37 protein-coding genes and 1 pseudogene are annotated in these 45,735 nt (G+C 64.6%); 15 read left to right on the top strand and 23 right to left on the bottom strand.

The window, feature by feature from the left end; all coding sequences use genetic code 11:
* Nucleotides 1-140: 140 nt before the first annotated feature.
* A complete protein-coding gene (locus AC0L2J_RS29925; RefSeq protein WP_063994525.1) occupies nt 141-1,934 on the top strand; it encodes a potassium/proton antiporter in 1,794 nt (597 codons plus the stop codon).
* Nucleotides 1,935-2,182: 248 nt separating this feature from the next.
* Here the strand turns inward: AC0L2J_RS29925 and modC are convergent, their stop codons facing one another.
* The 4 genes from modC to mepA all read right to left on the bottom strand — a co-directional run bounded on the left by modC (nt 2,183) and on the right by mepA (nt 5,511).
* Nucleotides 2,183-2,845 carry a molybdenum ABC transporter ATP-binding protein gene (gene modC, locus AC0L2J_RS29920; RefSeq protein ID WP_007604960.1) on the bottom strand — a complete coding sequence of 221 codons (663 nt, stop codon included), beginning with the start codon at nt 2,843-2,845 and terminating at the stop codon, nt 2,183-2,185.
* 2 nt (nt 2,846-2,847) lie between these two features.
* The gene (modB, locus tag AC0L2J_RS29915; RefSeq protein WP_007604962.1) at nt 2,848-3,543 is read right to left on the bottom strand and encodes a molybdate ABC transporter permease subunit; all 696 of its coding nucleotides are present in this window, start codon (nt 3,541-3,543) and stop codon (nt 2,848-2,850) included.
* Nucleotides 3,544-3,554: 11 nt separating this feature from the next.
* Nucleotides 3,555-4,337 carry a molybdate ABC transporter substrate-binding protein gene (gene modA, locus AC0L2J_RS29910; protein WP_473395395.1) on the bottom strand — a complete coding sequence of 261 codons (783 nt, stop codon included), beginning with the start codon at nt 4,335-4,337 and terminating at the stop codon, nt 3,555-3,557.
* Between the two features lie 229 nt (nt 4,338-4,566).
* Nucleotides 4,567-5,511: a penicillin-insensitive murein endopeptidase gene (gene mepA / locus AC0L2J_RS29905; RefSeq protein WP_473395394.1), complete on the bottom strand. Its 945-nt coding sequence runs from the start codon at nt 5,509-5,511 to the stop codon at nt 4,567-4,569.
* A 466-nt stretch (nt 5,512-5,977) separates the two neighbouring features.
* Here mepA and AC0L2J_RS29900 point away from each other — a divergent pair, with 466 nt between their 5' ends.
* On the top strand, nt 5,978-8,146 hold the full coding sequence (locus AC0L2J_RS29900) for a putative bifunctional diguanylate cyclase/phosphodiesterase (protein WP_473395393.1): 2,169 nt from the start codon (nt 5,978-5,980) through the stop codon (nt 8,144-8,146).
* 40 nt (nt 8,147-8,186) lie between these two features.
* On the opposite strand, the gene AC0L2J_RS29895 is transcribed toward AC0L2J_RS29900, so the two are convergent.
* From AC0L2J_RS29895 to AC0L2J_RS29875, 5 genes and pseudogenes are all read right to left on the bottom strand, one after another.
* Complete coding sequence (locus AC0L2J_RS29895; protein WP_007604970.1) at nt 8,187-10,151, bottom strand: methyl-accepting chemotaxis protein; 1,965 nt, start codon at nt 10,149-10,151, stop codon at nt 8,187-8,189.
* Between the two features lie 202 nt (nt 10,152-10,353).
* A pseudogene (locus AC0L2J_RS29890) lies at nt 10,354-10,582 on the bottom strand (acyl-CoA dehydrogenase family protein); the annotation flags it as partial.
* A 48-nt stretch (nt 10,583-10,630) separates the two neighbouring features.
* Nucleotides 10,631-11,383 (bottom strand): hypothetical protein, encoded by a 753-nt coding sequence (locus AC0L2J_RS29885; protein ID WP_007604971.1) that lies wholly within the window; start codon nt 11,381-11,383, stop codon nt 10,631-10,633.
* A 206-nt stretch (nt 11,384-11,589) separates the two neighbouring features.
* Nucleotides 11,590-12,744, bottom strand: a complete 1,155-nt coding sequence (locus AC0L2J_RS29880; protein ID WP_007604972.1) for an acyl-CoA dehydrogenase family protein — start codon at nt 12,742-12,744, stop codon at nt 11,590-11,592.
* A gap of 162 nt (nt 12,745-12,906) precedes the next feature.
* The gene (locus AC0L2J_RS29875) at nt 12,907-14,532 is read right to left on the bottom strand and encodes an amidase family protein (protein ID WP_473395392.1); all 1,626 of its coding nucleotides are present in this window, start codon (nt 14,530-14,532) and stop codon (nt 12,907-12,909) included.
* 258 nt (nt 14,533-14,790) lie between these two features.
* On the opposite strand from AC0L2J_RS29875, the gene AC0L2J_RS29870 reads away from it, so the two are divergent.
* From AC0L2J_RS29870 to AC0L2J_RS29860, 3 genes are all read left to right on the top strand, one after another.
* Nucleotides 14,791-16,191, top strand: coding sequence for a TAXI family TRAP transporter solute-binding subunit (locus AC0L2J_RS29870; protein ID WP_473395396.1), 1,401 nt, complete (start codon nt 14,791-14,793; stop codon nt 16,189-16,191).
* A gap of 72 nt (nt 16,192-16,263) precedes the next feature.
* Nucleotides 16,264-16,437 (top strand): hypothetical protein, encoded by a 174-nt coding sequence (locus tag AC0L2J_RS29865; protein ID WP_007604975.1) that lies wholly within the window; start codon nt 16,264-16,266, stop codon nt 16,435-16,437.
* A 15-nt stretch (nt 16,438-16,452) separates the two neighbouring features.
* On the top strand, nt 16,453-16,662 hold the full coding sequence (locus AC0L2J_RS29860) for a hypothetical protein (RefSeq protein WP_007604976.1): 210 nt from the start codon (nt 16,453-16,455) through the stop codon (nt 16,660-16,662).
* 20 nt (nt 16,663-16,682) lie between these two features.
* On the opposite strand, the gene AC0L2J_RS29855 is transcribed toward AC0L2J_RS29860, so the two are convergent.
* Nucleotides 16,683-17,021 (bottom strand): response regulator, encoded by a 339-nt coding sequence (locus AC0L2J_RS29855; RefSeq protein WP_007604977.1) that lies wholly within the window; start codon nt 17,019-17,021, stop codon nt 16,683-16,685.
* Nucleotides 17,022-17,188: 167 nt separating this feature from the next.
* Between AC0L2J_RS29855 and AC0L2J_RS29850 the strand changes: the two genes are divergently transcribed.
* The gene (locus AC0L2J_RS29850; RefSeq protein WP_473395391.1) at nt 17,189-17,962 is read left to right on the top strand and encodes an SDR family NAD(P)-dependent oxidoreductase; all 774 of its coding nucleotides are present in this window, start codon (nt 17,189-17,191) and stop codon (nt 17,960-17,962) included.
* A 268-nt stretch (nt 17,963-18,230) separates the two neighbouring features.
* Here AC0L2J_RS29850 and lepA read toward each other — a convergent pair whose 3' ends face one another.
* A complete protein-coding gene (gene lepA / locus AC0L2J_RS29845) occupies nt 18,231-20,042 on the bottom strand; it encodes a translation elongation factor 4 (protein WP_473395390.1) in 1,812 nt (603 codons plus the stop codon).
* Nucleotides 20,043-20,283: 241 nt separating this feature from the next.
* On the opposite strand from lepA, the gene AC0L2J_RS29840 reads away from it, so the two are divergent.
* The 3 genes from AC0L2J_RS29840 to AC0L2J_RS29830 all read left to right on the top strand — a co-directional run bounded on the left by AC0L2J_RS29840 (nt 20,284) and on the right by AC0L2J_RS29830 (nt 24,121).
* Nucleotides 20,284-21,642 carry a caspase family protein gene (locus AC0L2J_RS29840; RefSeq protein ID WP_473395389.1) on the top strand — a complete coding sequence of 453 codons (1,359 nt, stop codon included), beginning with the start codon at nt 20,284-20,286 and terminating at the stop codon, nt 21,640-21,642.
* Nucleotides 21,639-22,409, top strand: coding sequence for a M15 family metallopeptidase (locus tag AC0L2J_RS29835; RefSeq protein ID WP_473248113.1), 771 nt, complete (start codon nt 21,639-21,641; stop codon nt 22,407-22,409). Before AC0L2J_RS29840 ends, AC0L2J_RS29835 begins: the two co-directional genes overlap by 4 nt.
* 86 nt (nt 22,410-22,495) lie before the next feature.
* Nucleotides 22,496-24,121: a glycosyltransferase family 39 protein gene (locus AC0L2J_RS29830; RefSeq protein WP_473395388.1), complete on the top strand. Its 1,626-nt coding sequence runs from the start codon at nt 22,496-22,498 to the stop codon at nt 24,119-24,121.
* A 15-nt stretch (nt 24,122-24,136) separates the two neighbouring features.
* Here AC0L2J_RS29830 and AC0L2J_RS29825 read toward each other — a convergent pair whose 3' ends face one another.
* From AC0L2J_RS29825 to AC0L2J_RS29805, 5 genes are all read right to left on the bottom strand, one after another.
* Nucleotides 24,137-24,454, bottom strand: coding sequence for an HPr family phosphocarrier protein (locus AC0L2J_RS29825; protein ID WP_007604995.1), 318 nt, complete (start codon nt 24,452-24,454; stop codon nt 24,137-24,139).
* Nucleotides 24,451-24,852, bottom strand: a complete 402-nt coding sequence (locus AC0L2J_RS29820; RefSeq protein ID WP_007597752.1) for a PTS sugar transporter subunit IIA — start codon at nt 24,850-24,852, stop codon at nt 24,451-24,453. The genes AC0L2J_RS29825 and AC0L2J_RS29820 overlap by 4 nt, the downstream gene beginning before the upstream one ends.
* Nucleotides 24,853-24,985: 133 nt before the next feature.
* The gene (locus AC0L2J_RS29815) at nt 24,986-25,510 is read right to left on the bottom strand and encodes an HPr kinase/phosphorylase (RefSeq protein WP_473395387.1); all 525 of its coding nucleotides are present in this window, start codon (nt 25,508-25,510) and stop codon (nt 24,986-24,988) included.
* On the bottom strand, nt 25,507-27,312 hold the full coding sequence (locus tag AC0L2J_RS29810; protein WP_473395386.1) for a stimulus-sensing domain-containing protein: 1,806 nt from the start codon (nt 27,310-27,312) through the stop codon (nt 25,507-25,509). The genes AC0L2J_RS29815 and AC0L2J_RS29810 overlap by 4 nt, the downstream gene beginning before the upstream one ends.
* A gap of 116 nt (nt 27,313-27,428) precedes the next feature.
* Complete coding sequence (locus AC0L2J_RS29805) at nt 27,429-28,130, bottom strand: response regulator transcription factor (RefSeq protein ID WP_007597749.1); 702 nt, start codon at nt 28,128-28,130, stop codon at nt 27,429-27,431.
* A 241-nt stretch (nt 28,131-28,371) separates the two neighbouring features.
* Here AC0L2J_RS29805 and AC0L2J_RS29800 point away from each other — a divergent pair, with 241 nt between their 5' ends.
* From AC0L2J_RS29800 to AC0L2J_RS29790, 3 genes are all read left to right on the top strand, one after another.
* Nucleotides 28,372-29,121 (top strand): HugZ family pyridoxamine 5'-phosphate oxidase, encoded by a 750-nt coding sequence (locus AC0L2J_RS29800; protein ID WP_473395385.1) that lies wholly within the window; start codon nt 28,372-28,374, stop codon nt 29,119-29,121.
* A 64-nt stretch (nt 29,122-29,185) separates the two neighbouring features.
* Entirely contained in the window at nt 29,186-31,780 is a 2,595-nt protein-coding gene (locus AC0L2J_RS29795; protein WP_473395383.1) for a CHAT domain-containing protein, read from the top strand.
* 300 nt (nt 31,781-32,080) lie between these two features.
* Nucleotides 32,081-33,697, top strand: a complete 1,617-nt coding sequence (locus tag AC0L2J_RS29790) for a phosphoenolpyruvate carboxykinase (RefSeq protein ID WP_007605007.1) — start codon at nt 32,081-32,083, stop codon at nt 33,695-33,697.
* 214 nt (nt 33,698-33,911) lie between these two features.
* Here AC0L2J_RS29790 and AC0L2J_RS29785 read toward each other — a convergent pair whose 3' ends face one another.
* Both AC0L2J_RS29785 and AC0L2J_RS29780 read right to left on the bottom strand, forming a co-directional pair.
* Entirely contained in the window at nt 33,912-34,727 is an 816-nt protein-coding gene (locus AC0L2J_RS29785; RefSeq protein WP_473248120.1) for an acyl-CoA thioesterase, read from the bottom strand.
* A gap of 94 nt (nt 34,728-34,821) precedes the next feature.
* Nucleotides 34,822-37,338, bottom strand: a complete 2,517-nt coding sequence (locus AC0L2J_RS29780; RefSeq protein WP_063996776.1) for a glycogen/starch/alpha-glucan phosphorylase — start codon at nt 37,336-37,338, stop codon at nt 34,822-34,824.
* A 229-nt stretch (nt 37,339-37,567) separates the two neighbouring features.
* Here AC0L2J_RS29780 and AC0L2J_RS29775 point away from each other — a divergent pair, with 229 nt between their 5' ends.
* A complete protein-coding gene (locus AC0L2J_RS29775; RefSeq protein ID WP_156526946.1) occupies nt 37,568-37,798 on the top strand; it encodes a hypothetical protein in 231 nt (76 codons plus the stop codon).
* A 93-nt stretch (nt 37,799-37,891) separates the two neighbouring features.
* Here AC0L2J_RS29775 and AC0L2J_RS29770 read toward each other — a convergent pair whose 3' ends face one another.
* Nucleotides 37,892-38,176 (bottom strand): GIY-YIG nuclease family protein, encoded by a 285-nt coding sequence (locus AC0L2J_RS29770; protein ID WP_473248121.1) that lies wholly within the window; start codon nt 38,174-38,176, stop codon nt 37,892-37,894.
* Between the two features lie 188 nt (nt 38,177-38,364).
* Between AC0L2J_RS29770 and AC0L2J_RS29765 the strand changes: the two genes are divergently transcribed.
* Nucleotides 38,365-38,796: a hypothetical protein gene (locus AC0L2J_RS29765; protein WP_007605013.1), complete on the top strand. Its 432-nt coding sequence runs from the start codon at nt 38,365-38,367 to the stop codon at nt 38,794-38,796.
* Between the two features lie 122 nt (nt 38,797-38,918).
* Here the strand turns inward: AC0L2J_RS29765 and AC0L2J_RS29760 are convergent, their stop codons facing one another.
* Complete coding sequence (locus AC0L2J_RS29760; RefSeq protein ID WP_473395382.1) at nt 38,919-39,692, bottom strand: DUF2865 domain-containing protein; 774 nt, start codon at nt 39,690-39,692, stop codon at nt 38,919-38,921.
* Between the two features lie 297 nt (nt 39,693-39,989).
* Entirely contained in the window at nt 39,990-40,553 is a 564-nt protein-coding gene (pyrE, locus tag AC0L2J_RS29755) for an orotate phosphoribosyltransferase (RefSeq protein WP_007597730.1), read from the bottom strand.
* 187 nt (nt 40,554-40,740) lie between these two features.
* Between pyrE and AC0L2J_RS29750 the strand changes: the two genes are divergently transcribed.
* Nucleotides 40,741-41,367 (top strand): glutathione S-transferase family protein, encoded by a 627-nt coding sequence (locus tag AC0L2J_RS29750; protein ID WP_473395381.1) that lies wholly within the window; start codon nt 40,741-40,743, stop codon nt 41,365-41,367.
* Between the two features lie 163 nt (nt 41,368-41,530).
* Here AC0L2J_RS29750 and AC0L2J_RS29745 read toward each other — a convergent pair whose 3' ends face one another.
* On the bottom strand, nt 41,531-42,166 hold the full coding sequence (locus AC0L2J_RS29745) for a LysE family translocator (RefSeq protein WP_007605017.1): 636 nt from the start codon (nt 42,164-42,166) through the stop codon (nt 41,531-41,533).
* A 251-nt stretch (nt 42,167-42,417) separates the two neighbouring features.
* Complete coding sequence (gene polA, locus AC0L2J_RS29740; protein ID WP_473395380.1) at nt 42,418-45,480, bottom strand: DNA polymerase I; 3,063 nt, start codon at nt 45,478-45,480, stop codon at nt 42,418-42,420.
* Nucleotides 45,481-45,735: the final 255 nt, after the last annotated feature.

The raw sequence follows: 45,735 nt of genomic DNA, 5'->3' as shown, positions 1-45,735 counted from the left end.
GGACTCGCGGAGAGTCCCCCTCACCCGAAATTCAAGCTGCGCTCGAATTTCGACCTCTCCCCGCAAGCGGGGCGAGGGAGTGCCCGGCCGGTGGCCGCCTGACTGAAATCGTCGATCTCCCGGAGTAACCGCAGCACCGCATGGCTTCCCTCGACACTGTCAGCCTCGCCATATTGCTCGGCGCCGTCCTGGTGTTGGCCGGGATCCTGTCAAGCCTGCTTGCGCTGCGCTTCGGCGCGCCTCTTCTGCTCGTCTTCCTCGCGATCGGCATGCTCGCGGGCGATTCCGGTCCCGGACAGCTGCAGTTTGACGACGTCCGAACCACCTATCTGGTCGGCTCGGTCGCGCTCGCACTGATCCTGTTCGACGGCGGCCTGCGGACCCGCTTTGCCAGCATCCGCACCGTGCTGGCGCCGTCCATGGTGCTCGCGACCGTCGGCGTGCTGCTGACCGCCCTGATCACGGCGCCGTTCGCGAAATATGCGCTCGACCTCAACTGGACGGAGTCGCTGCTGGTCGGCGCCGTGGTGGCCTCGACTGACGCGGCCGCAGTGTTCCTGCTCGTGCATACCCAAGGCCTGCGCCTGCGCCCGCGCGTCGGCGCGACGCTGGAGGTGGAATCCGGCACCAACGATCCCTTCGCGATCTTCCTGACCCTGATGCTGGTCGAATACATCTCGCTGGGAACGGGCACGGCCGCGCATGTACTGATGGAGTTTGCGCAGGAGGCCGTGCTGGGCGCCGTCGTCGGGGTGATCGGCGGGCGTCTGGTCGTCATCGCGCTCAACAAGGTCGCGCTGCCGCAGGGCCTCCATGCGCCGTTCGTCACCACCGCCGCGCTCGTCATCTTCGGCGGCTCGCAGATCATGCACGCCTCAGGCTTCCTCGCGGTCTATCTCGCGGGTATCATCATCGGCAACCGCCCGACGCGCGCGCATAATTCGGTGGTGGCCTTCCTGGACGCCGCGACCTGGCTGGCGCAGATCGTGATGTTCGTGCTGCTGGGCCTGCTGGTCTCGCCGAGCCGGCTCGGCGGCAGCGTGCTGCCGGCGGTCGGGATCGCATTCGTCCTGATGCTGCTGGCGCGCCCGATCGCCGTGTTCGTGTGCCTGGCGCCGTTCCGCTTCAATTGGCGTGAAAAGATCTTCATCGCCTGGACCGGCCTGCGCGGCGCGGTCGCGATCTTCCTGGCCTCGATCCCGATGCTGGTCGGGCTGTCGAAGGCCTATCTCTATTTCGACGTCGCCTTCGTCGTCGTCATCATCTCGCTCCTGCTGCAAGGCTGGACCCTGGCGCCGGCCGCGCGCAAGCTGCACGTGGCGCTGCCGCGCGCCGAGCGCGGCCCGCGCCGTGTCGAACTGGATCTGCCCGGGCAGCTCGAGCAGCAGCTCGTCGGCTATCCGGTGCGGCCGAAGAGCCTGTATTTTCGCCGCGGCCTGATCCCGTCCTGGTCGAAGCCCACGCTGGTGATACGCAACGAGAGCATTTTGACGCCGATTGAAGCCGAGCCCATCGCGCCTGGCGACTACATCTATCTGCTGGCGCCGCCGGAAAAGGCCGAATCGCTCGACCGCTTCTTCGTCGACATGCAGCCGAGCTCGGCGCCGGACCCGCATCTGCTGGGCGATTTCATGGTCTCCGGCGAGCACACGCTCGCCGAGCTCGCGGAGATCTACGGCGTGAAGGTGAGCGAGGACGAGAGCGGGCACACGCTCGCTGATTATTTCGACGTGCATCTCGACCGCGCGCCGAAAGAGGGGGCGGAGCTCGTGCTGGATCCGATCGTGCTTGTGGCGCGCTCGATCTCCGGTGGCCGCGTCAACGTCGTCGGCCTGCGCCTGCCGGAAGACGAGGAAACGCCCCCGCCGCTGACGCGCAGGCAGGCGCTGCGGCGCAAGCTGGCGGATTTGTGGAGCTCGGTGGCGGGAGTTTAGCGGCGTTTCGCGCGTCGTGGCCGTGAGAATCGTTGAAGCGACATGCCTCCCCAACGTCGTCCTGGCGAAAGCCAGGACCCATTACCCCGGGGAGTAGTTTTGCGAACACCGGCAGTCACGTTTTCTTCGCTGGTACGCACACCACCGGCCGCTGATAGATCACGCGGTATGGGTCCTGGCTTTCGCCAGGACGACGGCGGAGGGTGGGCCGGCGGCTTGCCTCAACCGTTGCCTGCTCAACGCCCCCCTCACGTCAACACCTTAACCCCGCCGAACGACGTCACGCGGCCCTGCTTCAGCATCACGATCTGCGTCGCGAGCTGGCGCAGCTCGGCGACGTCGTGGCTGACATAGACCATGGGGACGTTGGCCTCGTCGCGCAGCCGCACCAGATAGGGCAGGATCTCCAGCTTGCGACCCTCGTCGAGCGCGCCGAGCGGCTCGTCGAGCAGCAGCAGGCGCGGCCTCGACAGCAGCGCGCGACCGAGCGCGACGCGCTGGCGTTCGCCGCCGGAGAGCTTTCCGGGGCGGCGACCCTGCAGCGCGCCGATGTCGAGCAGCTCGATGACGCGCTTGTGCTGCGCCGGATCGGGCGCGAGGCCGTTCATCCGCCTGCCATAGTCGAGATTTTGCGCGACGTTGAGATGCGGAAACAGCCGCGCATCCTGGAACACATAGCCGATGCGGCGGCGCCAGGTCGGGACATGAATGCCGGCCGCGCTGTCGTCGACGGTCTCGCCGTCGATCACGATAGTGCCGCGGTCGGGCCGCAGCAGTCCCGCGATCATGTTGACCAGCGAGGTCTTGCCGGCGCCCGACGCTCCGAACAGGCCGATGACGCGGCCCTCGCTCGCGAAAGCGGCGGACAGCGAGAACTCGCCGAGCTGCTTTTCGATGTCGACACGCAGCATGGTCAATTCCCGTGCAGGCGCGCGGTGGCGCGGCGGGCGAACCATTCGGCGGCAATCAGCGCACCGAGCGCCAGCACGATCGAGACGATCACGAGCCGTCCCGCGGCGGCGTCGCCGTCCGGGGTCTGGATCAGCGAATAGATCGCGGACGAAATCGTCTGAGTCTCGCCGGGAATGTTGGACACGAAGGTGATGGTGGCGCCGAACTCGCCGATCGCTTTCGCAAAGCCGAGCACCATGCCGGCGAGCACGCCGGGCAGCGCCAAGGGCAGCGTCACCGTGAAAAACACTTTGAAAGGAGTAGCGCCGAGCGTCTCGGCGGCCTGCTCGAGCCGGCGGTCGATCGCCTCGATCGACAACCGCATCGGACGCACCAGCAGCGGAAACGCCATCAAGCCGCAGGCAAGCGCAGCACCGGTCCAGCGGAAGGCGAAGACGATGCCAAGATGGTCCGCCAGGAAACCGCCGACGAGCCCGCGCCGGCCGAAAGTGAGCAGCAGCAGATAGCCGGTGACGACAGGCGGCAGCACCAGCGGCAGATGCACCAGCGCATCGAGCACCGACTTGCCCCAGAAATCACGCCGCGCGAGCAGCCATGCCAGCGCAATGCCGAACGGCGTTGCCACCAGCGTCGCGATCACGGCAACCCTGAGCGAGAGCAGGATCGCCGTCCATTCGGCGGGAGAGATGTCGAGCATCAAATCGCAAATCAAGTCGAGGGGCTGATCAGGAACTTGAAACCGAATTTTTCAAGAATGGTCTTGGCGGCGGTCGAGCGCAGGAAGGCGAGGTAGTCGCTGGTCTCGCCCTTTGCAGTCGTGGTCGCAGCGACGGGATAGATGATCGCGGGATGCGAATCCGCCGGGAAGGTGCCGACGATCTTCACGCCGGGCTCGACCTTGGCATCGGTGGAATAGACGATGCCGAGGTTGGCCTCGCCGCGCGCGACCAGCGTCAGCGCGGCACGCACGCTCTCGGCCATGGCGAATTTCGGCTCGGCCGCCTGCCAGGCCCCCAGGCTCGTAAGCGCCGCCTTGGCATATTTCCCAACCGGCACGGATTTGACGTCGCCGGTCGCGATCCTGCCGTCGCCGGCGAGTTTTGCGAGGTCGAACCCCTGCGCGATGGGCACGTTGTCGAGCCTGGAATCCTTCGGCGCGATCAGCACGATGCTGTTGCCGAGCAAATTGACCCGGGTCGGCTCGTTGATGGTCTTCCTGGAGATCGCGTAGTCCATCCAGTCGGTGTCGGCGGAGACGAACACATCGGCCGGCGCGCCCTGCTCGATCTGCCTGGCGAGCACGGAGCTTGCGGCATAGCTGACGCTGAACTTGACGCCGGTCCTGGCGGTGTAGGCGGCGTCGACTTCGTCGAGCGCGTTCTTCATCGAGGCTGCCGCGAACACGGTGATGGTCTTGTCCTCGGCTCTAGCAGGCGAAAGGCCCGCGGCCAGAAGGAACAAAGCCGAAAGAAGCACGGAAAGGCGGGACATCGGAAGCGCTCCATGCGCGCGCTCACGGCACGCAAGGCGGCGCGCGCAAGACGGCGTTGGTTGAATGAGGCTTGCGACCGGCGGAAGCGCTGTTCCGGCAAGCCCGACGGACTTACGGTCCGGCAAGCGATCGCTGGGTCATCATAACAGGGTGGCGGAACAGGTCAAAGGCGACGGTTCGCATGGCGCCAACCAGGGATTCGTCATCCCGGGGACGACCGCGGAGGCTTTACGGCTTCGCATTGCCCGCGTGCAGCACGGCCTTGCACGCCGCCGGCATCTGCGCCAGCGTCATGGGCGGTTTCGGCTTCGGCGGCTCCGGCGGCGGTTTGGGGTGCAGCACGCCGTCGCTGAACCAATAGGCGAGATCGGAGGGCTTGCAGCCTTCGTCGTCGGATTGCGACGGCTGGCCCTCGCAGTCGCTCGCGCCCGCCGGGCAGCGCATGCGGATGTGGAAATGATAGTCGTGGCCCCACCACGGCCGGATCTTCGACAGCCAGGAACGGTCGCCCTTGGCCTCGCGGCACAGCGCCTTCTTGATCGCGGCATTGACGAAGATGCGCTGCACCGCCGGCTCCTGCGCCGCGTCGCGCAGCACCAGCACATGGCCCGGCGTGAACACCTTTGGATCGATGTCGAGCCGATCCGGGCGCACCATCATCACCGCCGACATGTCCTCGCGCTCCTCGCGCGAGAGCCGATGGTCGGGCATCGGCGTCAGCCAGATGTCGGCATCGAGGCCGATCTGGTGGCTGGCATGGCCGGACAGCGCCGGCCCGCCGCGCGGTTGGGCGATGTCGCCGACCAGGATGCCTGGCCATCCCGCGTCCTTGTGCGCCCTCGCCGCAAGCCGCTTGATCAGCGCGATCATCGCGGGGTGACCATAGTTGCGATTGCGCGACAGCCGCATCACCTGCCAATCGTCGCCGTTGAGCGGCATCTGCTCGGCGCCGCCGATGCAGCCCTTGGTGTAGGAGCCGATGACGTGCGCCGGTCCCTTCGACGGCAGCAGCTTTCGCGCGAACAGCTCCTTGGCGCCAATACTGGGATCGTTCGGATTGGCGAGCGGCGGCAGCGGTTTTGGGTTGACGCTGCCCTTGTCCTGGGCCAGCGCGTCGCCGGCGGCCAGGAGCGTCATGACGAGCAGGAGAGGGGCGAGGCGGCGGGGACTCATGCTGACATCCTTATAGCCCAACACCGCGCCAGGGTTAAGAAACGGTCCTTCCGCTGAAATTTCGTTCAAAAGTTGCGGTTCCCAGCGCGGCCGGCCGATTTTTAACGACGCGATAACCCTCTCGTGCATTGACCAAAATTCGTGCGCGGGACGCGTGCTCACTCCCTTCTGCATGCAATCCCGCGCGATCCCGGAAATGATTCAAGGCGGCGCGCAATTTTGCGCCATCTCGTGCTCCGATCACGACGATGCGATGCGCTTGGAGCGCCCATCGGCGCTGCCGCGCCTTGCAAATGGGCAACAAGGGCTGCTTTTTCGTGGCTGCCAGACCGTGCGTCCAATCGCCATGCCACCCAAGATTACTTTTTTTTCAGACACTTGCCCCAAGAGTTGCGGTCGCTGGGTGCGACTGGGACGAGTGAAGTTGAGTTCGGGGTCTCGAAAACCAAAAAAGCGAAAGGGAAGCGTGCTTGGCAGGTCCGGCCTGCACCCGCGCAAGCCGCGCTTTGCGCGCGCCCCTCATCTTCCGTCCGAACGCGACGAAGTTCTGCGCAGCCGTGCCGAGGCTGAGGCTGCGATCGCGGAAGCGCGAAAATCCCACGAGCGCCTGCGCCAGGCCATCGACATCCTGCCGCAAGGCATCGTGTTTCTCGATGCCGAGGGCCGCTACGTCCTCTGGAACAAGCAATACGCGGAGATCTACAGCAAGACCGCCGATCTGTTCGAGGAAGGCGCGCGCCTCGAGGACACGCTCCGCATTGGCGTCGCCCGCGGCGACTATCCGGAAGCCGCCGGCCACGAGGAAGAATGGATCGCCGAGCGGCTGCAAAAGCTCTATCAGCCCGGCTCGCGCCACGAGCAGAAGCTGGCGGACGGCCGCGTCATCCTGATCGACGAGCGGCTGACCGACGACGGCGGCGTCGTCGGCCTGCGCGTCGACATCACCGAGTTGAAGCAGCGCGAGGCCTCGTTCCGCCTGCTGTTCGACGGCAATCCCGTCCCCATGATCGTCTGCGCACTGGACGACGAGCGCATCCTCGGCGTCAACGATGCCGCGGTCGCCCATTACGGCTACAGCCGCGCCGAGTTCGAGCAGCTGACGATCCGTTCCCTTCAGGCTTTCGACAGCGAGCCGCCCTGGACCGCCGATTCGGCCGGCGAGGAGCAGGCCGGACGCACCTGGAAGCACGTCAAGGCCGACGGCGCCCTGATCGACCTTGCAATCTATTCCCGCGAACTGACCTATGCCGAGCGGCCCGCGGTGCTGCTCGCGCTGATGGACATCACCGAGCGCAAGCGCGCCGAGGCGCGGCTCTCCTTCATGGCCCAGCATGACGGGCTGACCGGTCTGCCAAACCGCAATCTGCTGCGCCAGCAGGTCGACGAAATGCTGCTGCATACGAGGCGCAGTACCGACAAGGTCGCCTTGCTGATGCTGGGGCTCGACAATTTCAAGGCGGTCAACGACACGCTGGGTCACGCGGTCGGCGACAAGCTGCTGCGCGGCGTCGGCAAGCGGCTGCGTTCGACCCTGCGCGAGGAGGACGCGCTGGCGCGGCTGAACTCGGACGAGTTCGCAATCGTGCAGAGCGGCCTGACGCGTCCCGAGGATGCGGTGCTGCTGGCCAAGCGCCTGCTCGAAGCCATCGCCGATCCCTATCTGCTCGACGGCCATTCCGTGGTGATCAGCGCCTCCATCGGCATCGCGATGGCGCCGGGCGACGGCGACGATTCCGAAAAGCTGCTCAAGAGCGCCGACATGGCGCTGTCGCGCGCCAAGCTGGATGCGCGCGGCTCGTTCGCGTTCTTCGAGGCGGCGCTCGATGCGAAAGCGCAGACCCGCCGCAAGATCGAGGTCGAGCTGCGCGACGCGATCCAGAACGACGTGCTGCGGCCGTACTACCAGCCGCTGATCGACCTCCAGAGCGGCCGCATCACCGGCTTCGAGGCGCTGGTACGCTGGCCGCATGCCGAGCGCGGCATGGTCTCGCCGGCCGAGTTCATTCCCGTCGCGGAAGAAACCGGGCTGATCAATCCGCTCGGCGGTCTGATGCTGCGCCGGGCCTGTCACGACGCTGCGACCTGGCCTGACGACGTCCGCGTCGCCGTCAACCTGTCGCCGCTCCAGTTCCGCAGCGGCAATCTGCTTTCGATGGTGACGGATGCGCTGAAGCATTCGGGCCTGCCGCCGCGGCGGCTCGAGCTCGAGATCACGGAGACGCTGCTGCTGGAGAAGAGCGCCCAGGTACTGGCGACGCTGCACGCGTTGCGCGCGCTCGGCGTGCGCATCTCGATGGACGATTTCGGCACCGGCTATTCCAGCCTGAGCTATCTGCGCAGCTTCCCGTTCGACAAGATCAAGATCGACCAGTCCTTCGTGCGCGATCTCGGCGCCAATCGCGAGGCCCAGGCGATCATCCGCTCCATCGTCAGCCTCGGCAAAGGCCTCGGCGTCACCATCACCGCCGAAGGCGTCGAGACCGAAGCCGAGCTGAGCTGCCTCCGCGCCGAAGGTTGCGACGAAGGCCAGGGCTTTCTGTTCAGCAAGGCCCGGCCGAACGCCGAGATCATCAGCCTGCTCGCCGCGCAGCGCGGCATCGATGGATTAGACGAGGACGCCGCGCTGGTGGCGTGATCGGTCGCTGCAGCGGCGCTGCCCCCGCTTGCGGGGTCCCTTACGCCGCCCGCAGCCCCGCCAAAAACGTGTCCACGCTCTTCATCAGCGCCGACGCATGCTCGCCAAGCTCACCTGAGGCCACCATCACATTCCCCGCCAGCTCCCGCGATTGGTCCGCCGCCTGGCTTGCGCCGGCGACATTGGCGGAGACGTCGGTGGTGCCGGCGGAGGCCTGCTGTACGCTGCGAGCGATCTCCCGCGTTGCCGAGCCCTGCTCTTCGACCGCGGCGGCAATGGTGGTGGCGATGCCGCTGATCTCGCGGATGGTGTCGCTGATGCCGGAGATTGCCGTGACGCAATTGCCGGTGGCGGCTTGGATCGCGGTGACTTGGCTTGCGATCTCATCGGTAGCCTTTGCGGTCTGGCTGGCGAGCCCCTTTACTTCGGACGCAACCACCGCAAAGCCGCGACCGGCCTCGCCGGCGCGCGCGGCCTCGATCGTGGCATTGAGCGCCAGCAAATTGGTCTGGCTCGCGATCTCGCTGATGAGACGCAACACGTCGCCGATGCGCTCGGCAGCCGTCGCAAGGCTCGTGACCATCTCCGTCGTCTCCGCGGCCTTCACAACCGCGCCGCTGGCAACCTGACTGGAATGGGTGACTTGACGGCCGATCTCGTTGACCGACGAGGCCAATTCTTCGGTCGCGGCCGCGACCGCGTTGACGCTGGTTGAGGCTTCTTCGGAGGCGGTTGCCGCCGCGGAGGCTCGCTGTGAGGTGCCGTTGACGCTGGACGTGATCTCTCCGGCGACGTTCTGCATGCCCTCGGTCGCCTTGGCGACCGCTGCGACCACGCCCTTGACGTCGGCCTCGAAACGATCCGCCATCCGGCGCTGCAGCACCTGCTTCTCGACCTCCGCTTTGGCTTTGTCGGCCTCCTGCGCCTCGCGCATCGCGACGGATTCGAGCATGTTGCGGCGAAACACGTCGACCGACTTGGCCATAGTGCCGAGCTCGTCGCGGCGTTCGCTGCCGGGAATTGTGACGCTTGTATCGCCGCTCGACAGACGGTTCATCACGGCTGTGATCGCGGTGAGCGGCCGCGACAGCCCGCGTCCGAGCAGGAATGCCAACAGGATGGCGGCGGCGAGGATCGCCACCGTGCCGAGGATCAGATGGCGCTCTGCGGCCGCGAAGGCGGCCTCGTATTCGGTCGTATCCTTGATGATCTCGACCACGCCGACCGGCGCGCCGGCATAGTTCTTGATCGGCCCGGCATAGACCGCGACCGGATGACCGTCGAGCTCGGCCTCGCGCTGCAGCGGCGCGCCGTCGATCGCGGCTCTCAACTCGTCTGGCTTTGCGACCGCGTTCTCGCCGAAGGTCGAGGACAGCTTGTTCAGATTATTGCCGTCGACGGAATAGACCGCGAGGTCGATCCCAAAGCGCTTCTTGGCGCGTTCGACGAATTCCTTGCCGAAGGCGGCGCCGACGTCGACGTTGGCGAGATTTTTTCCGTCCCGTACGATGGGCGTCATGCCAAAGATGCCGAGCGCCTCGCGGCCCGGCTCGACGCCGACGATCTGGCGGCCGGTCTTGAGCGCCTCGACCACGGTGGCGCGGCGCCCGGAGACGTCGTCGCCGAAGGACTTGGGCATGTGGACGCGGAAGAACGAGATCGCCGGCGGAACTTGGAAGGTGATCAGCGGGATGCCCTGCGCCTTCAGCGCCTTGTTGGCATCGCCGAGCAGGGTGGTCAGGCTGTCACGGTCGCCCCTGGCAATGGCGTCGCCGACCGGCGGCAGCGCCGCAATGACGGACGAGACCGCCAGCGCCGAACGCCCCTCGTAGTCGATCGCCGCGATCACGCTCTCATATTGCAGCTTGAGCTGCTGATCGAGCGCCATCTGCGTCAGTGCCCGCTGCTGGGTGATCGAAAAGCCGGAGAGGATGGCGCAGGCCACCGCGACAGTGAGCGCGATGGCGAGAACGAGGCGGGCCGCAATCGACTTGAGTTTGAACATCTGAAATTCCCAGGCATTTCCAAAACTTGCTTTGCGAAACGGTCCCAGAAATTGCTTAACAACAAGGCGGCTGGCCTCCGTGTTTCCACGGAAATCGCTACGGCCCGTTTGCATGACTCAATGCAGTGAACGCATGGGCAGAGCATGACCCGGCCGTTCGTCGTCACGAGAGACAAAGCGCCGCAGCGTCATTCGCTCTCGACTATCGGTATTCGGCAAGGGTCATCTTACCGGCATCCTCATAGTGCGTGTCGCGTGCCTGGATCTGCTGGGCGATGGCATGCATGTCGCGGAAGCGGCGCTCGAGCGGATTGCTGCGGAACACGGCGGTCGCGCCGACCCTGGGCGGTGTCGACGCCCTTCGCAGCTTGATGGATGATCCAGGTCGCGGCGAGACGAGCCGCGTTGCGCCTCACGGCGCCTTCTCCGGTCACGCTGGAGGAGCCGCCTTGCTACTCGAGCTGCGCACAGTTGAAAGTTCAGTGACCGACAAGCGATACGGCCTCATGCCCCTCGGCAGGAGCGGTTTGGTTGCTCCGCACGAATACAAAACGGGATGCCGCGGGGATCTGTGCGTCGGCGCCGCCATCCTGGCCGATGAGAATGAGTCCCGCGCCGCCGTTGGCGACATTCAAGATGACGGGGGCGCCCTGCCAGGTCCTGATTGGCTCCATTCCGATGATGAGAAACTCGCCGATCGGCTGGTCGAAATATTGAAGCCTCAGTTGTGGTCCCACTTCTGCAGCCGCAAGGCCGAAACCCAACTGTCTGGCCCGCGCATAAATGTCCGCCAGCAACGCTGTGTCGGTCCGAAAGCCCAGGTCGGCCGCCGACACCGTGAAAAGCTCTACGCTCGTTGTCTTGGCGCTAACGGTAAACGTCGGTCGCGCGAGAATTTCGCCGGCCGAGTTTCCGATGCCGCAACCTGCCGCATCCAAAGCGTTGCTGAGGGCGAAGAAGTTAGCAAACGTCCCGATCCTGATCGTCTTCCACACGGGGTGATCGACGGCGGATTTGATCGGGACTTGCGGCCCATCAGACGGCGCTTGCTTGAGCTTCAGGTGATTCCGCAGGACGTCTCGCGCCGAGCATTGAGCCAGAGCTTCGCTCGCGAACAGGACAGTGCATGCGATGCAGACGATGGCAACAATGAGAATGCTAGGTTGATACCATCCCGGCGAATGGCGCCGTATGGCATGGCAACTGACTTTCTTGCCAGCTGTTCGGCCCATAATGGACCTCTCTTGCGCAAAGGCAGCGCGCTACAAAAAATTCAGAATTATCACTTCCAAATGGTCGGCGCGGTCACAGCGGAAAGCCGTCGTTTCTGCAGCTATAGAAATTGGTCCGGGAAAATCCCCAAAGGTTCAGCGACGAAGACGCGGATGGCGAACTCAATATAGGTCAGCGTGCGTGCACTTTCGCAAACTGGTCGACGTCAGCGATCCCCTGAAAGGATCATCTTACCGACATCTTCGTAATGCGTGTCGCGCGCCTGGATCTGCTGGGCGATGGCGTGCATGTCGCGAAACCGGCGCTCGAACGGATTGCTGCGGAATACGGCGGTTGCGCCGGCCATGTGATAGGCGGCGTCGACCACCTTGGCCGCCTGGTGAATGGTCCAGGTCGCGGCGAGGCGAACCGAGCTCCGATGCGCCGCGCTGAACGCGCCGGTCGCGCAGAGATCGCGCCACATCGCACTTGCCGTCGCATAGAGATAGGCGCGCGCAGCGCGAAGATCGCCCTCGGTGCGGCCGATCAGGCCCTGGACCGCCTGGTTGTCGTGCATGGCGTTGGCCGCCAGCGACTGATGCTTGCCGCGCGCCAGCGCGATTGCGGCATCCAGCGTGGCGCGCGCCACGCCGAGCGACACCGCGGCAAAGCCGAGGCTGAAGGTCGAGCCGGTGCCGATCCTGTAAAGGGGACCCTGCTCGCGCAGCGCGGACGGCACGTCACGAAATGCCGTGAAGCGCTCGGGGACGAACAGGTCGGCGACCTCGTAGGAATCGGTGCCGGTACCGGCGAGCCCGATCGCCCGCCAGACATCGTGCAGCACGGCGCTCGCGACCGGAAACAGGATGGTGCGCAGCTCCGCCGAGCCGTCTACGTTCTTGCGCGGCGCGCCGTCGGCGCCGACGATGCGGACATGCGCGCCGAGCCAGCTCGCCTGCCGCGAGCCCGAGGCAAACTCCCAGCGCGCCGTGACGCGATAGCCGCCCTCGACGATGCGCGCCTCATGCGCGATCGCGCCCCAGGCGAGGATGCCGGGCGCCGTGTTGAAGATCTCCTGCGCGGTGTCGTGGTCGAGCGAGGCCGCGATCATCGCGCAGACCGCGCATTGACCAAGGCACCAGGCGGTGGAGGCATCGGCTTTCGCGATCTCCTCCAGCATCTGCATGAACGCTTCCGGCGGCGCTTCGACGCCGCCAAGGCTCTGCGGCAGCAGCGCGCGATAGAGCCCGTTCTCGATCAGCGCGTCGACGACGGGCGGCGTCAGCCGCCGCGTCCGCTCGATCTCGTCAGCCTCGCTGGTGACGAGCGGCGCGATCGCCAGTGCCCGCTCGACGAGGCCAAATCCGGGAGTTGCGTTCATGCGCGTTTCCTCGCCCATTCTTGCTGTGAGCGGTAAGGAGGCAATGGTGGTCTATCTGGCGGGGAGGATCAAGCTGGTCCCACCGTCATTACGGGCCGGCGCCAATTGGCGCGCTCCGGAATGACGGTTCGATCTCGCAAGCTCGCGCTGACGCGGGCGACATCACAGCTCGGGCAAAGCCGGCGGCGGCTTGCGTGCGTCGGTTGCTTGCTCGAAGGCATACGCCAGCCGCAGCAGCTTGTGCTCGCTCCAGGCGCGCCCTGCGAAAGTGACGCCGAGCGGATAGTCGGGTGTGTCTTTGCCGTCGTCTGTCCCCGAGACGAAGCCGCCAGGCACCATGACGCTGGGATACCCTGCCTTGGCGGCGATTGCGGCGCCATAGGCGCCGGGGAATAGCACCGCATCGAGCTCGTGCTGGTTCATATAGGCGTCCATACCGCGCGTCCTGGCGGAGAGCAGGTCCATGGCACGTGCGGACTTGTATTCGGGCTCGCTGAGATCGCCCCTGGTCAAGTCAGCGGCGAGAAAGTGGTCCTGTCCGAAACGCAGCGCATTGTCGGCGTTCGCGGCGTTGAAGGCCACGATGTCGGCCATGGTCTTGATGTCAGTGTTGGTCGCCCAATCCCTCAGGTAGAGATTGAGATCGTGCTTCAGCTCGTACAGAAAGACGACCGGCGGCCTTGCGACCGTGCCTTTGTGGGCGCTCAGCGGATTGCGGTTGAGCACGGACATGGTCGTGCCCGGCCCACCGATCCAGCCAAGAGTTGGCATGCTGGCGCGCACGATGATGGCGCCGAGATCTTCCAGCACCTTGATCACCCCAGCCATCAGCTTGGCCGACTTGGCCGGCAGCTTGCCGTAATAGCAATCGTTCAGCGGGTCAGCGGGATCGCTCGGCACGCCGATGCGCGCGCCCTTCATCGCGTCGGTGACGAGGCCGGCGGTGTAGTCGGCCGGCCGCCGCTGATCTTGCGTCGCTGGGTCGAGCGGGTCCTTGGCAGCCAGCACATTCAGCAGCATCGCCGCATCGCGCACCGTGCGCGTCATAGGCCCGGCGGTGTCCTGGCTGTGCGCGAGCGGCACGATGCCGGCGCGGCTTATCAGCCCGACCGTCGGCTTCACGGTGACGAGTCCGTTCAGGCCGGCGGGAAACAGCAGCGAGCCCGAGGTTTCGGTGCCTATTGAGGCCGCGCACAGTCCGGCCGCCACCGCGACCGCCGAACCCGAGCTTGAGCCCCCTGGGGTCAGAACCGGGATGCCGTGCTCGTCCATCAGCCCTGGTGCGTAGGGGTTCTTCACCTGGCCGCCCAGCGATGAATAGCCCGAGGGCATGTCGATCGCGAGCATGTTGGCGAACTCCGTCAGGTTCGCCTTGCCCAGGATCACCGCGCCGGCGCTCCGCAGCAGCTTGACGATGGTGGCATCATCCCTGGCGCGCGCGCCCTCCAGCGCCAGCGAACCCGCCGTGGTCGGCTGCTCGTCGCCCGTCGCGATATTGTCCTTCAGCAGGATCGGCACGCCCGCCAGCGGCCGCTGGGCCGACGGCCTCATGCCGTCGAGCGTGCCCGCGAGCGCATCGGGATTGAGTGCGCGGACCGAGTTGAGTTTAGGCCCGTCGCGGTCATAGGCCGCGATGCGCGCGAGATAGAATTCGGCCAGCGCCCTCGCGGTGATCCGCCCGCCGGCCAAGGCATCGATGATGTCGCTCATCGGCGCGTGCGCGAGCATCTGCATGGTCAGCGCCGACGGCGTCCGTTCAGTCAGGCCAGATCCAGGAAGCTCGGACATTCGCGTTTCCTCGCCCATTCTGCCCGTGAGCGGTCAATCGCGCGATGGTGGTCTATTTGGCGAAGACGATCAAGGTGGTGTGCCGTCAATCCGGCAATCGTTGCGTGAAGTGCGGAATCAGAGATGATGGCGCGAGCTCGAAGAGCTCACGCCGGCCCCAAGAAACTATTGGCGCTGCTCGGATATTATCGTTTTCCAGAACAGCATGATACTCTTCCGAAACAGGCAGCGATTTTGGCCTCCAACCGGCAGCGGCAAATGTCCTCGTCTGATGCTCCGATGAAACGCAGTGACGCAGCCCGCCGAGGGCGGAGACAGACGAAGACCCTGCTGCTGATTTTAGCCATCGGATTTCTCGTTTTCGGCGCCGCTGCGGGTACATTGTATTACGCGCTGCGGCCGATAACTCTTCGGATTGCCGTCGGACCGCCGGGAAGCAACGATCACAAAGTGATCGAGGCGATGACCGAGGCCTTTGCCAGCGAGAGCAGGACCGTGAGGCTGTCTCCGATCACGACCGCCGGGGCTGCCGAAGCTCTCGCTCTGCTCGGTGCCGGCAAGGCCGACCTTGCGGTGGGTCGCGGCGATCTTGAAATGCCGGCCGACGCGCAAACAGTCGTCATCTTGCGCAAGAACTTCGTCGTGCTGTGGTCTTCTTCGGGAGTTGCGGGCAAGGGCTCCAAGCGAAGGCCGGCGCCGAAAATCAAGGAGGTCGCCGATCTCGCGGGACACAAGGTGGGGGTGATCGGCGCGACCCCGGCGAACGCCGCGTTGCTGAGAGTCATCCTGAGCGCCGCCGGTGTGGAGCCGGACAAGGTCACGGTCGCTCAATTCGGCACGGGCCAGCTTGAGGAGCTGGCGCGTGACCCGAGCCTCGACGCCTTCATGGCTGTCGGCCCGCTCGATAGCAAGATAACCGCCGACGCGATTGCCGCGACCGCCCGGACGCGTGGCGAGCCGAAATTTCTCGCGATCGACGCATCGGAAGCCATCGCCCTGAAGCATCCTCGTTACGAATCGGAGGAAATTCCGCCAAGCATTTTCAATGCGAGTCCAGCCCGGCCGGATGACAAGGTTGAGACCGTCAGTGTCAGCCATTTGATCGTCGCGCGGAATGCCTTGTCCGAAACGACAGTGGCGGCGTTTTACCGCCAGCAGTTCGCCCTCCGCCAGGCGATTGCCAGGCAGGTGCCTGGCGCTGCGCAGATCACCAAGCCGGACACCGAGAAAGAAGCCGAGCTGCCGGTTCACCGGGGAGCGGCGGCCGTGATCGACGGGACCGAGCGCACCTTCCTCGACAGATACGGCGACTATTTCTGGTTTGCGCTCCTGCTTCTCTCCGGCATTGGTTCGGCCGGCGCCTGGCTGCGTCAATATCTGAATCGGGATGAACGCGACGAGAACACTGGCCATCGCAACAGAATCCTGGCGCTGGTTTCCAAGGTGCGCACTGCGGAGTTCGACCACGAACTGCTGGCGATGCAGCAGGAGGTCGACGCCATCATCGTCGAAACACTTGGCTGCTACGATGACGGCGCCATCGAGGAGGAGGAGCTGGCAGCCTTCGGCCTGGTGCTCGAACTGTTCGATCATGCCCTCAGCGAGAGGCGCGCAGCGTTGCAAATTTCTCCTTCGAACGTGCTCGCCGCGCGGCGGTAGCGATACTGGCTTTGGTTCCTGGAAAGGAACGGTTGGGCGCTCAAGGCGTTTGAGCCATGAAAGGACACTTGCATGACCGAGAAATTCGATCCGGCACCGCCGGACAAGAACGCGGAAGATCTCAAGCGCGGCATCCGACGCGACAAGGCCAGGGACGACGAGTTGGACAAGGGCTTGAAGGACAGTTTCCCGGCGTCGGACCCGGTGAGCAGCACCCAGGCGTCCAAGGCGACCCCGGACGCATGAAAGGAGGGATAGACTATGGGCCTCGCAGCCTATGATATCGTTGGCACGGATGGTGCCTGGCATGTCGACCACGATGGCGAAATCCGGAACACTTACCAGACCAAGGAAGCCGCTTTCGAGGCGGCTGTGGCCGCGGCATCGCTCGCCATGCGGCAGGGTCACTCGGTCCGGCTGACGGTGCCGGAAAGCGAGAACGCCGTCGGCGCGGAAAATTCGGGCGGATGACCCTCAAGGGCATTCTGATTCTACACGGCCGCCAGCAAATGGGCGGGCGCAAACGGCTTGCGCAAAAAGGTCGTATTGGGCGGCAGCGGCGCCATCACCGTCCCCGACATCAGCACGATGTTGAGCCCCGGATGAGCACTGCGAGCGTACTCTGCGAGCTCGAGCCCGGTCATTCTTCCCGCGAGGTTGTGATCGGTAATGAGCGCCCGTAGCTCACTGCCCGTAGACGCGACGATAAGCTCCGCCGCTTCCGCGGTGGCACATTCGACAACTTCGAACCCTTCGTCCTTGAGAAGGTCGGATAGAACTTCGCGCTGGAGCGAGTCGTCCTCGACCAGCAGCATGACGAAATTCGACATGCGGTCATTCCCCACTTATCGAATGTTAATGCGCGTCCTGGAAGATTGTTCGGTTGTGATGTCTTCGTTCGGCGCTCCTTGCGCCACGGCATGATCAGTCGAACATGTCGCATTTCTCCTTGAGCTTTCGACGGAGGCGCCGAAGCGGGGACCGGACAGGAGCGGCAATGGCAATCATCTTCATCACGGGCAGCACGGACGGTCTGGGCCGCGCAGCTGCCCAGTCTCTCCTCGAACAAGGCCACCAAATCGTCCTGCACGCACGATCGGCGGAACGTGCGGCGGCAATCGCCGGGCTTGAATCGCAATCCGCACGGGTCGTGATCGGCGACCTCAAAAGCGTCGCCCAGACCAGACATTTGGCAGATCAGGTCAACGCAATCGGACGAATGGACGCGGTCATCCACAACGCCGGGGTCTATACCGAGCGCAGCCGCGGCCCGACGCCCGAAGGCCACGCCTCCACTTTGGCGGTCAACACGCTCGCGCCCTATTTGCTCACCGCCCTGATGAAGCGCCCCGATCGGCTGGTGTATCTCAGCAGCGGACTTCATCGCGGTGGAGAGGGATCGTTGAGCGATCTCGACTGGACCAGGCGAACCTGGGATCCGGCCAAGGCGTACGCGGAGAGCAAGCTGCACATGGTCGCACTGGCCTTTGCCTTGGCGCGGCGTTGGCCGCAGGTGCTGAGCAACGCCGTCGATCCCGGCTGGGCGCGCACCAAAATGGGCGGTGCCGGAGCGCCGGTCGGCGTGGCCACCGGACAACGGACGCAGACCTGGCTGGCGGTGAGCGATGATCCCGCCGCTCTGGTCAGCGGTCGTTACTGGCATGACCTCCGGCAACAAGAGCCGGCGCACGAAGCGACCGATCCCGATTTTCAGGACAGGCTTCTCGACAGACTGGGCGAGTTGACGGGGGTGACACTGCCTCCGGCGTAGAAACAATTCGCCTGAAGTCCACATCTTCCCAAAGCGTTCGGAGGACGATGCTGCCCCTCATGCGCACGGCATTGCCACGTGCTGCATGATGCCATAATGCGCCTGTTTTGCCCGACAAGTCAAACGAAATTCTGAAAATCAAAAATTCAATCCGAACAAGCCCTTCGCTACTGTGCATGGGGTTGTTTTCGCGATTTTTATTTTCCGGCCCCGAAAAGCGCGGACCAGACCTGTCTCGTCGCGCTCGCGGCGGCCTAAAGGCCTCGCCTCAGCTGTCCACCTTCAGCGCGGCAATAAAAGCTTCCTGCGGGATGTCGACCTTGCCGAACTGCCGCATCTTCTTCTTGCCTTCCTTCTGCTTCTCCAGAAGTTTGCGCTTACGGGTGATGTCGCCGCCGTAGCACTTTGCGGTGACGTCCTTGCGCAACGCGCGCACGGTTTCGCGCGCGATCACCTTGCCGCCGATCGCTGCCTGGATCGGGATCTGGAACATGTGCGGCGGGATCAAATCCTTCATCTTCTCGACCATGGCGCGGCCGCGGCCTTCGGCGCGGGTGCGATGGACCAGCATCGAGAGCGCGTCGACCGGCTCGTTGTTGACGAGGATCTGCATCTTGACCAGATCGGCCGGCTTGTAGTCGGTGAGATGATAGTCGAACGAGGCGTAGCCCTTGGAGACCGACTTCAGGCGGTCGTAGAAGTCGAACACGACCTCGTTGAGCGGCAGATCGTATTTCACCATGGCGCGGGAGCCGACATAGGTCAGCTCCTTCTGCACGCCGCGGCGGTCCTGGCACAGCTTCAGCACGCTGCCGAGATATTCGTCGGGGGTGAGGATCGTGGCCTCGATCCAGGGTTCCTGGATCTCCGCGATCTTGACCACATCCGGCATGTCGACAGGATTGTGGATCGAGATTTCCTGCCCATCGGTCAGGCTCATCTTGTAGATCACGCTCGGCGCGGTCGCGATCAGGTTGAGATCGAATTCGCGCGACAGGCGCTCCTGGATGATCTCCAGATGCAACAGCCCGAGGAAGCCGCAGCGGAAGCCGAAGCCGAGTGCGGCCGAGGTCTCCATTTCGTAGGAGAAGCTGGCATCGTTGAGGCGCAGCTTGCCCATCGCCGCGCGCAAGGTCTCGAAGTCGTCGGCGTCGGCGGGGAACAGGCCGCAGAACACCACGGGGATGGCCGGCTTGAAGCCCGCCAGCATCTCGGTCACCGGCTTCTTGTCGTCGGTGATGGTGTCGCCGACGCGGGTGTCGGCCACTTCCTTGATGGCGGCGGTGATGAAGCCGATCTCGCCGGGGCCGAGCTCGTCGACCTGCGTCATCTTCGGGGTGAAGAAGCCGACGCGCTCGATGTCATAGGCAGCACCGGTGCCCATCATGCGGACCCGGCTGCCCTTCTTCATGACGCCGTCGACGACGCGGATCAGCACCACCACGCCGAGATAGACGTCGTACCAGCTGTCGACCAGCAACGCCTTCAGCGTCGCGTCGCGGTCGCCCTTCGGCGGCGGCAGGCGGGTGACGATCGCTTCCAGCACGTCGGGCACGCCGAGGCCGGTCTTGGCCGAGATCATCACGGAGTCGGAGGCGTCGATGCCGATGACGTCCTCGATCTGTTGCTTGACCTTTTCCGGCTCTGCGGCGGGAAGGTCGACCTTGTTCAGGACCGGAACGATCTCATGCCCGGCATCGAGCGCGTGGTAGACGTTGGCGAGCGTCTGCGCTTCGACGCCCTGGCTGGCGTCGACCACCAGCAGGGAACCCTCGCAGGCCGCCAGCGACCGCGAGACTTCGTAGGCGAAGTCGACGTGGCCGGGCGTGTCCATCAGGTTGAAGATGTAATCCTTGCCGTCCTTGGCGCGGTAGGCGAGGCGCACCGTCTGCGCCTTGATGGTGATGCCGCGCTCGCGCTCGATGTCCATGGAATCGAGCACCTGCTCCTTGCCCGCCATTTCACGGTCGGTGAGGCCGCCGGTCATCTGGATCAGGCGGTCGGCCAGCGTCGATTTGCCATGGTCGATATGGGCGACGATGGAGAAATTGCGGATGTTGGAAATGGGGACGGTCGTCATGGGCGCGGGATACCACTCACACCCCCGTGCGGCAACCATTCACTTGGTCCTGCTGCGCCCCCAGAAGGCGCGCCCGGCAGTGCGCCTGCGCGTCCGGGACGGGGCAGCCGGCCCTGCCTCCCGCGGGACCAGGAGGGTGGACGGCATCGATCCGCCAGCCGCTGCGATCTCCGGCCTCCCTGCCATCGATTTCAGCGACCGCCTCTGCTAGTTTTCCGGCTTTCTGTCATGGAAACAGGCAATGCATTGGAAGCGCCTTTCCGCTTTGTTGGTTGCGGCGTGTTTCGCCTTCCCGGCCGCTGCTGAAAAACGCGTGGCTCTCGTCATAGGCAATTCCGCCTACCAGAACGTGTCGCGGCTGGAAAATCCCAGGAATGACGCGCTGCTGGTGGCCGATACCTTGCATAGGCTCGGCTTCACGCTGGTCGGCGGCGGCGCCCAGGTCGAGCTGGACAAGGCAGGCTTCGACAATGCGGTCCAACGTTTCGGCAACCAGTTGATCGGCGCAGATGTCGCCCTGTTCTATTACGCCGGACACGGCATCCAGGTCCGCGGCACGAACTATCTCGTTCCGGTCTCGGCGAATCCGACGCGCGAGTCCGATGTGGATTTCCAAATGGTCGACGCCGCGCTGGTGCTGCGGCAGATGGACGGCGCAGGAACCAAGCTGAACATCGTCATTCTCGATGCATGCAGGAACAATCCGTTCGGTGGTCGCGGCCTCCGTGGCTCCGACGGAGGTTTGGCGCAAATCCGGGCGCCGGAGGGAACGCTGCTCTCCTACGCCACGCAACCGGGCAACGTCGCGCTCGACGGATCCGATGGGCACAGTCCCTACACGCGCGCGCTGGTCGAGACGATGCAGAGACCCGGGCTCGACGTGCTCCAGGCGTTCAATCAGGTGGGGCTCATTGTGAAGCGCTCGACCGGTAGCTCGCAGCAACCCTGGGTCTCCAGCTCGCCGATCGATGGATCATTCTACTTTTCAGGCGCGCCTGCAGTGCAGGTCGCGCCGGTCAACGTGCCGGCAACGGTCGCGTCGCCCCCTGCGAACCTTCCGCCTTCCACACCTCCGGTTGTGAGAACCCAATCGGATTTCCTTTTCCCGGATTCGGATAGCCGGCTGCTTGCCGACGGCGATTTGAAGACGCTGAGCAAGGGAGAGCTGCGCCTCGCCCGCAACGAAATCTTTGCGCGGCGAGGGCGCTACTTCAACTCGCCCGAACTGACCGCGAGGTTCAGCAAGTTCTCCTGGTATGTACCGCGCACCTGGGACCCGCCGCTGAACGCCATCGAGAAGGCAAATGTCGCCCTGATCGACCGCTATGAATCCGGCGGCCCGGTTCAAGGCAGCTTCATCTTTCCCGATTCAGATCGACGCCTACTCACGCCGGCGGATCTGCGCGGGCTGTCGAACGAGGAAATCCGTATCGCACGCAACGAGATCTACGCGCGGCGGGGGCGATATTTCGAGGCGGCAGATCTCAAGGCCCGCTTTGAACGCTTCCCGTGGTACGCTCCCAACACGTGGAATCCGAAGCTCAATTCGATCGAGGAGACGAATGCCGCGCTGCTCGATCAGGCCGGCAGGCGTCGATGACAATCGCATTGCGGGCAGCACAGATCGTCGTCGCCTTGGTGGCTGCGTCCGTGCCGGCGGACGCTCAAACCAGAACCGAACTTCTGGATCAGCTGGTGCGTGCCTATCCCGATTTCCTGACCGGCCACGATGGCAAGCAAATTTCGTGGCGCGATGGCACCAAGATGCCGGTGGACGATGGTGTCGACGACAAATCGTTTGACCAGCGGCTGCGCAATGCCTCGATCATCGACCAGCTCCGGTTGGCCTATCCCGTAGGGGCTTCTGCGCCGCCCGCGCTGAACGCCGATCCCGGCAGATTCCGGAACGAAGCGTTTTTCACGAAGATGTATGGTGACTGCCGTGCTGGAGCGGTGCAGCGGAATCTCGTGACCATCACCTGGTTGCCGCGATCATGGGGGAAGGCGGTCCAGGTGACGCGGATCAATGGCGTCGCGGATCGGCTCAAGGAGGTGTCGGCGGAAATCGACAAGCTCGAACCAGCGCTGAGGGCCGCAGCCTTTCCCATTGCCGGCGTGCTGTCGTGCCGGCCGGTCGCCGATACCGGTAAGATGAGCATGCATGGCTATGCCGTCGCGATCGATCTGAACCTGCGATATTCCGACTATTGGCTGTGGGCGGGCCGCGGAAAGTCGATCCCGTACAAGAACAGGATGCCGCAGGAGATCGTCGATATCTTCGAACGCCACGGGTTCATCTGGGGAGGCAAATGGTATCATTACGACACGATGCACTTTGAATATCGCCCGGAACTAATGGCCCGGTGATTCCGTATCGTTTCCGTGCTCCAGGCCGTCATTCATTCACGCCAAGCTGATTTCACTCAAGCGCGAAACGCGCTACCCAAGCGGCCATGTCTACAACCTCGATCCCCTCCACCCGGACACGCGCAAAAGCCCGGGTGAGTTTCAAGCGTTTCCGGGCCTGGCTGGTTGCCAGCGCCACCCGCCCCGAGGCGCGCCTCTGGCTGGTGATCCAGCTCGCCATCGTGCATGCGGTGCTCTGGACCTTCATCCTGATCAATCTCAAGGCCGCGCAGGACGTTCACATGGACGTCGCGGAAGCCTGGGGCTGGGGGCAGAAATTCCTCTGGGGCTATGGCAAGCACCCGCCGCTGTCGGGTTGGGTCGCCGGCCTCTGGTTCACACTGTTCCCGCCGACGGATTGGGCGACCTATGCGCTGGCGATGGCGACCGTCGGCACCGGTATGGTGATCTGCTGGCTCATCGCGCTGCGCGTCGTGGATCCGCGGCGCGCGTTCCTGGTCGTGGTGATGGTCGCGCTCTACCCGATCTTCAATTTCAAGGGCTTCAAGTACAATCCCGACCTGCTCCAGCTCGTCACCTTGCCGCTCCTCGTGCTCGCTTATCTCAATGCGTTCGAAAAGCGGAGCTGGCAATCCGGAGTCTTGCTCGGCCTTGCCGGCGCGCTGGCGCTGATGACCAAATATTGGGTGCTGACCATGATCGGCGCCATCGGGCTTGCCGCGCTGATCCATCCGGGGCGAATGAGATTCCTGTCATCGCCGGCGCCATGGGTTGCGATCGCGACGATGGCGGCGGCGATGATCCCGCACATCGTCTGGCTGGCGGACGCGCATTTCGTGCCGCTGACCTATGCCGGCGACACCTACAGCCTCGAGGACAGCGGCCAGGTGCATCAGCTCGTGGCCGGCTATGCCCTGCACAACGTCGCGCTGCTGGCACTGCCGGTGGCGCTGGCCGCGCTGGCGATGGCGCTGGTGCCGCCTTGGTTCAGGCTGCTCCTGCGTGCGCCCTCGCGCATCGTCACGCTGGCCTGGGCGCGCGGCGCGAATGCGAGCGTGAACCTTTCGCAGGCGCGCAACGTCTGGCTCATTCAGATCATCGTCGCGGTCGGCCCCGCGCTCGGCGCGCTGGCCTTCAGCATCTACATGAAGACCGATTGGGGCATCTCGCTGTTCTTTCTGGTGCCGCTCTCGCTGGTCGCGATCCCGGCCTTGCGGGTGCAGAGTGCTGCGCTGTTCAACATTGTCGCGATCTGGCTCGTGCTCAGCGTCGCCACGCTCATTGCCTCGCCCTGGATCGCCGCGCGCGAGATGGCGGCCAATGCGGGCAACACGGCGACCTATGGCGCGCGCTCGGATCTCGCGCGCGAGCTGACGCAGGCCTGGCACGCGCGCTTCGCCTCGCGCTGGGCGGTCGTCGCCGGCACCATGGAGTCGATCCAGCCGATGGTGTTCTACAGCCCGGATCATCCGGCCGCGTTCACGCCGCTCGAACCCTGGGGGTCCGGGTTGATTTCGCCCGATGACGTCAAGCGATACGGCTTCATCGGCGTGTTCGATCCGGCCGACGGCCGCCTGCCAGCCTTCGAGAAATGGGTGTCCGAAGTTGCGCCGAATGCCGAGCGCATCGTGATGACGACGCGCCGTTTCACCCACGGCAAGGCCGGTCCGTCGATGAGCTGGAACATCTACATCGCGCCGCCGGGGAATTGATCGAGGCGACGCCGCCTAGATCCCTTCCTCGTTGAATTTGCTTTCAACGAGTTCGGTGATCGCCGCGAGCGCTGCTTCGGCGTCATCGCCGGCAGCGGCGACCGTGATGGTGGTGCCCGGACCGGCGGCGAGCATCATCAGGCCCATGATCGAGGTGCCGCCGACGGTTTCGCCGCCGCGCGTCACCCAGACCTGCGCGCTGAAGCGCTCGACGGCCTGGACGAACTTTGCGGAGGCCCGCGCGTGCAGGCCGCGCTTGTTGATGATCAGGAGGTCCTTGGAGATCGCGCCCGCGGGCACGCCCGTCCCGGCTTGCGGCGCCTCGTCGCTCATTTGCCGGCGAGGACGCGGCTGGCGATGGTGACGTATTTGCGGCCGGCTTCCTGGGCCATCGCGATCGCGTCGGGGAGCGGACGCTCTTCGCGCACCTTGGCCAGCTTCACCAGCATGGGAAGGTTGATGCCCGCGAGCACCTCGACCTTCGGCCGGCTCATGCAGGATATTGCCAGGTTGGATGGCGTGCCGCCGAACATGTCGGTGAGGATCGCGACGCCATCGCCGGAATCGACGCGGTTAACCGCCTCGATGATGTCGCTTCGACAGAGATCGGAATCATCTTCGGCGCCGATCGTGATCGCTTCGATTTGCTTTTGTGGGCCCATGACATGTTCAAGCGCTGCCTTGAATTCGTCGGCAAGGCGCCCGTGGGTCACAAGTACTAGACCAATCATCGGAAAACTCCTCGCGGGCGCTTTTGGTGCACCGCACGAACGCGCCACTTTGACCATCCAGAGCCCCTGCGCAAGAGGGGATGTTGCGTATCTCCCTGAATCTAGACGGATGGATAAGGGGAGTTGCGCCGGTCTATTCGGTCGCGAGTGTGGGGTTCATATGGTTACCATTTCCCTTCAAACAATCGCCTGAAGGGTTAACGGAAGATGAACTCTTGGTAGTGGTCAAGGCGGCGACAACCAGAGGAAGGGGCGAATAGTCGCGGCCGACGGGGATTCGCGGTATTTCGACACCTAAAATGCCTGTTTTCAGGGATTCGCCTGGCGGCAGCCGCTCCGCGTCCGCGGCGTCCAGATCGACCACGAGGCCGACGGTCGCATGCTCCACAAAGTCGCAGCGGCGGATTCCCAGCCCCCGGATCTCGATCAGGCCGGCCAGGATCGGGGCGGGGCGGACCTCAATTTCGCGGCCGACTGTCGCCAGATGGACACGGTCATCACCGACCAGAACGGCCCTTTCGAGCACGCCGCTACGTCCCGCCATGATCAAATCGAAGGCAAGGCGCGACTTGCCGGAGCCCGAGGGCCCGCGGATCAGCACCGCCAGATCTCCAACCTTGACCGCCGAGGCGTGAATGCTGGGGCCGCCGTCGCTCATAGCGCCGGCAGCCTCACCACGAAGCGCGCGCCGACAACACTGGGCGCGCCGTCCTCGTCCGGCGGGCCGGGGCGGTTCTCGGCCCAGATGCGTCCGCCATGCGCGTCGACGATCTGCTTGGAGATCGACAGGCCGAGGCCGGAATTCTGGCCAAAGCCCTGATGAGGTCGGTCGGTGTAGAAGCGCTCGAAGATGCGCTCCAGCGCGTCGTCCCGGATTCCGGGGCCGTCGTCGTCGATCACGATCTCGATCTCTCCGCGAACGCGGCGGCAGGTGAGGCGCACCTTGTTGCCGGGCTCGGAGAAGGACTGTGCGTTGGAGAGCAGGTTGGAGACGACCTGTCCGAGCCGCGAATCGTGGCCGGTCACGGCGAAATTGTCGGTCGGGCTGCGGCCCTCGAAACGCATTTCGACCGCGACGTCATGGCCGAGCTTGGTTTCATTGGCGACGGAGACGAGCGTCGTCAGCAGGCGGCGCAGGTCGACCGGGATCGCATCCTGGCGTTGCAGTTCGGCATCGAGACGGCTGGCATCGGAGATGTCCGAGATCAGCCGGTCGAGCCGCTTGACGTCATGCTCGATCACCTCGAGCAGGCGCGCGCGGCTGTTCTCGTTGCGCGCCAGCGGCAACGTCTCGACCGCGGAGCGCAAAGAGGTCAACGGGTTCTTCAATTCGTGCGCGACGTCGGCGGCGAACATCTCGATCGCTTCGATGCGGCTGTAGAGTGCACTGGTCATGTCGCGCAGCGCACCGGAGAGATGGCCGATCTCGTCGCGACGACGGGTGAAGTCGGGAATCTCGACCCGGGTCCTGATGCGGCGGCGGATCAGCTCGGCGCTGTCGGCGAGCCGGCGGACCGGACCTGCGATCGTGCTGGCGAGCAGCAGCGACAGCATGATCATGACCGCGGCGGCGACGCCGCCCACCTTGAGGATGGCGAGGCGCTCGGCGGTGACCATCTGGTCGATGTCGTCGCCCTGCGTCGACAGCATCAGCGCGCCGTGGATGGCGCGCGAGCGCAGCACGGGGACCGCGACAGAGACGATCACCTCGCCGCGCGCATTGACCCGCACCATCGAGCGCTTCTGGCCCTGGAGCGCGTCGCCGACCTCCGCATAGCCATTGCCGTTCTCGGGGCCGAGCTCGCGATAGAGCGGCAGGTCGCCGCGATTGAGCCAGGTACGGACCGCGACCATGCCGCGTTCGACTACTCCCGGCTTCTCGGCGGAGACCGACGGCAGGGGGAAGCGCACCACTGTATCGAGGCTGCGGCTGTCGACCAGCAGGCTGCCGTTCGGGTCGTAGATGCGGGCGCGCGTCTTGGTCGGCGAGATCAGCGTGCGCAGCACCGGCGCCACGCGCTCCGGATTGATCGGAAAATCCAGCGGGGAATACTCGTCCGACCCGCCATAGGTCTCGCCGGGCTTGAGGTCGAGCAACCGGTCGGGGTCGATGGTGATGGCGTTGGTCTGCACCGTCGCGGAGGCCGCGATCGCGCCGGCGATGATCTCCGCCTGTACCAGCAGGCTCTGCGCGCGCGCGTCGATCAGGCCGGCGCGGAATTGCGACAGATAGAGGATGCTCGCCACCAGCGCGACTAGGCCGGCGAGGTTGAGCGAGACGATGCGGCGGGTCAGGCTCGAGAAGGACAGCGCGAAGAAGAACTGCCCGGCGCGCTTCAGCCAGTTCAGCGGACGCCAGCCCCGCACGGCCGGCTTGTCCTCGGCCAATTGATCCGGAGCGCCGCGGGCGGTGACGTCCTCGGCGTTCTGGTTCTCGTCAGGCTGCGTTCGGTCAAGCAATGCTCACGCCCGCGTTAGGACAGCTCGTGCGAAGGTCTCCGCATCCTAGAGCCATCCCGGTCCCGATGGAATCAGAACCGGCGATGCTCTCGGTCTTTGGTGGAGGCGCGCGCGCCTCAGGCTTCCTTGAAGCGGTAGCCGACGCCGTAGAGCGTCTCGATCATCTCGAACTCGTTGTCGACGACCTTGAACTTTTTGCGCAGTCGCTTGATGTGGCTGTCGATGGTGCGGTCGTCGACATAGACCTGGTCGTCATAGGCGGCGTCCATCAGCGCGTTGCGGCTCTTCACCACGCCGGGCCGGGTCGCGAGCGCCTGCAGGATCAGGAATTCGGTGACGGTCAGCGTCACAGGCTCGTTTTTCCAGGTGCAGGTGTGCCGTTCAGGATCCATGCGCAGCAGGCCGCGGTCGAGCGCCTTGGCGTCGTTCTCCTTCGGCGTGACGGTCGGATCCTTCGGCGCCGAACGGCGCAGCACCGCCTTGACGCGCTCGACCAGCAGGCGCTGCGAGAACGGTTTGCGGATGAAGTCGTCGGCGCCCATCTTGAGGCCGAACAGCTCGTCGATCTCTTCGTCCTTGGAGGTCAGGAAGATCACGGGCAGGTCGGATTTCTGCCGCAGCCGGCGCAACGTCTCCATGCCGTCCATGCGCGGCATCTTGATGTCGAGGATGGCGAGATCGGGCTGGGTGGTGCGGAAACCGTCGAGCGCCGAGGCGCCGTCGGTATAGGTCATGATGCGGTAGCCTTCGGCCTCCAGCGCGATCGAGACGGATGTGAGAATGTTGCGGTCGTCGTCGACCAAAGCGATTGTGGGCATGAGCCTCTGCTTTCTGCTTTCCGTTTGGGTCGTGGCTTGAAACGGCGAGCAATCCACTGATGCGCCGCATACATGGGTGCCGATGTTGGCATTCGAACCTTGTCACCGAGCAATGCAAGCTAGGCTGAAGTGTGACCAAGTTCCACGAAACACGGCAGATTCGCCGCATCTCGACCCATAACCGGGCCCCGGTTTACCCGAAAAAAGGCCCTCCATGCAACCACCTGACCCGAGAAAGCCGATGCAACCGACCTCCGATTTCGACCCCGGAAAGCTCGCCAAATCGCTGCTGCGGCGGTCACGGCAGGGGGCATTGGCGACGTTGATGGCAGGCAGCGGCGATCCCTATTGCTCCCTGGTCAATCTGGCGAGTCATCCGGATGGCTCTCCGATCCTGCTGATCTCGGGATTGGCCGTGCACACCAGGAACATCCTGGCCGACAGCCGGGTGTCCCTGATGCTGGACGAGCGGGCGGCGGGCGATCCGCTGGAAGGCGCCCGAATCATGCTGTCCGGCCATGCCGAGCCGGACGATGCCGACAAGGATCTGCTCCAGCGACGGTATCTCAATGCCCATCCCTCGGCGGAAGCTTTTGTTTCCTTTAAGGATTTCTCCTTCTTCCGGATTCGACCCACGGGAACCCATCTGGTCGCCGGCTTCGGCCGGATCGTCGACCTCAAGCCGGACCAATTCCTCACGGACCTCACGGGGGCCGAGGACTTGCTGGCGGCGGAGGAGGGGGCGGTCGAGCACATGAATGCCGACCACCGCGACGCCATGGGCCTCTATGCAACAAAGCTGCTCGGCGCTGCCGCAGGCGACTGGCGCTGCACCGGCTGCGATCCGGAGGGCCTCGACATGCAGGACGGCCAGACCGCCTTGCGGTTGAATTTTCCGGAGCGCGTGGTTGATGGCACGGCGCTGCGCAAGATGCTGGTTCGCCTCGCCGGCGAAGCGCGCACCAGGACGGACGAGAGCGCAACAGATTGAACGCTGCTGCCCATCGCGGCGACCCAAGACCATAATTGGTCAAAAGGCGGCCGGCGAGAGCGTCATGGCAGAATGGAATAAACTAGCGCTGGTTGCGGGTTTGACGCTCGCGATCACCGCATCGCTTGTCACGCCTGGCGTTGCCCAGAAAGGTCTCGCCGCGGAGAGCGCGCGGATCAACGCACTGATGAGCGCCGGCAGATATTCGGAAGCACTGCCCTTGGCGCAAGGCATGGTCGCGAGCCTGGAGAAGAGCGACACCGGTCGCGAACTCGCCGCCGCGCTGAACAACCTCGGCCAGGTTCATGCCGGTCAGGGCCACGACGATCTGGCAGAGCCGCTCTACAAGCGCGCCATCATGCTGATGGAAAGGTCGCTCGGTCTCGAAACCCCGTTGATTGGAGCCGAACTGAGCAATCTCGCCGCGCTCTACCAGCGGCAGAGCCGCTATGCCGAGGCCGAGCCGCTGTTCAGGCGCGCGCTCGCCGTTCGCGAGAAGGGATTGTCGCGCGAGCATCCCGATGTCGGCCAGTCGCTCAATAATCTCGCCACGCTCTACGTGAAACAGCAGCACTATGCCGACGCGGAACCGTTGTTTCAGCGGGCGCTCGCGATCTATCAGAAGGCCGGCGGCCCCGAGCATCCGGCAGTGGCCACGGTCCTGAACAATCTCGGCCAGGTCTATCGCGATCTCAACCGCGATTCGGATGCGGAAGCGCCGATCAAGCGCTCGCTCGCGATCCGGGAGAAGGTGCTGGGACCGGATCATCCCGACCTCGCGCGCTCGCTGAACAATCTCGCCGGCCTCTACGAGCACCAGCAGCGCTACGGCGACGCCGAGCCGCTCTATCGCCGTGCGCTGGTCATCCGCGAACGCGCGCTTGGGCCGGATCATCCTGAGGTCATGACCTCGACCAGCAATCTCGCTTATTTCCTCTACGTGGCCGGGCGCACCGCGGACGCATTGCCGTTCGCGGAAACAACGCTTCGGGGCGATCGCGCCCAGTTGCGCGTCGTGTTGCCGGTCCTGTTCGCCGCGCGCCAACAAGGTCTGCTGCCCAGCGACAAGGCGCTGGACGAAGCGCTCGCCGCGATCCAGCGCGGCACGCAATCCTCCGCCGCATCCGCCGTGAACAAGCTTGCGGTGCGGCTTGCCGCCGGCAGCGACCGGCTCGCGGAGCTGGTGCGCCGGGACCAGGATCTCGCGGCTGAGTCCGAGGCACTCGACAAGGCGATCGTCACCGCGGTGTCGAAGCAATCCGCGCAGCGCGATCTCGCAACCGAGCAGCGCAGCCGCGCGCGGATTGCAACGATTGCGAACGAGCGTGCGGGCTTGCAGAAGACGCTCGCGGTCGAGTTTCCCGACTACGCGTCGCTCTCCAATCCCCTGCCGTTGACGATAAAGGACATCCAGCTGCTGCTGTCGGCCGACGAGGCGATGGTGCTCTACTCCGTCGTCGACAAGCAGAGCTATGTCGTCGCGATCACGCGCGAGGGCGTCGATTGGAAGGCCATTTCGCTCGGCGCCGATGCGCTGACGCAGAAGGTGACGGCATTCCGCAAGGGACTCGACGTCGGCAAAGCGCGCGATGCCTCCGGCAAATCCGGATTGTTCGATCTCGCGCTCGCCAACGAACTCCATGTCGCGCTGCTTGGTCCGGTCGAGGCGTTGACAAAGGACAAGCGCAGCCTGCTGGTGGTGCCGTCGGCTGCGCTGACCGCATTGCCGTTTCATCTGCTGGTCACCGAGAAGCCGCAGGCTGCGATCCCGGACACGCTCGAAGGCTATCGCGGCGCCGCCTGGCTGCTGCGGCGTCAGGCCGTCTCGGTGCTGCCATCGGTCGTGAGCCTGAAATCGCTGCGCGCCTTCGCGCGCCGGGACCAGAGCGTGAAGCCGATGACCGGCTTCGGCGATCCCGTGTTCAATCCCGCACTGGAAGCGCCCGCCGAGCGACGCGCCGCGAGCGGCAAGGTCGCCGCGCGCAGCATCGCGACCATTGCCTATAGCGATTTCTGGCGCGGTGCCGGCGTCGATCGCGCGCGGCTTGCGCAGGCGCTGCCGCAACTGCCCGACACCGCCGATGAGTTGAACGCGGTGGCCAGGGATGTCGGGGCTTCCGCGGCCGATATTCATCTCGGCCGCGACGCCAGCGAGACGACGCTCAAGCGAGCAGCGCTTGCTCAATACGGCATCATCTACTTTGCCACCCACGGCCTCGTTGCCGGCGACATCAAGGGACTGGGTGAGCCCTCGCTCGCGCTCTCCATTCCCGATCAGCCCACGGAGCTCGACGACGGTCTGCTCACCGCAAGTGAAGTCGCCCAGCTCAAGCTCAATGCGGATTGGGTTGTGCTGTCGGCCTGCAACACCATCGCAGGCGATAAGCCCGGCGCCGAGGCCCTGTCGGGACTGGCGCGCTCGTTCTTCTACGCCGGTGCGCGCGCTCTCCTGGTCTCGCATTGGGCCGTGGATTCGGAAGCTGCCACCCGCTTGACCACATCGACTTTCGAGCTGTTAAAAAACGAACCAAAGATCGGGCGTGCTGAAGCCTTGCGCCGCGCGATGTTAACCTATGTTGACGACACCTCGTCACCGCGCAACGCCTATCCCGCGATGTGGGGGCCCTTCGCGCTCATCGGCGAAGGCGAGGTAAGATAGGGTGGACTTGGAATTTACATTGAGACTGTCTATCGCATTGTGCGTCGCAATAACCTCGGGAAACGCCGAAACGCACATTTGGTTGCGCGATCATTGTTGATTTTTTGATGCGCCTGCTCAGAGCTGACATGCGCGACGTTTGGCGCGGTCCTTGAATAAACCAAATCCTAAGGGATCAGCTTGGCAACGCCAGCGTTCATCAGTATTAGGTCGTCCAACCGAGGCCGAACGGCCTGTAATCACGGTGACCGCGGCGGCGCCAAGCATGATCGCGCTGAGTGGGTTCTAGGAGGATTTTTCGTGCAAGAGACGGGCGTGCGCAACGGTGCCTTCGGCGCCGACAAATTCGGCTTAAAGAATCTCAAGCAGGTTCACTGGAACCTCGGTGCGCCGCAACTCTATCAATACTCACTCTCGGCGGGCGAGGCGGTGCTGTCGGCCGATGGCGCGCTCTGCGCCGACACCGGCGAGTTTACCGGCCGCAGCCCCAAGGACAAATTCACGGTGCGTGACGCCACCACCGACAAGAAGATGTGGTGGGCCGGCAACCAGTCGATCACCGCAGAGCAGTTCGAGACGCTCTACCAGGACTTCCTCAAGCATGCCGAAGGCAAGTCGCTGTTCGCACAGGACCTCTATGGCGGCGCCGATCCGGCTTATCGCATCAAGACCCGCGTCTTCACCGAGCTCGCCTGGCACTCGCTGTTCATCCGCACGCTGCTGATCCGTCCCGAGGCGATCGAGCTCTCGGCGTTCGTGCCCGAGCTCACCATCATCGACATGCCGAGCTTCCGCGCCGATCCGAAGCGCCATGGCTGCAAGTCGGAGAACGTCGTCGCGATCGATTTCGCCCGCAAGATCGTGCTGATCGGCGGGTCTTACTATGCCGGCGAGATGAAGAAGTCGGTCTTCACCACGCTGAACTACTATCTGCCCGAGCGCGGCGTGATGCCGATGCATTGCTCGGCCAATGTCGGCGCCAAGGGCGATGCCGCAATCTTCTTCGGCCTCTCCGGCACCGGCAAGACCACGCTGTCAGCCGATCCGAACCGCACGCTGATCGGCGATGACGAGCACGGCTGGGGCCCGAACGGCGTCTTCAATTTCGAAGGCGGCTGCTACGCCAAGTGCATCAAGCTGTCGCAGGAAGCCGAGCCCGAGATCTATGCCGCCTCGACCCGCTTCGGTGCAGTACTCGAGAACTGCGTGCTCGACGAAGACACCCGCGTGGTCGATTTCGACGACGGCTCCAAGACCGAGAACACGCGTTCGGCCTATCCGCTCGAATTCATCCCGAACGCCTCGCGCACCGGCCGCGCGCCGCAGCCCAAGAACGTGGTGATGCTCGCCGCCGACGCCTTTGGCGTGCTGCCGCCGATCGCCAAGCTCTCGCCGGCGCAGGCGATGTATCACTTCCTGTCGGGCTACACCGCGAAGGTCGCGGGCACCGAGCGCGGTCTCGGCAACGAGCCGCAGCCGGAATTCTCGACCTGCTTCGGTTCGCCCTTCCTGCCGCTCGACCCCAGCGTCTATGGCAACATGCTGCGCGACCTGATCGCCCAGCACAATGTCGATTGCTGGCTGGTCAACACGGGGTGGACCGGCGGCAAGTACGGCACCGGCTCGCGCATGCCGATCAAGGTGACGCGCGCGCTGCTGACCGCGGCGCTCGACGGCTCGCTTCGCAACGTCCAATTCCGCACCGACAAATATTTCGGCTTCGCGGTCCCGACCGCGCTGCCGGGCGTGCCGAGCGAGATCCTCAACCCGGTCAACACGTGGAAGGACAAGGACGAGTTCGACAAGACCGCCCGCGCGCTGGTCGGCATGTTCCAGAAGAACTTTGCCAAGTTCGAAGCCCAGGTCGACGCCGAGGTCCGCGCCGCCGCACCGGACGTGAAGCTCGCGGCGGAGTAAGCTTGCGCCGTTTGAAATTCGAAAGGGCGGCCGCGAGGCCGCCTTTTTTTGTCTTTCCTTCTCCCCTTGCGGGAGAAGGTGGCGCGAAGCGCCGGATGAGGGGTTCTCTCCGCGCGTTCAACCGCAAGAGAAGCGCTCGCGGAGAGAACCCCTCACCCGTCTCGTCGCTGCGCGACGAGCCACCCTCTCCCACAAGGGGAGAGGGGAAGAGCACTCACGCCTTGAAATACGCGATCTGCGTGGTCGTCGCGAGCAGCCTTCCGTTCGGCGACCACAGCTCGGCGTTCTGGTCGGCGTAGCTCTTGTGCATGATCTTTGAATCTGCGGTCGCCAGCACGCGGGTGATGTCCTCGGCCGCGAGCTCTTCGCTGTCGGTGTGGAAATACGTCGTCAGCGACACCGTGCCGAACGGCACCAGCTCGCGCCGCGCGTGGAAGATGCGCCCGAAGAAGGCGTCCGACATCGACATCAGCGACAGCATGTCGAGCTTGCGCGGCGTGCGGTCGGTGATCCAGATTTTCGAATAGGTGCCGGCGAGCTCGGACTTGGGCGGGCCGATCCGCATCTCGCCCTCGACGAAGCGGAATTCATACTGGTTGGCCCAGGACGCCGCGATCTTCGGGAACGGCATCGTCTCTTCGAACGGCTTTGCATCCGGATATTGCGCCACCCTGTGCTCCCAGGACGGCCGGCGTTCGGCGAATACGGCGGTGGCGAGCGTTGCGACCTCGCCGCCGCCTTGCGACAGTTCGACGCTCCAGTGCTGGCTGGAGCGGTTGGCCTTCACCAGCCGCACGTCCAGATCGAACGGCCCCTTCGCGATCGGCGCGCAGTAATTGACGGTGAGCGCCAGCGGATCGCCGGCACGTTCCGGATGCTCGATCAGCGCGCGCAGGATAGTCGCAGCCGTGACGCCGCCGAACGGGCCGACAAAGGCCCAATAGTCGTCGCTGGTATGTCCCTGCCAGCTCGAGTCGCCGGCGGTGACGCGGGTGGCGTCGTCGAAAGGGTGCGGGAGTTTGGCGTGCATCGTTCAATCCGGCTTCCAATGACGAACGTCATATCACGTCCGCCGCCGGCTTGTGCAATTACCTCGTGGGTAACCGATTTCACCTCGCGGAAATTCAGCCCGCGACGTCGCGCAGGGTCGGCAGCAGCGGCGTGGTCGGATTGACCGGCACGTTCCAGATCTCCTCGGCATATTCGCGGATGGTGCGGTCCGAGGAGAACCATGCCATGCGCGCGACGTTGAGGATCGAGGCGCGGGTCCAGGCCGGCGCCACCTGCCAGCGCGCATCGACGCTGCGCTGCGCCTCATAATAGGAATCGAAGTCGGCGCTGACCATGTAATGGTCGAGATAGCGCAGCGCATGCGCGATCGATTCGAATCGGCCGGGATCGCCGGGCGAGAACTCGCCGACACCGATCGCGTTGATGGCGCGCTGGAGCTTTGGCGAATTGCGGATCACGTCGGAAGCGTCCAGCCCCTGCTTGCGCCGGATCATCACGTCGCCGGCTTCCATGCCGAAGATCGCGATGTTCTCCGCGCCGACATGGTCGCGGATCTCGATGTTGGCGCCGTCGAGCGTGCCGATGGTGAGGGCGCCGTTCAGCGACAGCTTCATGTTGCCGGTGCCGGAGGCTTCCATGCCGGCGGTCGAGATCTGCTCGGAGAGGTCGGCCGCGGGAATGATCACTTCGGCGAGGCTGACATTGTAGTCGGGCAGGAACACGACCTTGAGCTTGCCGCCGATGGCGGGATCGTTGTTGACGACTTCCGCAACGTCGTTGATCAGCTTGATGATCAGCTTGGCGTAGCGGTAGCTCGCCGCGGCCTTGCCCGCAAAAATCTTCACCCGCGGCACCCAATTGCCGTTGGGATCGTCCTTGATCGCCTGGTACAGCGCGACCGTCTCGATGACGTTGAGGAGCTGGCGCTTGTATTCGTGGATACGCTTGATCTGCACGTCGAACAGCGCGGTCGGATCGACCTTGATGCCGAGCCGCTCGCCAATCAGACGCGCCAGCGCGGTCTTGTTGTGAAGCTTGACCGCGCGGAACCTCTTCTGGAATTCGACGTCGCTGGCGCGGGCTTCGATCAGGCTGAGCTGCGTCGGATCGTCGAGCACGGCATCGCCGCAGGTCTCGCGCAATAGATCGGTCAGCTTCGGGTTCGCCAGCATCAGCCAGCGGCGGAAGGTGATGCCGTTGGTCTTGTTGGTGATGCGGCCGGGATAGAGATGGTTGAGATCGTGGAACACGGTCTCGCGCATCAGGTCCGAATGCATCGCGGAGACGCCGTTGATGCGGTGCGAGCCGACGAAGGCGAGCTGGCCCATGCGCACGCGCCGCCCGCTCCTCTCGTCGATCAGCGAGACCGAGGCGCGAAAGTCGATGTCGCCGGGGGCGCGCGCCTCCGCGAGCGCGAGATGCTGCACGTTGATGCGGTAGATGATCTCGAGATGCCGCGGCAACAGCCGTTCGAACAGCTCGACCGGCCAGGTCTCCAGCGCCTCGGGCAGCAGGGTGTGGTTGGTGTAGGACAGCGTGGCGACCGTAATCTTCCAGGCCTCGTCCCAGCGGAAATTGTGATCGTCGATCAGGATCCGCATCAGCTCGGTGACGGCGAGGCTCGGATGGGTGTCGTTGAGTTGCACCGCGACCTTGCTCGACAGGCTGCGGAGCTGGCCGTCGGATGCAAGATGCCGCTTGATCAGGTCCTGCAGCGAAGCCGAGACGAAGAAATATTCCTGGCGCAGGCGCAGCTCGCGGCCCGCCGGGCTCTCGTCGTTCGGATAGAGGAATTTGCAGATGGCTTCGGCGCGCGACTGCTCGGCGCTGGCGCTGACATAGTCGCCGGTGTTGAAGGCGTCGAGCTTCAACGGATCGGGCGAGCGTGCCGACCACAGCCGCAGCGCGTTGACGTGCTGACCGCGCCAGCCGACGATCGGCGTGTCATAGGCCATCGCCTGCACGGTCTCGGACGGATGCCAGATCGCGCGATCGCGGCCCTTGTCGTCGACATGCTCGACGCCGCCGCCGAAGCGAATGTCATAGATCACTTCGGGCCGCTGCAATTCCCAGGGGTTGCCGAAGCCCAGCCATTCGTCTGGATATTCCTGCTGCCAGCCCTGATTGATGATCTGGCGGAACAGGCCGTAATCATAGCGGATGCCGTAGCCGATCGCGGGGATCGACAGCGTCGCCATGCTTTCCATGAAGCAGGCGGCGAGACGGCCCAAGCCGCCATTGCCGAGCGCCGCGTCCGGCTCGCATTTGCGCAGCTCCGGCAAGGAGACGCCGAGATCGCCGAGCGCGACCTCGAAGATCTTCAGCAGCCCCATATTGTTCAGCGCGTCGCTGAACAGGCGGCCGATCAGGAATTCGAGCGAGAGATAATAGACGCGCTTGCGCCCCGCATCGTAGCTGTGTTTCTCCGCCGTGAGCCAGCGATGCACGATGCGGTCGCGCAGCGCCAGCGCCGCGGCCTGGTACCAGTCGTGCTTGGTCGCCATGCCCGCATCCTTGCCGATGGCAAGGCGCAGCTTCGCCAGGATCGCACCCTTGATCTCAGCCAGCGCGAGTTCGTCGATGGGCTGGTTGGGGGCGGGGAAATTGGGCTGGAACGATGAATCTTGCAAAGTCGTCACTTCCTGGTCGCGAGAACACTACTGACCCTACGCATCTTGCCTCTGTACCGGAACCATTGCTGGTGCGACCGTGCACTGCGCTGGCGTAAAATTATGCAAGGAACGGGCCGATTTGGGAACCCGGACGCATACGGGGAAACGTGGATTAGGTGCTAGAATGGCGGCCAATTCAGCCATCAGTGTGGAGGAGACGTCCATGAAAGCTCTGATGAGACCTGTGATGCGACGGCTGATCGAAATCGCCGCGGCCACCTTCCTCGTCGTCTGCATCACCGCTTCCAGCGCCGCCTTCGCCGCCGGCAAGATCGGCCGCAGCGCCGACGGCCTGAGCTGCGCGGTTTCGCTCCCGCAAAACGCATCCCCCGCCGCCCGCTGCGCCGCCATCAAGCGCCAATGCGGCGGCAAGTTTTATGCGAGCGCGTGTGGGGATAGGTTGATGTCGGCGATGTGAGGACGATCGCGCGCTACAAAAACGGTGTCGTCCCGGCGAAGGCTCCCACTCAAATGTCGTCCTGGCGAAAGCCAGGACCCATTACCCCGACTTTCAGAGGAGGCCCGACCGGTCATTCCAGTCGGGATTCTCCTCCTCGATCAGCTTGATCTTCCAATCCCGCTTCCAGAACTTCAATTGCTTCTCGCGCGCGATAGCTTCCTGCGGAGTGGCAAATACTTCGACGTGCACCAGGCGGAAGATCTTGTATTTCAGAACGAACTTCGAACCCCGACCCGAACGGTGCAGCTCAAACCGCGCGCGGATGTCGTTGGTGATTCCGATATAGATCGTCCCGTGGTGGCGGCTTGCGAGGATGTAGACGAAGTAGCTGCTCATGGCCCAACCTCGCAAAAAGCAACGCTGACCGGGGTAATGGGTCCTGGCTTTCGCCAGAACGACGCTCTCATCCAACGCGCCGGCATCAGAACAAATTAAGAACACTTTAGCAAGTCTTTGATATATCATTGTGATTCGGCGTGTTGCCGACACAATATCTAGCGTCCGCCAGACTCTGCGAGGACTACATGTCCACCATTGCCTTCGATCAATTTGCCCTCACCAGGATCGCCGATTTCGCGCGCTCGCTGTCGCGGCTGCATCAGGCGGCGCGGCGCTACGCGGTCGACGACGACCAGTTCGACCGCGAGTTCAACGCGGTGTGCCAGTCGATCTGGGGCTACACCATCGACGACGTCAGCGACGATCTGTTTTCGTCGGAGGACCATCTGTTCCTCGACACGCTGGACGAAGCGCATGCGCGCATCTTCGCCGCGGAGCAGGGGTATGACCTCGTCGACGATCAGGGCATGCTCACCGACTGGTGGGGGTTTTGCTGGATGATCCTGGCCGAGAAGCGCGGCCTGCTCACGGCAGACAACCGCGCCGCCGCGCGCGCAGCGATCGAGGAGAAATATCTGGCGGCGCCGAACGTGATCGGCGTGATCATCGGGCGGTGACGGTCTCAACCCTCATCCTGAGGAGCTTGCGCAGCAAGCGTCTCGAAGGATGAAGGCCGAGCCGCAGCAGCCGGGCCTTCATGGTTCGAGACGCGCGTTCCGCGCTCCTCACCATGAGGATTTCAATCCAGCCCCGCGCGCTTTGCCGGCTTTTGTGTCTTCGGCACCGTCACGTCGGGCAGAGTCTCGCGCACGATCTCCGCGGCGGAGCCATCCGCCGCCACCGTGTCGGCGCGCACCGGCGCCACCTTCATCTCGCCGAGTCGCGCGCGGACCTGCGCGGTGAGACCGGGATAGGAGGCGACGGGGGTGAAGTCCGCGGTCTGGTCGTTGCCGACGCGGATGCCGGTATAGGCGACGAGACCGTCGCTGGTGGCGATCACGTCGCCGGGTTTTAGCGACGAGTCCAGCGCCAGATCGACCGGAGCAAGTCCGACCGGCTCGCGGCCGTTGCAGGTGCAGTCGGCGCGCAGCGCCTTGCGATAGGCGAACGCGTTCTCGCTGTCGGCATAGCGCTCGCCTGTCTGCGACGCGGCGCCGTCGATCGAGGAGCCGAAATAGATCTTGGTGGCGCTCGCAGGACAGAAGGCCTGACACATCTGCGCGGGCGAGGTGAGACCGCGCATCAGCGGAAAATATTTGCCGTCGCAGCTGCGCACGCAGAACGCCGGTCCCGAGCCGCCGGCCGCGGCCGAACGCGTCGGCGGCACGTATTGCGGGGATGCGGCATTCTGCTGGCCGGTGAAGGGGTCGGCGTAGGAGCTCGCCTGCTGCGGCACCTCACGCTGCGGCCGCTGCTGCTGCATTCCGCCGAAGAAGAAGTCGAACAGGCCTTCGGCCGAAACCGGGGCCGGAGCCGCAAGCAGCGGTGCTGCCAGTGTGGCGGCTACGAGCATCGCGCGACGCCGCCGGCGCGCATGGGACATGACTGTACGCAAACGCTTACTCCACCCGACGCTAACCAACCGGCCGGGACCATCAGGTCTCAGCACATGATTCACCATAAGGCGGGATGGTAAATGAGCGGTTGAGGGGGGAGGTCTTAGCGCGGACTCTCGTGCCCCGGACGCAGCGCAGCGCTCCTTGAGCGGTGCGCTGCAGAGCCGGGGCCTATGTCGATGGGGGAGCAAGGCCAGGTCCCGGTTCTGCGGCGCATCGTTACACGCTGCGCCGCGCCCGGGACACGAGAAGTATCAAGCCTTCAAGAACTCCGACGCCTTGTACAGCGAGCGGAATGGCAGGCCGGCCGCGCCAAAGGTGTCGTCGGCGCCTTCCTCGCGGTCGACCATGGTCAGCACCAGCACCACTTCAGCGCCGGTCTCGCGCACCGCTTCCACCGCCTTCATCGCCGAGCCCCCGGTGGTGGTGACATCCTCCACGATCACGACGCGCTTGCCCTCCAGCGTCTCGCCCCTGGGCAGCCCCTCGATCGCGAGCTTCGCGCCATGCTCCTTCGGCTTCTTGCGCACGAAGAAGGCCGCGATGGGATGGCCCTTGATCCAGGAGATCTGCGCCAGCGCGCCGGCCAGCGGCACCGCGCCCATCTCGAGCCCGCCGATGAAATCGAGATTGTCGTCCTTCAGCGCCTCATAGGTCAGCTCGGCGAGCAGAGTCGCACCCTCCGGGTCGAGCATGGTCGGCTTGAGGTTGAAATAGAAGTCGCTCTTGCGGCCCGACGCGAGCGTCACCTCGCCGCGGCCGAAGGAGCGCCGGCGGATGATCTCGAACAGGCGGGCGCGGGAGGCTGATTTAGACACGGCGGGCCCTCGGGAGCGTTTTTGGAAGTGGCGGAATTTATCCGCGACGGCCCCGACATTCCAGAGGGGGCTTCCCCCGTCAACAGGGATCGGCCATCCCGGCCCGCCGGTTGTGGGGGTGCAACGTTCTGGAGTAGGTGGATGCGGGATATCTGGGGCAAGAAGACTGGGCAAGGAAACGCGACAAATGACCATCGAGCTGCACACCTGGAACACGCCGAACGGCCGCAAGATCTCGGTTGCGCTGGAGGAAATGGGGCTGCCCTACAAGGTGATCCCGGTGAATATCAGCAAGGGCGAACAGATGGCGCCGGAGTTCCTGAAGCTCTCGCCCAACAACAAGATTCCCGCGATCCTCGATCCCGATGGCCCGGACGGCAAGCCGGTCAGCATCTTCGAATCGGGCGCGATCCTGCTGTATCTCGGCGAAAAGACCGGCAAATTCCTGCCGAAACCGCTTTCGGGCCGCATCCCCGTCTATGAATGGCTGATGTGGCAGATGGGCGGCTTCGGGCCGATGCCGGGCCAGGTGCACCATTTCATCGCGCTCGAGAACGAGCAGGACCGCGCCTACGGCCTCAAGCGCTACATGGCGGAGACGCGACGGCTCTACGGCGTCCTCGACCGCCGGCTGGAGGCCCGCGACTTCGTCGCCGGCGAGCTCTCGGTTGCTGATTTTGCCATCCTGGGCTGGGCCTGGCGTCACCCTCGCCACAAGGTTGACCTAACTGACTTTCCCAATGTGAAGCGCTGGTACGAGGCCCTGATGGCACGCCCGGCGGTGAAGCGGGGCATGGAGGCGAAGCTGGATTAGTTTCTCAGCTTCCGCATCGCGTGCCCCGGACGCAGTGCAGCGCGCAAGCGGTGCACTGCAGAGCCGGGGCCCATGCGGCGACGACACTGGGTCCCGGCTCTGCGCAGCACCGCAAGAGCGCTGCAGCGCGTCCGGGACACGAGCGCGCGGTTCGCGGCGTCGGCTACACCTTCCGCGCCTCGACCGCCATCCGCACCGCAAGCCCCGCCAGCACCGTGCCCATCAGCCAGCGCTGCACCAGCATCCAGCTTGGCCGGCTTGCGAGAAACAGCGCGATCGATCCTGCCGCGAGCGCGATCATGGCGTTCACGCTGACGCTGATCGCGATCTGGATCGCGCCGAGCACCACAGACTGCGCCAGCAGGCTGCCGGCGGCGGGATCGATGAACTGCGGCAGCAGCGCGAGGTAAAGCATCGCGATCTTCGGGTTGAGCAGATTGGTGACGAAGCCCATTGCGAACAATTTGCGCGGGCTGTCGATCGCAAGCTGCTTCACCTGGAACGGCGAGCGCCCGCCCGGCTTCACCGCCTGCCAGGCCAGCCACAATAGATAACCGGCGCCGGCAAAGCGCAGCGCGTCGTAGGCGAAGGGAACGGCGAGCAGCAGCGCCGTGATGCCGAACGCCGCGCACAGCATGTAGAACACGAAGCCGAGCGCCACGCCGCCGAGCGAGACGATGCCCGCCACTGGGCCCTGCGTGATCGAACGCGAGATCAGGTAGATCATGTTCGGCCCGGGCGTGAGCACGAGGCCGAGGCAGACGAGAGCGAAGCCGAGCAGGGCGGAGGTGTGGGGCATGGCTGAACCGGCGCGGGAGATGGTATGTTTTTAGTATGGGTGGCGCAGTGGGGCCATCGCGCAATTGCTCGGAGGACAATTCGATTCGCCGCCGCGTGCTCGGTGCGCTCCCTCGCCCCGTTCTTACGGGGAGAGGGTTGGGGTGAGGGGCTCTCTCCACGCATGAGATGGCCGTGGTACCTGTACCCCCTCACCCGGATCGCAAGAGCGATCCGACCTCTCCCCGCAAGCGGGGTGAGGTAAGAAAAAAATCAATGCGCCTCGTCCCAATTGTTCGCCGCGCGTGCATCGACGTGCAGCGGCACCGAGAGCAGCACGGCCGGGAACGGCGCGTCCTGCATCACGTGCTGCACGACGGGGAGCGTGGCCTCGACCTCCGCGTCCGGCACCTCGAAGATCAATTCGTCATGCACCTGCAGCAGCATCTGCGCAGACAGTTTCTTCAGGACCAGGGCGTCCTCCATCCGCGTCATGGCGCGGCGGATGATGTCGGCGGCGGTGCCCTGGAGCCGGGCGTTGATCGCGGCGCGCTCGTTGAAGGCGCGCACCGAGGCGTTCGAGGCCTTGATGTCGGGATAGTACATCTTCCGTCCGAACAGCGTGGTGACGTAGCCGTGGTTCCGGCAGAAGTCGCGCGTCTCGTCCATGTAGGCGCGGATCCCGGGGAAGCGCTCGAAGTATTTCTTGATGTAGGCGGAGGCCTCTTCGCGCCCGATGCCGAGCTGGTTGGCGAGGCCGAACGCTGAAATGCCGTAGATGATGCCGAAATTGATCGCCTTGGCGCGGCGCCGGATTTCGCTCGGCATGCCCTTGATGGGCACGCCGAACATTTCCGATGCCGTCATGGCGTGAATGTCGAGACCGTCGCGGAACGCCTGCTGCAGCACGGGAATGTCGGCGATCTCGGCGAGCAGCCGTAGCTCGATCTGCGAATAGTCGGCGGAGACCAGCTTGTGCCCCGGCGTTGCGATGAAGGCGCGGCGGATTTTTCTGCCGTCCTCGGTGCGCACCGGAATGTTCTGCAAATTCGGCTCGTTCGACGACAGCCGGCCCGTCGTGGTGGCGGCCAGCGCATAGGTCGTGTGGACGCGGTGGGTCTGGGGATTGACGTAGGTCGGCAGCGCGTCGGTGTAGGTCGATTTCAGCTTCGAGACCTGGCGCCACTCCAGAATCTTCTTCGGGAGGTCGTGGCCCTGCTCGGCGAGCTCGTCGAGCACCTGAGCGGTGGTGGACCACGCGCCGGTCTTGGTCTTGGTTCCGCCGGACAGTCCCATCTTGCCGAACAGGATGTCGCCGATCTGCTTCGGGCTGCCGACATTGACGGGCTCGCCCGCGATCTGCTGGATCTCGGCTTCGACACGGGCCGCGGTCTGGGCGAAGTCGCCGGAGAGGCGCGACAGCACCTGGCGGTCGATCGAGATGCCGCGCCGCTCCATGCGTGCGAGCACCGATACCAGGGGTCGTTCCAGCGTCTCGTAGACCGTGGTCATGTGCTCGGCGACGAGGCGCGGCTTCAGCACGCGCCAGACGCGCAAGGTCACGTCGGCGCCTTCCGCCGATAGCGGCGCGGCCTTGTCGACCGGCACCTGGTCGAACGTGATCTTGCCCTTGCCGCTGCCGAGGAGCTCGCCCTCCTTGAGCATGGCGTGGCCAAACCAGCGCTCGGACAGCTGCTCCAGCGCGTGCGAGCCGCGGCCGGCGTCGAGCACGTAGGAGATCAGCTGCGCATCGTCGGTGTTGCGCAGTGTGATGCCGTGCTGCGCCAGCATCACCGCGGTGAATTTGACGTCGAAGCCGATCTTGAGAATGCCTGGTGATTCCAGTACCGGCCGTAGCGCCTCGATTGCATCAGTGTGCTTGACCTGGTCGGGCGCGAGTCCCGCGTCGAACAGGCCGGCGCCGCCGCCGGATTGCTTGTGCGCCAGCGGCACGTAGCAGGCCTCGTTCGGCGCCAGCGCCAGAGCGATGCCGCAGAGATCGGCCTGCATCGGATCGATCGAGTTTGCCCGGATCTCGACCGCGACGTGGCCGGCATCATGGATACGCGCGATGAAGGCGTTCAATTCCGCGAGCGTCTTGATGGCCTGGTACTTGCTGCGGTCAACCGGGAGCTTGCGCAAAGCCTCTTCGCGCGCGGCGGCGAGAGAAATCGGCGCGCCCTTCGGGCTCGCGGCCTTGTCCTCCTTGCTCGCCGATGCGTTGCGCTGGCCCACTGGCGCTTGCGGCGGCGCGCCGGTTCCCGGGGCCGGCACGACGTCCGAAGGCGGCAGCGGCGAGAAGACGCTGGCACCGCTGGCATAGCCCGGATCGGCATCGACGTTGGCCGGATCGATCTGCGAGAACTCGGCGACGCGGCGCGTCAGCGTGGAAAATTCCATCGCCTTCAGGAACGCGATCAGCTTGCGCGCATCGGGCTCGTGGACGGCGAGATCGTCCAGCGGGACTTCGAGGTCGACCTTGTCGTCGAGCAATACCAGCTGCCGCGAGATGCGCGCCTTCTCGGCGTTCTCGATCAACGCCTCGCGCCGCTTCGGCTGCTTGATCTCGGTGGCGCGGAACAGCAGCTGCTCGAGATCGCCATATTCAACGATCAGCTGCGCGGCGGTCTTGATGCCGATGCCGGGCACGCCAGGAACGTTGTCGGTGGAATCGCCGGCCAGCGCCTGCACTTCCACCACCTTCTCCGGCGGTACGCCAAACTTCTCGATCACCTCGGGGATGCCGATGCGGCGGTCCTTCATGGTGTCGTACATGGTGACGCAATCGGTGACGAGTTGCATCAGGTCCTTGTCGGAGGACACGATTGTCGCGCTCGCGCCGCGCTCGCAGGCTTGCCGCACATAGGTCGCAATCAGATCGTCGGCCTCGAAGCCGACCTGTTCCAGGCAGGGCAGGTCGAAGGCGCGCACCGCCTCGCGGATCAGCGCGAATTGCGGGATCAGATCGTCCGGGGCCGGCGCCCGGTGCGCCTTGTACTCAGGATAGATCTTGTTGCGGAAGGTGATTTCCGACTTGTCGAAGATGATCGCCAGATGCGTCGGCCGGTTGTCCTCGGGCATCTCGCGCAACAGCTTCCACAGCATGTTGCAGAAACCGAGCACGGCGTTGACCTGCAAGCCGTCGGACTTGCGGTTCATCGGCGGCAGCGCGTGATAGGCGCGGAAGATGTAGCCGGAACCGTCGACCAGGAAGACATGGTCGCCCTTGCCGGCGGCCTTGGCGCCGATTGGTTTGGCAGCAGCTGTCGCAGCAGCCGGCTTTGTTTCGGCCTTGGCGACGGTCTTCGGGGATGTCTTGGGAGATGTCTTGGGCATGGCCGCAATGTATGAATTTTTGCGGACTTTGACAGCCTTGGGAGGGGGATTTTTGGACCCGTGGCGCTGCTATCCCCACTGTCATTCCCCGCGAAAGCGGGGAATCCAGTACGCCGCGGCCTCTCGGCTCAATCACTGACGTCTCGGCGTGCTGGGTCGGGCCGGGGACCCCGGCGGCGCCAACGAGACGGGGGGGATTTAGCCCCCCGCCCCCCCCCCCCCGGGGTGGTTGGCGCCGGGCAGCAACCCAACGGG

The sequence above is a fragment of the Bradyrhizobium sp. MV1.5 genome (assembly GCF_055807615.1).
This window is presented reverse-complemented; position numbering and strand designations above follow the sequence as displayed.

What these genes read in the sequence shown, in the direction of transcription:
- AC0L2J_RS29925 (WP_063994525.1), top strand. Translation starts at nt 141, where the DNA reads ATGGCTTCCCTCGACACTGTCAGCCTCGCCATATTGCTCGGCGCCGTC.
- AC0L2J_RS29830 (WP_473395388.1), top strand. Translation starts at nt 22,496, where the DNA reads ATGTCTACAACCTCGATCCCCTCCACCCGGACACGCGCAAAAGCCCGG.
- mepA (WP_473395394.1), bottom strand. Translation starts at nt 5,511, where the DNA reads ATGAGTCCCCGCCGCCTCGCCCCTCTCCTGCTCGTCATGACGCTCCTG.
- AC0L2J_RS29795 (WP_473395383.1), top strand. Translation starts at nt 29,186, where the DNA reads ATGGCAGAATGGAATAAACTAGCGCTGGTTGCGGGTTTGACGCTCGCG.
- AC0L2J_RS29885 (WP_007604971.1), bottom strand. Translation starts at nt 11,383, where the DNA reads ATGGGCCGAACAGCTGGCAAGAAAGTCAGTTGCCATGCCATACGGCGC.
- AC0L2J_RS29850 (WP_473395391.1), top strand. Translation starts at nt 17,189, where the DNA reads ATGGCAATCATCTTCATCACGGGCAGCACGGACGGTCTGGGCCGCGCA.
- modC (WP_007604960.1), bottom strand. Translation starts at nt 2,845, where the DNA reads ATGCTGCGTGTCGACATCGAAAAGCAGCTCGGCGAGTTCTCGCTGTCC.
- AC0L2J_RS29855 (WP_007604977.1), bottom strand. Translation starts at nt 17,021, where the DNA reads ATGTCGAATTTCGTCATGCTGCTGGTCGAGGACGACTCGCTCCAGCGC.
- AC0L2J_RS29775 (WP_156526946.1), top strand. Translation starts at nt 37,568, where the DNA reads ATGCGACGGCTGATCGAAATCGCCGCGGCCACCTTCCTCGTCGTCTGC.
- AC0L2J_RS29870 (WP_473395396.1), top strand. Translation starts at nt 14,791, where the DNA reads ATGTCCTCGTCTGATGCTCCGATGAAACGCAGTGACGCAGCCCGCCGA.
- AC0L2J_RS29820 (WP_007597752.1), bottom strand. Translation starts at nt 24,852, where the DNA reads ATGATTGGTCTAGTACTTGTGACCCACGGGCGCCTTGCCGACGAATTC.
- AC0L2J_RS29825 (WP_007604995.1), bottom strand. Translation starts at nt 24,454, where the DNA reads ATGAGCGACGAGGCGCCGCAAGCCGGGACGGGCGTGCCCGCGGGCGCG.
- AC0L2J_RS29875 (WP_473395392.1), bottom strand. Translation starts at nt 14,532, where the DNA reads ATGTCCGAGCTTCCTGGATCTGGCCTGACTGAACGGACGCCGTCGGCG.
- polA (WP_473395380.1), bottom strand. Translation starts at nt 45,480, where the DNA reads ATGCCCAAGACATCTCCCAAGACATCCCCGAAGACCGTCGCCAAGGCC.
- AC0L2J_RS29805 (WP_007597749.1), bottom strand. Translation starts at nt 28,130, where the DNA reads ATGCCCACAATCGCTTTGGTCGACGACGACCGCAACATTCTCACATCC.
- AC0L2J_RS29815 (WP_473395387.1), bottom strand. Translation starts at nt 25,510, where the DNA reads ATGAGCGACGGCGGCCCCAGCATTCACGCCTCGGCGGTCAAGGTTGGA.
- AC0L2J_RS29785 (WP_473248120.1), bottom strand. Translation starts at nt 34,727, where the DNA reads ATGCACGCCAAACTCCCGCACCCTTTCGACGACGCCACCCGCGTCACC.
- modA (WP_473395395.1), bottom strand. Translation starts at nt 4,337, where the DNA reads ATGTCCCGCCTTTCCGTGCTTCTTTCGGCTTTGTTCCTTCTGGCCGCG.
- lepA (WP_473395390.1), bottom strand. Translation starts at nt 20,042, where the DNA reads ATGACGACCGTCCCCATTTCCAACATCCGCAATTTCTCCATCGTCGCC.
- AC0L2J_RS29770 (WP_473248121.1), bottom strand. Translation starts at nt 38,176, where the DNA reads ATGAGCAGCTACTTCGTCTACATCCTCGCAAGCCGCCACCACGGGACG.
- AC0L2J_RS29765 (WP_007605013.1), top strand. Translation starts at nt 38,365, where the DNA reads ATGTCCACCATTGCCTTCGATCAATTTGCCCTCACCAGGATCGCCGAT.
- AC0L2J_RS29800 (WP_473395385.1), top strand. Translation starts at nt 28,372, where the DNA reads ATGCAACCGACCTCCGATTTCGACCCCGGAAAGCTCGCCAAATCGCTG.
- AC0L2J_RS29750 (WP_473395381.1), top strand. Translation starts at nt 40,741, where the DNA reads ATGACCATCGAGCTGCACACCTGGAACACGCCGAACGGCCGCAAGATC.
- AC0L2J_RS29745 (WP_007605017.1), bottom strand. Translation starts at nt 42,166, where the DNA reads ATGCCCCACACCTCCGCCCTGCTCGGCTTCGCTCTCGTCTGCCTCGGC.
- AC0L2J_RS29865 (WP_007604975.1), top strand. Translation starts at nt 16,264, where the DNA reads ATGACCGAGAAATTCGATCCGGCACCGCCGGACAAGAACGCGGAAGAT.
- AC0L2J_RS29840 (WP_473395389.1), top strand. Translation starts at nt 20,284, where the DNA reads ATGCATTGGAAGCGCCTTTCCGCTTTGTTGGTTGCGGCGTGTTTCGCC.
- AC0L2J_RS29760 (WP_473395382.1), bottom strand. Translation starts at nt 39,692, where the DNA reads ATGCTCGTAGCCGCCACACTGGCAGCACCGCTGCTTGCGGCTCCGGCC.
- AC0L2J_RS29880 (WP_007604972.1), bottom strand. Translation starts at nt 12,744, where the DNA reads ATGAACGCAACTCCCGGATTTGGCCTCGTCGAGCGGGCACTGGCGATC.
- AC0L2J_RS29860 (WP_007604976.1), top strand. Translation starts at nt 16,453, where the DNA reads ATGGGCCTCGCAGCCTATGATATCGTTGGCACGGATGGTGCCTGGCAT.
- AC0L2J_RS29895 (WP_007604970.1), bottom strand. Translation starts at nt 10,151, where the DNA reads ATGTTCAAACTCAAGTCGATTGCGGCCCGCCTCGTTCTCGCCATCGCG.
- modB (WP_007604962.1), bottom strand. Translation starts at nt 3,543, where the DNA reads ATGCTCGACATCTCTCCCGCCGAATGGACGGCGATCCTGCTCTCGCTC.
- AC0L2J_RS29835 (WP_473248113.1), top strand. Translation starts at nt 21,639, where the DNA reads ATGACAATCGCATTGCGGGCAGCACAGATCGTCGTCGCCTTGGTGGCT.